Source organism: Sorangium sp. So ce426 (genome assembly GCF_051475585.1).
In the GTDB taxonomy this organism is placed as follows: Bacteria; Myxococcota_A; Polyangia; order Polyangiales; family Polyangiaceae; genus Sorangium; species Sorangium cellulosum_B.
The window spans coordinates 6,248,871-6,306,232 of sequence record NZ_CP150341.1 but is presented as its reverse complement, the minus strand read 5'-3'; the positions used below and the strand labels follow the sequence as shown (position 1 = coordinate 6,306,232).

Below are 57,362 nucleotides of genomic sequence, written 5' to 3'. Positions count from 1 at the left end.
GCCTGCTCTATCAGCGCGCCGAGCCTCGTCGCGCTCAACGTCGTCAGTGCGGTGTCGGCGCCGACGAACAGCGAGCCAAGTACAGCGGAGAGAACTGCAGCGCCGAGCGCTGGCAATGGAACGAAATCGGGACTCAAACAGAGGCTCCTAACGGACGAATCGTAACGGAACAGGCGAGGGGAGCGCAACCGGACCGGGACGCGAAATCTCAGGAGATGACGGAACCACGCGTTCTTGCCGCTCTCGCCCGAAGGCGGACTCCCCAGCTCGACCGATCCTGCCGAGCGCTGCCAGTGACATGCGCCGTAGATCTGCCGAAGTCCAGGGAATTGCCGTGTGCTGTGGGTTTCTCTTATCTAGCAGCATTCCCACGCATGTCGGGCGCTTCAGAAAAACCGCGCAGGACGGAAAACCGAGTCGGCGATGGCGCCGGATCGCCCTCACCGGCGTCCACATCGGCGACCTCCGAGGCGCCGAGCGCCACCAGGGCCCCGTCCGGATCGAGCCATACAGCGGCGCCAGGGTGCGCAGGAGCCATGGAGAAGTCGGATTCGGTGAGCGCTTGTCCCATGCGCGCGCGCCGGGCGCCGTGCTCGGTCAGGCGGGCGACCGGGAGGCTCGCGGCGGCTGCGTCGGCGAGCGGGCGCAGCGAAGCGCGCAGCACCTCGGCGCCGGCGTCGAGGGACACGGCCTGCTCCACGGTGAAGCTGCCGCTCGCCGTGCGGCGGAGCGCGGACAGGTGCGCGGGGACGTCGAGGTGCGCGCCCAGGTCGCGCGCCAGCGAGCGCACGTAATACCCCTTGCTCACCCCGAGCTCGAGATCGAGGGTGGCCGGCGCAGCGCCCGCGGCAGGCGCAGCGCCCGCGGCCTGCGCAGCGCCCGCGGCCGGCGCAGCGCCCGCGGCAGGTGCACCAGGCACGCCGCGCGAGGCGCCGGTCACCTCGAGCGACCGGACCTCGACGGCCCGCGCCGACAGCTCCACCGCCTGGCCGGCGCGCGCCAGGGCGTAGCTGCGCTGCCCGGCGACCTTGATGGCCGAGTAGGCCGGCGGCGCCTGCTCCCGCCGCGCTCGCTCCGCGTCGATCGCGGCGGCGATGCGCGGCGCCGCGCGCGCGAGCGCCTCGCCGCCGGGAGTCCCGCCGGCCCCGGCGAGGGCGCCGAGCTCCGCGTCGAGCCACGGCGGCAGGGGCTGCGTCGCGGTGATCTCCCCGTCCGCGTCGAGGGTGTCCGTCCCCACGCCGAGGACGACCCGCGCCGTGTAGCGCTTGTCCTGCGCGGTCAGGTACGAGGCGAGCTTGGTGGCCTCGCCGACGAGCACCACGAGGACACCGGACGCCATCGGGTCGAGCGTCCCCGCGTGCCCGATGCGCTTCACGCCGAGGGCGCGGCGCAGGCGGGCCACGACGTCGTGGCTCGTCGGCCCGCGCGGCTTGTCGATCACCAGCACGCCCTCCGGCCGCGCGCCCCGGCTCGCCGCTCGCTCGGGCCCGGCGGGCGGATCCCCTTCGTTCGTATTTTCAGGCATGGAGTGCGGATTCGCCTCGGCAGATCGCTTCATCCGAACCAGATCGACTTCCGGGTGGCCAGGGTCTCGTCGATGAGCCCCTGGATCGTCGCGCGCACGCGCTCCGCGAGGCGCCGCACCAGGATCTGATCGTCCGCCGCCTCCGGGCCGTACGCGTCGAACCGCACCGGATCGCCCAGGCGGATCTTCCACTTGGTGGGCGCCGGAACGAGGCCCAGCGGCCCGAGCGCGGGGAACGTCGGCGTGATCGGCAGGTACGGGATGCCGAGCGCGCGCGTGAGGTGCTCGATCCGGTAGAACAGCGGGTTCGTCTCCTCGGCCCCCACGATGGCGCACGGGACGAGCGGCGTGCGCGTGCGCAGGCAGAGCCGGATGAAGCCGCCGCGACCGAACCGCTGGAGCTGGTACCGGTCCTTGTAGAGCTTCCCGCTGCCCTTGACGCCCTCCGGGAAGACCGCGATGAGCCGCTCGCCCGCGAGCAGCCGCTCGGCGTTCTCCTGGCAGGCCCGCACGGCCCCGAGCCGGTTCATGATCGTGCCGGCGAACGGCAGGTAGTACACGAAATCGTCGGCCAGCCAGCGGAGCTCCCGCCGCGCCGGGTGCTCCCGCCGCACCGCGGCCCGCAGCATGAGCCCGTCGTAGGGGATGGGCCCGCCCGAATGGTTGGACACCACGAGGCACCGCCCCTCGGCGGGGATACGCTCGATGCCCTCGATATCTATCCTGAAATAGTGCCTGTGCAGGAAGTCGAAGAGCGACCTGTACCGGGCCTCGTACTTGGGATCGAAGCCGAACTCGTCGACCTCCTCCGAGCGGCGGCGCAGGCCGGCGCGGCCCCACTGCCGCAGGTAGAAGTCGGTCGACAGGACGTCGCGCGCCGTCCCGGGCTCGGACAGCGGCGGCTCGCTGGCGAAGCCGGCCGACGCGGCGGGCGCTCCGCCCAGGCGCGGGCTCCGCTCGGTCTCGGGCATGCCTCCCACCGCGCCGCTCGCGTCGGGCGACGGCCCCCCGGCGAGCATCCGCTTGAGCCGCGCCTCGAGCTCCCTGATCTGGCGCTGGAGCTCCTCGGCCGTCACCGGCACGACCGGGGCGTGCACCTCGGACGACTGCGTCTTCCGCCCGTCCGATGGCTCCGTCGGGCCGATCGGCGCCAGGTACCGGGTCTCCTCGTCCTCGACGTCGACGCTCGGCACGACGTGCCCGGGCCCCGTCCTGTCGGGGCGCCCGCGCGTCGACGGCGGCGATCCATTCCCTCCATTCCCTGCCCCTGCTTCCTCGAGCTCTCGATCGTGCTCCGTGCCCATCGCTCACCCCCCGAACCGCATCACGCAGGCGTCTCTTGCAGCAGGCGCACGTCCCGCAGCCGCTGCGCGCTCGTGTAATCGAGCAACGCCTCGCGCGTCGTGTAGACCGGCCGGAACCCCATCACCTGCGCCGCCTTCTCGCCGTCCGCCACGCAGAGATAGCGCAGGTACCGCAGGAAGCTGGGCGGGGCGATCGCCGCGTGCGCGGCCCAGAGCGCAGACGCGAGCGGCCCGGCGGCGCTGTGCAGCACCGGGACCGCCGTCCGGCCCGCGAGGCGCACGATCGTGGAGAGCGGCAGCACGCCGTCGCCCACGATGTTGAAGGTCCCGGGGAAATCGCTGTCGATGGCGAGCTTGAAGGCGGCGATCGCGTCGACCTCGTGGATGAACTGCCACAGCGGGTCGAAGCCGAGCATCGTCATGACCAGGCGCCGCGCCAGGAACCGGGTGACGTAGTTCTGGACGGTCGGGCCGAGGATCGGCGCGGTCCGCAGGATGGTGACGGTCGTGCCCTTGGCCTTCGCGCCGAAGGCGTTGAGCTCCCGCTCGGCGGCCATCTTGTCCGCGAAGAAGCGCTCGTCCGGGTCCGCCCGGAGCGGGTGCTTCTCCGTGAGGAAATTGGGGTTGGTCGGGTGCGCGCCGTAGAGGATCGTCTGGCTCCAGAGGATCAGCTTGCGCAGGCTCGCCTGGCGCGCCCCGTGGAGCAGGTGCATCGTGCCGACCGACTCGAGCTCGTGGGCCCAGGCGGTCGCCGGGGTGGGCGACGACAGGAAGCAGAGGTGGACGAGCGTGTCCACCTGCTCGGCCGCGAGCACCTCGGCGACGCGCTCCTCGGAGGCGGGCTCCGTCAGGTCGACCGTGTGCATGCGCAGCTTGGAGCCGCCCGTGTCCGGCCGCTTGATGTCGATGGCCACCACGCGCGCGATGCGCGGGTCCTCCTCGAGGATCCCGATCAGGTTGCGCCCGAGGAAGGACGCGGCGCCGGTGAGCGCGATGACCCGGCCCCTCGAGCTGGACGACGCGCGCCGGCTGGTCGGCGAGGCCTCCGCCGCTGCGGACGCCGGGGGCTCGCTCGCGCCGGCCGTGGCCGCGCCCGCGGCGGAGGCAGGCGCGGCGTGATCTGCGCCGGCGGCGGAGCTCCGCTCGGCGACGTCGTGGGCCGCGGCTTCAGGGTGCTCGGAGGTGGGAGCCATGCGCCGGGCGCGACACTACCTGGTCGGCCGGCGCGCGCAAGCGGAGCGCGACCCCGGCCCGGCCTCGCCGCGGCGCTGTCACAACACCCGGCGCAGGACCGGGTACGGCTCGAACGCGTGCACCTCGGCGAATCCGTTCCTCGTGAACGCGGAGACCGGGCCGGTCCACAGCTCCTCGTCGCTCACCGGCTCCTTCGGGCGGCGCGGCAGGGCCTCGAGGGCGCGCGCGCCCCAGGAGGGCGCGAGCTCCACCGCGCCCGCGACGAGCGCTGTCGCGACCCCTCGCCGCCGGTGGCCCGGGTGCACGACGGCGCAGCCGATCAGGAAGACGCCGGCGCGATCGCCCGCGAAGCAAGGCAGCCCGCGGTACAGGCGTCGCTCGTACGCCTTCGCCACCGCTGCCGCGGGCGCGACCTTGAGCCACCCGACGACGTCGGGCGCCTCCGGCGCGAGCGCCACGACGCCCCGCGCCTCGTCGCTGCCCGAGGCGAGCGCCTCGGCGAACTCCCGGCGGTTCTCGCCCTGGCCGTCCGAGCACCGCGCGAGCCACTCGTTGTTGGTGCCGCCGAAGTGGTAGTACCGGCAGTAGCAGGGCGTGCCGGCGGCCTCGAAGAGCGCCTCGAGCCCCGGGAGGTGCTCGGGGCCGGCCGCCGCCACGGTGATCGCGGAGCTCATCGGCGCGCTCCGCTCGTCATGCGATCGACGCGCGCAGCCCGCGCACCGGGGAGATCTGCTCCCACGCGTAGGCCGCCTGGCAGAGCCGCGCCTCCTCCAGCGCAGGGCCGATGAGCTGCAGGCCGACAGGCAGCGGAGGCCCGCCGTCCGGCGCCTGCGCTGTCGCGCACGGGACGCTGATCGCGGGCAGCCCGGCCATGCTGGCGGGCAGCGTGTAGACGTCGGCCAGGTACATCGACAGCGGATCGTCCACCCGCTCCCCCAGCCGGAACGCGACCGTCGGCGAGACAGGCGCCGCGATGAGGTCCACCTCGCGGAAGGCCTCGTCGAAGTCGCGCCGGATCAGCGTCCTGACCTTCTGCGCGCGCAGGTAATACGCGTCGTAGTAGCCCGCGGACAGCACGTACGTGCCGAGCAGGATCCGGCGCTTCACCTCCCGGCCGAACCCCTCGCCGCGCGTCCGGCCGTAGAGGCCCTGGAGGTCCGCCTTCCCGCCGCGGTCGCCCTCCACGCGCAGCCCGAAGCGCACCCCATCGAAGCGCGCCAGGTTGGACGACGCCTCGGCCGTCGCGACGATGTAGTAGGCCGCCACGGCGTACCGCGTGTGCGGCAGGCGCACGGGCTTGATCTCGCAGCCGAGCCCGCGCAGGCCCTCGATGGCCTCCCGCACCTTCGCCTCGACCCGCGCGTCGATGCCCTTCGCGAAGTACTCCTCGGGCACCCCGATGCGCAGCCCCGCGACGTCGCGGCCGCACGCGGCCTCGCAGGCGCCCACCGGGGCATCGAGGCTCGTCGCGTCGCGCGGATCGCGGCCCGAGATCACCTCGAGCAGGCGCGCCGCGCCCTTCACGTCCTGCGCGAACGGCCCGATCTGGTCGAGGCTCGAGGCGAACGCGATGAGGCCGTAGCGAGAGACGCGGCCGTACGTCGGCTTGATGCCGACGACGCCGGTGAGGCTCGCCGGCTGGCGGATGGAGCCGCCCGTGTCCGACCCGAGCGAGCCGGGCGTCATCCCCGCCGCCACCGCGACCGCGCTTCCGCCGGACGAGCCGCCGGGGATGCGCGACGGGTCCCACGGGTTCTTCACCGGGCCGAAGGCGCTGTTCTCGTTCGACGAGCCCATCGCGAACTCGTCCATGTTGCACTTGCCCGGCAGGATCGCGCCGGCCTCGCGCAGGCGGGCGACGACCGTCGCGTCGAACTGCGGGCGGAAGCCGCGCGCCGGGTCGAGCGCCTTGGACGCGCCGTCCCCGCCCGCCGCCGCCCGCGTGAGGATCTTCGAGCCGGCGGTCGTCGGGGCGCCCTCGGTGCAGAGCGCGTCCTTGAGGCCGATCGGCACGCCGGCGAGCGGGCCGAGCGCCTCGCCCCGCGCGCGCCGCGCGTCGAGCGCGCGCGCCGCCGCGACGGCCTGCTCCCCCTGCACGGTGAGGAAGGCGCCCAGCGCGCCGTCGCGCTGCTCGATGCGCGAGAGCGCGGCCCTGGCCACCTCCTCGGCGCTCACCTCGCCGCGCTGCACGAGCGCCGCGAGCTCCGGGATGGATCGATCGAGGATCGCTGTGTCCATCGGCGTCACCCCTCGTCCACGAACGCCGGAACGGCGAACCCGTCGTCCTCGACCCGCGGCGCCTCCCGCAGGGCCACCTCGCGCGGCAGGCTCGGCGCCTCCTCGTCGGCGCGGAGCGGCAGCCGCTCGATCTGCACGTGCGCCGTCGGCGGCACCGCCGAGACGTCGAGCTCCTCGAGCTGCCGGACGTAGCTGAGGATGTTGCCGAGATCACCGGTGAGGCGCTCGATTTCCTCGGCGGAGAGGTCGAGGTGGGCGAGGCGCGCTATCGTCAGCGCCTCGTCGCGGCGGAGAGGGGGCGAGTCAGCGTTCGACATGGGCGCGCCCGATGTAGCACCGCCGGTTCCGCGGACGCCAGCGCCGCGCGCCCCCGAGCCTGGCCGCGGTACAAAAACGGTGATAACGGCTGCCGCGCGCGCGTCCGGTCGTCCTCGATCGCCCGGGCAGGAGCCCCGCCCCTCCGCGCGTTGTCCGCGAATGCAGTCCCCGAAAACGCCCTCCCTGCGCCGCGAGCGCATCGGCCTCCTCGTCCTCTGCGCGTCCGCGGCCGTGGCGATGTCGCCCGCCGTCGGAGGAGGCGCCCGCGACCGCTCGACCGCGCTCGCCACGGAGCTCGCGGAGCGGGGCGTCGCCGCGGCGGCCGGCGACGTGGTGTGGGTGGATCCGCCGCGCGGGGGCCTCCGCCCGTTCGGCGTCGCCGCGCGCGCGGTCGTGCGCGGCGCGCGCGGCGTGCGCGCCGGCGGCGAGCGCGGGGAGCCCACCGATCTGTACCTCGTCGACGCGCGGCTCTCGCCGGAGGGCGTCCTGCTCGACGTCTCGGCGATCCACAACCTCACCGAGACGAGCGGCGCGGACGAGTCGAAGCCCGTGCTCCGCGGCGAGGCCCTCGCCTACGTCTCGCGCCCGCTGATCGAGGCCGCTTCGCCCACGGTGCACGTGCTCGAGCTGGACGGGCAAGCGCTCTCCGGCGGCGCGGAGTGGTCGCTCGTCGAGCGGCTCCAGCACGCCGTCACCAGCTGGCAGGCGACAGGCCGGCTGCGCGGGATCGGCCGGCGGACCTTCGCGATCGACCTCGCCCGGAGCGAGGAGAGCGGCGCCGAGGATCCACATGCCGAGGACCCGGGCGCCGAGGAGCCGCGGAGCCGCCGCGGCCCGGACGCGAGCGACGTCGCCGTCGCGCTGGAGGACGACAGCGCCGTCGTCGTCCGCGCGGGCAGCCGCGAGGCCCGCCTGCCGGTGCGCGGCGTGGACGACGCGGCGCTGCCCGCGTGGATCCGCGCCGAGGCGTCCGAGGTCGCGCGGCCGGGGAACCTCGTCACCTGGGCGGTCGACCGCGTGCGCCTCGTGATCGGCGACGCCGCGATGCAGACGGTCAAGGCCGTGGCGTTCACGGCGCTCGATTTCGTCCTCCGCAACAAGGAGGCGGTGACGGGCGACACAGGCGCGGAGGACATCGCCTCGGACCTCGGCCAGAGCGAGCTGGATCGGCCCGTCCGCCAGATCCCGATCGATCCCGAGATCGGCTGGCCGCCGGCGCGGCTCGATCCCTGGGTGACGCCGCCGCTGCCGGGCGAGGGGCAGTGGAACCCGCAGGGCGGCGACGCCTTCGTGCGCCAGCTCGACGGGCTCCCGCCGGCGTTCATGACCACGTTCCTCCGGACGGACCGCTCGCGCAAGGCGACGCGCGTCTACATCGCGCTCTGGGACCCGCGCCAGGTGGAGCTCCACATGATGGCGGGCACGGTGGAGCCCAAGGGCGCGACGGGCGAGGCCGGGCCGGGGCTCATCCCGCGCACGCCCGAGGTCATGAAGCGCGTCGTCGCCGCGTCGAACGCCGGCTTCCAGGCGATGCACGGCGAGTTCGGCATGATGGCCGACGGGGTGATGTACCTGCCGCCGAAGCCCTACGCCGCGACGGTGGCCGTCCGGCGCGACGGCAGCACCGTCTTCGGGAGCTGGTCGGAGGACGAGACCGTCCCCGAATGGATGCTGTCGTTCCGCCAGAACATGACGGTCATGGTCGAGGACGAGAAATGGAATCCCTTCGGCCGGACGTGGTGGGGAGGCACGCCGCCCGGGTGGGCCGACAAGACGCACACGGTCAGGACCGGCATCTGCCTGACCCGGGAGCGCTTCGTCGCCTATTTCTATGGCGCCGACGTGAGCCCCGAGGCCCTGGCCCAGGCGATGATCCAGGCCCGCTGCTCCTACGGGATCGCGCTCGACATGAACGCGGGCCACAGCGGGCTCGAGTTCTATCGTGTGGCGCCGAGCGGCGAGCTGCCGCCGCTCGGGCGCCCGCTCCAGGGGGAATGGGAGACCGAGGGCGACGTCTCGGGGCTCTCGGGCTACCGGTTCCGCGGCCGCCGGCTCATCCGCGGCATGGGCCTGATGAACTTCCCCCGCTATATCCGGCGGGAGGCGCGCGATTTCTTCTACATGACGCTGCGGCACCTGTTGCCGGGGCCGCCCTTGGCGCCCCGCGCGGCGCCGGCCGTGGCGGGGGAGGGCGCCTGGCGCACCCAGGGGCTCCCGCAGCACGGCTTCCCCTATGCGCTCGCGATCACCGAGATCCGCCCCGATCCCGCGCGGCCCGACGTCCGGCTGCGGGTGCTCAAGGTCGACCCGCGGACCGTCGCGGCCGCGCCGCTGGGCGAGCCCGGGGCGTCCCCGCCGGCAGGGGCGGGAGCGACCGTGGCGGTCTTCAGCGACGGCGCCGCGGCGCCCGGCGCGGGGCAGGGCGAGGGGTCGAGCATCTGGCACTCGGCTGGGTCCTTCTCCGCCTCGCCGACCTCCCCGGTGCGCGGCGCGGTCCGGATCGCGACGGGGGCGCTCGGCAGCGCGAGGGCCGTGGCCGCGCTGGGCGTCAACGACGAGGATGGGATGCTGATCTACGTCGAGCGGGCCGGGGCCGGGCCGTCCAGCGCACCGGCCCCCGCGCTGGCGCCGGACGCATCGGCGCCGCCCCCGGCGCCCGTCGACCCGCACCCGCGCGACGCCAGGCTGCTCCAGGATTTCCTGGCGGGGCTCGGCTGCTCCTCGCGGATCTACCTGCCTCGGCCGCTCTCGGTGGCCCTCGGCGGCGATACCGATCTCGCCGGCGCCGCCGTCCATCCGCCGTCAGGCCCGCGCGCCGTCCGGCTCACGCGCGCCGAGGCGCCTGGCGCCGGCCGGATGTTCGAATCCACACCGATCGTTCCGCACAGCGTCTGGTACCCGCTGCAGCAGAAGCGCGTTCGGTACTTCAAAAAGCCGAAGAAAGAGGAAACGGCGGGCGGCGATCACTGAGCGTGACGGCGCCCCCGGCCCTTCTCTGACGTGCAGTAGGCGCTTGTGCGCTGGCGGCCCGACGGACTAATACACGTCGGCCGGTGAAGCGATTGCGATCCTTCGGAGCTTGCGACATCTCGGCGCGGATCTGCGTGGGCTCGCCGGGCGGGGGCGCGCACGCGATGTGCGGGTGGTGGATCGCGCGCAGCGTCGCGTCGCGGAGCGCAGCGGACGTCGCGCGCGCAGCGGACGGCGCGCGCGTCGCGCGCCGCATCGCTGGCGGTGGAGCGCTGGATCCGCGCGAGATCGCGGCGCGCGCGGCGCCTCGCTGCCGCCGAGATCCTCCCGATGGCGCTCGCGAAGTCACCGGACCAGCGGTACGCTGCAGCGGATCAGCGGATTTTAGCGCGCTCCGAGCTCGCCCGCGACGAGCGCTTGTGCATCGAGCTCACGCTCGTCGCGCGGAGCATGCGCGAGCGTTTCCGTTCCCGTTTTCGTTCCCGTTTCCGTTTCCGTTTCAGGGACGCCGCGGCGAACGGCGCCGCATATCCTGAGGAGTTCTCGAACATGGCGGACAACAAGGGCGGCAGCGATCTGGACGTATTCGAGGGGCTCGCGAAGAAGAAGTCGCCCGCCACGAGCACCGCCCTCGTACCTCCCTCGCCGCCTGCGCGTTCGCGCACCCTCGTCGGCGCGGCGGTGCCGCCGCCGCCGAACCATGCGGCGACGCTCCCCAGCGGCGTGCCGTCTCCGCTTCCGCCGCCCGTGGCACCGAAGGGGGCCGGCCCGTCGTCGTTCCCGCCGCCCGTGCCGTCGAAGGGGGCCGGCCCGTCGTCGCTCCCGCCGCCCGTGCCGTCGAAGGGGACGAGCACGGTGTCGCTCCCGCCGCCCGTGCCGCCGAAGGGGGCCGGTCCGGTGTCGCTCCCGCCGCCGTCGCTCCCGCCGCCGTCGCTTCCGCCGCCGTCGCTCCCGCCGCCGGCCGTGACGCAGAAGGGGACCGGTCCGGCGTCGCTCCCGCCGCCCCTGTCGGCGAAGGGGACGAGCCCGGGGTCGCTTCCGCCGCCGATGCCTCCTTCGGTCAAGACGGGCTCCCTGCCGTCCGTGGTGCCGCCTCGGTCGCGCCAGCCGTCCCTGCCCGCGATCAGCGCCCCGGCCCTGCCGTCGAAGAGCCCGCTGCCGCCGGCGCCGGCCGGCGGGGCCTCGGGCGCGCTGCCTCCGGTGGTCCCTCCGCCGGTGCGCCTGCCGTCGGTGAAGCCGCCGCAGAAGGCGGGTGACGACGCGAAGCCTCGCTCGGTCAAGGGCACCGCGGTCGACATGAACTGGGACGACGACGAGGAGTCGACCCACGTCTACGACAAGCAGGGGAACGACTACAATCCTGGGCGCTCGAGCGCGCTGCCGGCGGCGGGCTCGCCGGCGATCCCGAAGGCGGCCGCGGCGCTCGTCGCGAGCTCCGGCGGCGCGGCGTCGGCCTCGCGGGTGCGCACCCCCGTCCCGGCGCCGCCGCCGATCCCGAGCGCCCCGCCCGCGCCGGCGATGCCGCCGGACCTCGGGCTCCGCGCGCTGTCGCGCAAGGACGAGCCGACGGAGATCCGCCCGCGCCACGTGGTGCAGCAGGGCGCCGGCAAGGCGGGCGTGCTCCTCGGCGGGCTCGCGCTGGTCGCCGTGCTCATCCTGGCGGTTGTCATGCTGGTGCCGAAGAAGGGCGCGCTCACGATCGACCTGAAGACCCCGGGCGGCGGCGCCGTCGACCGGGCCGAGATCTTCCTCGACGGCCAGAAGCGCTGCGACACCGTGCCTTGCGTCGTGCGCGATCTCGAGCCCGGCTCCAAGGTGGTCAAGATCCTCGCCCCCGACTTCCCGCCGCGCGACGCCGTCGAGATCGTCGAGGGCGGCAAGGAGAAGGTCGTCGTGATCACGCTCGACGCGGCCGGCGCCGAGCGGTCTTCCACCGGCGCGTCGACCACGACCGGCGTGAAGGCGTCGGGCGCGCCCGGCGTGAAGGTCTTCATCGACGGCGAGGAGAAGGGCGCGCTCCCCGTCGAGGTCAGCGTGCCGCCGGGGGAGCACAAGATCCGCTTCGACGGCGGCGAGCGCTTCGAGCCCCTGGAGCAGACGGTGGAGGTCGGCCAGGGCCAGATGAAGGACCTCGGCGCGGTCGCGCTCAAGGTGCTGAAGGGGCAGGTGACGCTGGAGCTCGCCACGTCGGGCGCCTCGGTCAAGCTGGTGAGCGCCAAGGGCACGGAGAAGAAGCTGCCCGATTCGGCCTGGAAGAAGCCGCCAGTCAAGGTGGATGTCACCGTGTCCGAGCGCTGGAAGATCGTGGCGACGAAGAGGGGGCACCAGGACTTCTCTCAGCCGATCTCGTTCGAGGACGGGCAGGCCGAGAAGACGATCCGGATCGCGCTCGACGAGGCGCGCAGGTCCGAGCCGGCCGCCGCCGCGCCCGCGCCCGCGCCCGCGCCTGCTCCGGAGCCGGCAGCGCCGAGGTCGGAGCCCGTGGCCGCCGCGCCGAAGGCGGAAGCGCCGGCGGACGCGCCGGAGCCCGCGGCAGCTGCCGGCGGTGCGACGCTGAACATCAACTCGATCCCGGTCTCGAAGGTGGTCCTCGACGGGCGGCCGCTGGGGAGCACGCCCAAGGTGGGCGTCAGCGTCTCCGCGGGGTCGCACACGGTGATGTTCATCCATCCGGATCTCGGGAAGAAGTCGGTCACCGTCACGGTGAAGGCAGGCGAGACCAAGACCGCGGCCGTCAAGTTCGAATGAACACCTAGACGCCAGGGACGCCTGGAGAGCCGCCAGGAACACCTGAGGACCCGCCAGGGACACCAGAAGAGCCGCCTGGAACGCCAAGGCCAGCTGCTCGGGACGCCGGGAGAGCCGCCAGGGACACCAGAAAAGCCGCCTGGAACGCCAAGGTCAGCTGCTCGGGACGCCGGGAGAGCCGCCAGGGACACCAGAAGAGCCGCCTGGAACGCCAAGGTCAGCTGCTCGGGACGCCGGGAGAGCCGCCAGGGACACCACGAGAGCCGCCAGGGACACCACGAGAGCCGCCAGGGACACCAGAAAAGCTGCCTGGAACGCCAAGGTCAGCTGCTCGGGACGCCGGGAGAGCCGCCAGGGACGTCACGAGAGCCGCCAGGGACACCCGGACGAGCTGCCAGCGAGCCCGGGCGCTGCCGGGCGCTGGACTTGCTGGCGCTGGCGGTTCACTCGGCCCGCTCCGGGGACGTCTGGGCGTGGCGCCGGCGTCCGGCGCGCGCCGCTTCAGCGCCCGAGGCAGCTCACCGCTCGCCGTCGACCCGCTCCGCCCAGGCCCGCCAGGTGGTCGCGCAGCGCGGCTCGTCCGCGTGCGCGCCGCCGGCGCAGTACGCCGGGTCGCGCGGGGGGCCCAGCACGAGGATCGCGGTGTTGCTGACGAACGGCAGATCGCGCCGCCAGAGCTCGCGGAACCCGTCGAGGCGCCGGCGGTACTTCTCTGCGTCGCGCGCGTCGAGGAGCTTGTCGAGCTGCGCGCGGATCTTCTGCTTGAGCTCCTCGTCGTCGGTGACGGCGAGCGTGCGCTGGAGGAACCGGATCTGCGCCTCCCGCTCGCCGGCGCGCCCCAGGATCCCCGCGCCGCCGAGCGCCTGCCAGGTGATGCTCGCGTCGCCGCCGCCGAGCTCCGCGGCGCGCGCGAGCATCCGGGCCCCCTCGAGGCGCCACTGTGCCTTCTCCTTCGGATCGGTCAGGTACGAGGCCGGCGCGATGAAGGAGACGAACTGGCCGAGCGCGAGCCAGAGCTCGCCGTCGAGAGGGCGGTTCTGGACCCCACGCTCCATGATCTGCCGCGCTTTGATGACCTCGTGGCGCGATGTCTCGCTCGTCTGGAACGTGATGAGCGCGTCCGCGAACAGGTACGGCTCGCGGAAGGTTGGATCGAGCGCGTTGATGGCGTCGAGCAGCAGGGTGAGGTTCTCGAACCGGCGCCGCTCCATGGTGTGCATGCCCTGCGAGACGAGCACGTGCGACCAGAGCAGATCGGCCAGCGCGGCGCGGTAGCCGAGCGACAGGGTGACCACCTCGTCCGGCGGCGGCAGGACGTACACGTCAGAGGTCTCCGCGACCCGTTGCTCCAGGTCCGTGGCGGGCGCGCGCACGCTCCCGATGGCGACGGCGGCGGCGGCCGAGAGCGCGACCGTGACGAGCGGGTCGCGCGCGCCTGCGAGGTGGGCGAAGAGCGAGCGGGCAGCCGGAGGGTTCTCGGTGCCGGGCGCCGGACGGGCCCCCATCATTCCACCTCGCGGTCCACGAACATGCCCGGCAGCACGCGGGCCGGCTCCCCGGGGATCCGCACGCCGCGCACCTCGAACGTGGACAGCACGCCGTCGCCGTCGAGGTCGCCGTGCGCGGTCGCGGTGAAGCGCATGGCCTTCGACGCGTCGAGCTCGCTCGTAAACTGGAAGGAGAACGCGTGGGGCCCCTCGAAGCGGAAGTCGAGCGACCGCCACGTGAGGTGCTCCCACGACTCCGGCGGATCGACCGCGCGCACGCCGCGCGGCACCTGGGCCGGGGTCAGCGGGGCGGACGGGGGGAAGCTGATCTCCTGCGGCCGCGACTCGGCGTAGGCCACCGCGCTCGTCACCAGCCGATCGAGCCCCTCGATGGGCTCGCTCAGCTTGGAAGCGCTGAGGTTTCGGAAGAACGCGGGGACGGCGACGGCGAGGACGCTGCCGCCGACCGCGAAGGCCGCGCTGAGCTCCAGCGCGCTCCAGGAGCGCCAGGTCATGGCCCTTCTCTACCTCACCTCCGCGTGGTCGAACAAGCGCCGCCGAGGCGCGTGGCCCGCGTCACTCCGGGTCGTTGTTCACGTAGATCGCGGAGTTCGTCGCGATGTGGCCGTCGCGCACCGCGCCCGTCCGGACGATCGTGCACCGCTGCGCGTCGCCGTCCAGGTCCCCGATCGCGCCTGCCTCGAACCCATCGGGCCCAGGGAGGGGGGCGCCGGGCAGTCCTTGGCTGATATAGTCGTCGCCGACCTGGTACGAGTACTGAAAGTAGATGGGATGGTTGATCGAGAAGCCGAGGCACTGCCAGCCGGCAAGCGTTGAACCCGAGTTGAAGTCGGCGCCGAGCGCATTGCTCGGCTGGTACTTTCTCCCCCGCACGGAGGCGAAGAGGGACGGGACCGGCGTCGCCGAGGTGCAGAGGAGGTGAGTGTTCGCCGAGGTGACGCCCGTGGTCGGCAGGATCTGCGCGATGTCGCGCTCTCGCTCGTACTGGGTGATCGCGGTGCGGGTGATAACGCCGACGATCTGCTTGGCTTCCGCGATCTTCGCCGTGGCGAGATAGCTGCGCACGCCGACGATCGCGAGGGCGGCGAGCACGCCGACGATCGCGATCACGATCATGAGCTCGATGAGGGTGAAGCCTCGTCCACGGATCGCCATCGTGCTCGACATAACACGCCTTCTCCGCTCGCAGACGACGCCGGTGGACGAGGGCTGCCCGACTCATGAGAGCCGGGCAGCCGGGGATATCTCATTCGTACTCGTTGTTGATGAAGATCTGCGTGGCCAAGATCACCTCGCCGTCGCTGATGACGCCGGCGCGTGCGAAGCCGCTGAACGCGGTAGTGTCGCCGTCGATGTCGCCGATCGCGCTCGCCTCGAAGCCCGCGGCGCCGACCGCGGGCGCGCCGGTAAGGGCGGCGTGGGTTCTGTTCCCATCACGGACATAGTGGTAGGAATAGTAGATAGGCTGCGACATCGTGAACTTGAGGCACGGCCAACCCGTGACCGAGTCCCCGACAGTGAAGTCCGCCGCCGGATCTGGCTGGTACTTCGTGCCCTCAGGGATGCCCGCCGGAACCGCGGCGGTCGCCGAGTTGCAGAGCTCGTGGCTCGCGGCCGCCGACGTGCCGCCAGCGGTCAGGATCTCCGAGGCGGAAGTCTCCCGCTCGTAGGCGGCGACGGCGCCGCGGGCGATCGCACCCACGGTGTTCTTGGCCTCCGAGGTCTTCGCGCTCGCGAGGTACCGGCGCACGCCGTAGATCGCCAGCGCGGCGAGGACGCCGATGATGGCGACGACGATCATGAGCTCGACGAGCGTGAAGCCTCTCCTGTCGTATCGCTTGATTGCACGCATGGGTGTCGATCCTCCGTGATGCTTTCTTTAATTGGATGCTTTGCCGAGACTGACCATGATGTCGCCTGGTGCGGGCTCGGCCGGCCCGCAGCGCGAAAACCTCTCCCACGGACAGGCGCTCTCCGCGCCGCGCCGTGGCGAACCTTCCTCTACTCCGTGTCGTTCTCCCAGTAGATCGACGGCATCGTGGATGCCGTCAGGAGCAATGCCAGCGTTCCATCCCCGTCCCGATCGCCGGCCGCCTGGACGACATACCAGGGCCCGCTGGGCGCAAACTGCGGATCCAGCAGCGGCGACATCGGCAAACCTGCCCACGTGTACGTCGTGCCGGTGTTCTGATCGAGCCCGCCGGTCTCGCCCGCCACGGTCGCGTACCCGAACCGGACCGCGCCGTCCGTCGTCACGTTGAGCATCCGCCAGTTCGCGAAATCGCCGTGGCTCGGGTTGCTCCACGCGGTCTTGTGATCGCCGAGCGTTGTCGAGGGATACCAGTTGCTGAGCGTGCTGGAGACACTCAGGTACGTGAGCATCTCGGCCTTGTAGGACTCCTGCGCGCCGCGGATGCCCTGAATGACCGCCTTCGGCTCGGCGATGCCCGCCGCGTTCATGTACCTGCGGTATCCGACCATGGCGAGCGCCGCCAGGACACCCACCATCGCGACGACGACGAGGAGCTCGACGAGCGTGAACGCTCGGCTCGCTGCGCTTCGCTGTCGCCGCCTGCTCCGCATCCGCCCTGACGCTCCAGCAGGTGACGTGCCAAGGAGCGCGCGGCGCGGCGCCGTCTTCGAGTTGCGCGAGAAGCTCATGAGTTGCCTCGGTTTTCCTTGAGGTGACGAGGGCAGGGGGCCGAATGTGCGGGGTTGTGTTCTTTTGCGGCGGTGACGAAAATCGTCACTGCAGGGCGCCCGGCGGTGACGATTCTCGTCGGGATCCTCCCTCCGGCTCGTCGTCTCCCTCCCCATCGGCCGCAAGGGCGTGCTTGGCGAGGCGGTAGCGCAGCGACCGGAACGAGACGCCGAGCAGCTTCGCGGCCGCCTTGCGGACGCCGCCGGTGCGCTCGAGCGCCTGGAGGATGAGCCGGCGCTCGAGCTCGCCGATCACCTCGTCGAGCGCGCACCCCTCGGGCGGGAGCTGCGCGAGCAGCGGCGCCGGGCTCGCGCTGAGGCCGGCGACGGCGGTCGGGAGGTCGCCGAGGCCGATCGTGGGCCCTCCGGCGAGCGCCACCGCGCGCTCCATCATGTTCTCGAGCTCGCGCACGTTGCCCGGGAAGCCGTAGGTGTCGAGCGCGCGCACCGCGTCCGTCGTCAGGCCGCGGACGTCCTTGCCGAGCTCGGCGGCGAAGCGGCGGAGGAAGCGCTCGGCGAGCCGCGAGATGTCCCCGGGGCGCTCGCGCAGCGGCGGCAGCTCGATGCGGATGACGTTCAGCCGATAATAGAGATCCTGACGGAACCGGCCCTGGCGGACCTCGGCCTCCACGTCGCGGTTGGTCGCGGCCAGGACCCGGACGTCCACCGCGATCTCCGCGGCGGCGCCGACCGGGCGGACCTTCCGCTCCTGGAGCACGCGGAGGAGCTTCACCTGAAGCGCGGCCGGCAGCTCCCCGATCTCGTCGAGGAGCAGCGTCCCGCCGTCCGCCTCCCGGAACAGGCCCATCGAGCGCGCGCCGGCGCCCGTGAACGAGCCCTTCTCGTGGCCGAACAGCTCGCTCTCCATGAGCGCCTCCGGGAGCGCCCCGCAGTTGACGACAAGGAACGGCCTGGCCGCGCGATCGCTCTGGTCGTGGATCGCGCGGGCGACCCGCTCCTTGCCGGTCCCGCTCTCGCCCGTGAGCAGCACGGTGGTGCGCGTCGGCGCGATCTTGGCGATCAGCTCGGCGATCCGCTGCATCGCGGCGCTCGTGCCGAGCGGCTCGCGCGACGGGAGATCGAGCCGCTCGAGCTGCGCGCGCAGCCGCTGGTTCTCCGCGACGATCGAGCTCTTCTCGAGCGCCTTCGCGGCGAGCGCGGTGAGCTCCGCCGGCGAGAACGGCTTGGTCACGAAGTCGTACGCGCCGTGGCGCATCGCGTCGAGCGCGCTCTCCACCGTGGAGTGCGCGGTCATCACGATCACCTCGGTCGCGCTGCTCCGCGCCTTCGCGGCCGCGAGCACCTCGATCCCCGAGCCGTCGGGCATCACGAGGTCGGTGAGGACGAGCGGGAACGGCTGCGGGTTCTGGCGGATGGCCTCGATGGCGGCGCGCGCTCCGGGCGCGACAACGACCTCGTAGCCCTGGCGGCGGAAGGCAATGTGGAGCACCTGGCGGAGGCCCGGCTCGTCATCGACGACCAGCACCCGGGTGGCGTTCTGCGGGATGCTCGGTGGGATCGACGCCATCACGCCAACAACCTATCACGATGCTCCGCTCACGCGTCGAGAGCGGCCATCGGGCGCGGCGCGCCGCGTCGTCGTCACGTCACCGTGTCGTCGCGTCACCGCGTCGCGACCATCCCACTTCGGCGCATGGGGCTTCGTCGCGCGCTCAGGGGCAGGCGTTCACGACGCCGAGCGGTGTGCGCTCCTCGACGACAAACGATTGCGCCTCGCTCTCCTCGCCTCCGTTGCCCTCCAGCTCCTGCCATACGAGCAGGGTGTCGCAGAGCTGGGCCTCGATCTCGAGGAGGTAACGGCCGTTCCCGTCGGTGTCGTCCTCGATCACGCCCCGCTGCGTCCGCTCGTTGAAGAGGCTGACCCGCGCGCCAGGGCTGCAGTTGCCCGCGATCTGCCACACCCCCTCGCGATCGGCGGCGGGCCGCATCGTGTCGGCTGGCTCGGGCGGGGGGAGCGGCAGCGTCGGGCTCAGGCACGCCGCACCGGCGAGCAGCGAGATCGCGAAGGCGACGGCGAGGTGAAGCGCAGCGCGGCGGAGCATCGGCACGGCACGGCGTCATAGCACACCACGTGCCGCGCCCCCTCCGCCGCGGAGCGCCCTGACGCAGCGGGATTTTCAGCGATCGCGCCGCGACCCGATCGCCGGACCGTCAATTCTGTTGGCGCTCGCGTCCATCGGTTTGCAGCACGCGCAGGGCGACGCGCCGCTTCGCCGTGACGGCGCCGAGATCCGCGGCCGGGGGGAGCCCGGCGCCGCGCCCGCTCTCCTCGTCGTCGAGCAGCTCGCCGACGAGATCGTAGTCGCTCGCCTGCGTGATCCGGACGCGGCACATCTCTCCGGGGCGGACCTCGCCGCCGGAGAGGTAGACCTGTCCGTCGATCTCGGGCGCCTGACCGGCGTGGCGGCCCATGAGCACGTACTCGTGCTCGTCGCTCGTGCCCTCGACGAGCACGTCGAGCTCGCGGCCGATCATGGCGGCGCTCTTCTTGTGCGAGATGCGGCGCTGCAGCGTCATGAGGCGGCGGTAGCGGCTCGCGGCCGTGCGCGCGGGGACCTTGCCCTCGAGCTCGTGGCTGCGGCTCGCCTCCTCGTCGGAGTAGCGGAACACGCCGACGCGCTCGAACTCGGCCCAGCGCACGAAGTCGCAGAGCTCCTCGAACTCGGCGTCGGTCTCGCCGGGGTGGCCGACGATGAACGCGGTGCGGAACGTGAGGTCGGGGACGCGCTCGCGCAGCGTGGAGACGACCCGGCGGAGGCGATCGCCGCCGTGGCCGCGCCGCATCCGCCGCAGCATCGCGTCGGCGGCGTGCTGGAGCGGCATGTCGACGTAGGGCACGACCCGCGGGTGGCCGGCGAGCAGCTCGACGAGGTCGTCGGTCATCGTCTCGGGGTACAGGTAGAAGAGCCGCACCCAGCGCACGCCGGGCACGTCGGCGACCCGCTCGACGAGCTGCGCGAGCGTCGCGCGCGCGCCGCCCTCGGCGCGGCCCGCCGCGTCGCGGCCGTAGGCGATCGTGTCCTGCGAGATGAGGTTGATCTCGCGGACGCCCGCCGCCGCGAGCTGCTCCACCTCGCGCACCACGTCCGGGATGGGCCGGGAGCGCTGCGCGCCGCGCAGGTCCGGGATCACGCAGAACGAGCAGGTGCGGTTGCAGCCCTCGGCGATCTTGACGTAAGCGCTGCCGCCGGGGGTCGAGAGGGTGCGCGGATCGCCGGCGTGGATCAGCCACTCGGCGGGGTTGCCGACGAGCATCCGCTCCGCGTCGCCCGCGAGCACCCGGCCGAGCTTGAGCATGTCGCTCGACCCGAGGAAGTGATCGACCTCGGGCATCTCGCGGGCGAGCTCCTCGGGGTGGCGCTGCGACAGGCAGCCGGCCACGACCAGGCGCTTGCAGCTGCCGTGCTCCTTGTGCTGCGCCATCTCGAAGATGGCGTCGATCGACTCCTTCTTCGCGTCGCCGATGAAGCCGCAGGTGTTGACGACGATGACCTCGGCCTCGGCGGCGTCGTCGACGTGCGCGTAGCCGGCCGCGCGGGCGACGCCGAGCATCACCTCGGAGTCGACGCGGTTCTTGGGGCAGCCGAGGCTGACGAAATGGACCTTGCGTGAGCTCATGTCGCCGCTCCCTCGCCGTCGACGAAGACGACCCGCCCCGAGGCGAGCGTCATCTTGACGCGGCCCGTGAGCTGCCGGCCGAGGAACGGCGTGTTCTTGCTCTTCGAGCGGAGGCGCGCCGGGTCGAGCACGAAGCTCAGGTTCGGATCCACGAGGCAGAGCTCGGCGCGGGCGCCGGCCTTGATCGTGGGCGCCTCGAGCCGCGCGATGCGGGCGGGGGCGCGGGTGAGGGCGTCGACGAGCCGCCCGAGGGGGAGGGCGCCCTGCCGGACGAGGTCGAGCAGGACCGGGACGACGAGCTCGAGGCCGATGAGGCCGGGCGACGCCTCGGCGAACTCGCAGTCCTTCTCGAGCGTGGAGTGCGGCGCGTGGTCGGTCGCGACGGCGTCGATGGTGCCGTCCGCGAGCGCCTCGCGGAGCGCGTCGACGTCCGCCTGCTCACGGAGGGGCGGGTTGACCTTGCACGCCGTGTCGTAGCCGAGCACGGCGGCGTCGGTGAGCGTCAGGTGGTGCGGCGTCACCTCGGCGGTCACGGCGATGCCGCGGGCCTTCGCCTCGCGGAGGATGCGGACCGCCCCGAGCGACGAGATGTGCGCGACGTGGTAGCGCGCGCCGGTGGCCTCGGCGAGCAGCACGTCGCGCGCGACGATGATGTCCTCGGCCACGCGCGGCCAGCCCCGGAGGCCGAGCCGCGTCGAGATCGCCCCCTCGTGCATCTGCGCCCCGTCGGTGAGCGCGTGGTCCTCGGCGTGCTGGATGATCGTGAGATCGAAGGTCTTCGCGTACTCGAGCGCGCGGCGCATGACGGAGCTCGACGTGACGCAGCGGCCGTCGTCGGAGACCGCCACGGCGCCGGCGTCCTTGAGGTCGGCCATCTCGGTGAGCTCCGTGCCCTTCTGGCCCATCGTGATCGCGCCGATGGGGTGGAGCGCGGGCCCCCCGATCGCGCGGGCTCGCGCGATCATGGCCTCGGTGATGGAGCGGGTGTCGTTGACGGGCCGCGTGTTCGGCATCGCGCACACGTGGGCGAAGCCGCCGGCCGCCGCGGCCGCCAGGCCGGAGGCGATGTCTTCCTTGTACTCCTGCCCGGGCTCGCGGAGGTGGGCGTGGAGATCGACGAACGCGGGGAGGAGCAGGAGCCCATCGCTTTGGATGAGCTCGGCCCGGTCGGCGCGGCGCAGCTCGTCGGTCGCTGCGCCGCGTCCCGCCCGGGTGATGACGCCGTCTTCCACGACGACATCGATCACGTCGTCGAGCTGTTGTGCCGGGTCGACGGCGCGCACGCCGACGAAGAGAAGGAGGGGAGGAGGTGAGCCGATGGCCGCCATGGGAGCGCGCTCCCCTAGCACAGGCGCTCCTCGCCGTGCACCGGTGCGGCGTCGGCGGGGGAACCAAAGCGGCGAAGTACCCACCACAACGCGGCAAGGAGACCGCGCCAGGGTCAGCGGGGAAGAGCCGGGCGTAGCGGACGCAACGGACGCAACGGACGCAACGGATGCAACGGACGCAACGGACGTGACGGACGTGACGGACGGAACCGCAGGCGGAAGAAAAACGCTCGGGGCGTGATACAGCGCTTGACGGAACGCGAGGGGGTGAGGTAGTGATGCCGTCCCCGCTCGCGAAGCTGGCGGAATTGGCAGACGCGCTGGATTCAGGTTCCAGTGGGGTAACTCCCGTGGAGGTTCAAGTCCTCTGCTTCGCACCAGGCGCTCTTCTTATCCTGCTTCCCTAGCCACGACTCTTGCCAAGGTCGTGGCTCTGTCCTTGCTCGCCGTCTCCAGCAGTTCCTGTGATCGCCGCTCCTCCCCTCCAGCGGGAGGAGCCGCGAGTGCTGCCCCTGCTCCGAGCGCCTCGGAGGCGGTCCTCGCAGCCGCCGCTGCGTCGAGCGCCCCGACCGAGCCCGCCGTGGCCACTGCGCCGGCCGAGCCCGAGCTGCCGCGCGGGACCGGCGTCCAGGAGTTCGTGCCCATCGGCTCCCTCGAAGGGTGCAAGACGAAGTCGGGTGATATCGCGACCTACATCCTGCGCGAGGGGATGGGGATCGCCGGGCGCGCCGACGGCTCGTTCGGGGCCGTGTGGCTCGTGGACCTCAAGGGAGGGGACGCGCAGATCGCGTTCGCCGGCTTCGATAGCGAGGCCCGGCAGGTCGCCCGCGCGAGGGCGATCACGAGCACGCGGGACGCAGGGCTCCGGATCTTCTCCTCGGGCGACGAATGGGCGGTCACGTGGTTCGACGCGGAGGGGCTCGCGTACGCGCGGCCCCGCTGGGAGACGAACCCGCCGGTCGAGATCCAGCGCGTCGGCGCGATCGGGAGGGAGGTCAGCGACCATGTGGCCCTCGCGCCCGCTCCAGGTGGCGCCCTGGTGGCAGCGGCGCCCTTCGGACCGGACCGCCAGCGCCTGGGGGTGTTCCAGTTCGCGCCGGTGGACCCGGCGCAGCCGCAGCTGAAGGCGGTCGGCGTCACGCGAAGCGCCAAGAAGCCGCGCTGGCCGACGGTCGCTGCCGACGCGTCCGGTGGCTACCTCGTCGCCTGGCAGGACGAGGAGGACGGGAGCATCCGGGCCTCGCGGTTCGACGCCGCGGGCAGGGAAGGGAATGCCCACGTCGTTGCGAAGCGACAGAGCGGCGACCGGCCGGCTGGCGCCGCTCAGGAGACACCGGACAGGGATCAGCGGCTCGGCCTTGTGGCCACGGGCAGCGCCGGCGCGCTGCTGGTCTGGAGCGAGGGAGCCACCTTGATCGCCCGCGCGCTGGACACGGAGGCGCGGCCGCGCGGAGCGCCGTGGGTCGTTGGCAAGGGCAAGTGGCGCGCGCTCGCGCCGAGCGGCGACGGGGCCCTCGTGGCGTGGGTCGGCCACGATGGCAAGGTGGAGGGGCAAACCCTCCTCGTGAAGCTGGCCGCCGACGGAGCGCCCTCTGCTCGAGGGATCCGGGTGTCGGATGGGGTGTTTCCCGTAAAGGATTCTCCCAGCGTGGCGCTCGCCGGTGAGCGGGTGGGCGTCGCATGGACGGAGCCCATGAGCACCGGTGTGAGCACGAAGCGCGCAGTCTTGCGTGTGCTCGAGCGCACCTGCATCCCCTGAGCGCTCACGCGACGAGAGGGCCCGTGCGGCGGGCGTAGCGCGGCCTCCGGCGCTAGGATGAAGAGCGTGAGCCACGCATTCGGCCCGACTCAGCCACCGCCGAACCGCGATGCGAACGAGCCGCCTCCAGCGCCCAGGGACGCGCAGACGGGCGCCCTGCTCTGCGAAGGCGAGGCGGCTGGAGTGCCGCCCTGCGACTCGGTCGCGGCCCGCGGGCGCGCCGCGCTCGCGCCGGCAGCAGCGCAGCCGAGCCGCGCGCAGGCGGCGCGGCTGATCATCCAGGATCCCTACCACACGCCGCCGCCCCCGCCGGAGCGACGGCAGCTCTCCACGCTGGCCGTGAGCTCGCTCGTCGCGGCGCTGTTCGGGCCGCTCGGGGCGATCGCCGCGATCGCCTTCGGCTGGGCGGCTCGCCGCGAGATCGAGCAGGACCCGGCCGTGCGCAGGGGGTACGCGCTCGCCAGCGTCGGGCTCGCGCTCGGCGTCCTGCTCACGCTCTGCTGGAGCTCCGCGATCGGCTTCGGCGTGTGGATGTGGAGCACCCATCACGGCGGAGAGACGGCCTCCGCCCTCCCGGAGGGGGAGGCCTCGCCGGAGCCGGCGAGCACGGCGTCGCCATCGATGCCGCTGCCGGAGGCGCGTCCTCCGGCGGTGCAGCCGAGCGGCAGCGTCCCTCAGCACACGACCCACCGGCGCATCGGCGGGGTCTCCATCGTCGATATCGGCGTCGATGTGTCCGTGCTCAGCGAGGAGCTCGCCAAGCAGCGCGCGGAGGCATATGCCCAGGGCGAGAAGGTCCTCGTGATGACGACGAGCGATCCCTGCGAGCCGTGCCGCGGGGTCGACCGCTCGCTCGGCGATCCGCTGATGCAGACGGCCCTCCGGAGCGTGCGGCTCGTGCGCGTGGACATCGATCTCTTCAAGGAAGATCTCGATCAGATCAAGGTGCCGCGGCGGCTGTATCCGGGCTTCTTCCTGCTCTCGCCGGATCTTTCCCCGCAGGACGGCATCAACGGCGGCGAGTGGGACGACGACATCGCGCGCAACATCGCGCCCGTGCTGGGGGCGTTCGTGCGGGGCCAGTACACGACCCGCCGGCAGCCGTGGAACCCGCTGCCCGGCTCGGGCATGCGGCTCTGAGCCGGGTCGCGCGCGGCGGCGAGCCCCTCGCGCGCCGGACAGGGTAAGCTCGGGCTGTGAAGCGCTTCGGCCAGCTCGCCCTCTTCGCCCTCTGCGTCGCGTTCAGCGTCTCGGCGGTCTACAACGTCGTCTCCGACAACGCCGACGTCGAACGGAGGGCCGCGCTCGTCGCGTGCGGCGAGGACGGCGCCGCGAGCGCGCCGGAGCCGCGCCGCGCGAGCGAGGGCTGCAGAGCGCAGATGACGCGGCTGGAACGGACGCCGTTCGGCCAGACCTTCGAGTTCACCACGGCGAAGCGCGCCGTGGGCGTCAGGTGCGAGCGGGCGTTCGTGTTCGTCGGCGAGTACAGCTGCAAGCTCAGGTGATCGCCGCGGCGGCGGCCTTCACCCCGCCCTCCGCAAGACGCCGTTATCCGCGCGGAAGTTACGCTATGGTGGGCGGCCGTGACGAGCCACACAGCGCGCTTGCCTCGCTCGATCGGCCCCGAGGCCGGGCGCATCGTCGTGTGCTTCGCCTCCGCGGTCGCAGCCGCCGCGGCGGTCGCCCACGGCGCGCCGCCGGCGCTGGCGGCGCAGGCGCCCCCGCCGGAGCCGCTCCGCGCGCCTGTGGTCGCGCCCGCCGCCCCGCCCGCGCAGCCGCCGCAGGGCGGCGGACCGAGCGCACCGGCCCCGCCGCCGCTCTCGCGAGACGAGGAGGAGAAGCGGCTCCGCATCGAGCGAGCGACGGCGCTGCACGACGAGGCGCAGCGGCGCTACCAGCACGGCGAGTACCGCGCGGCCATCGCGAAGCTGGAGGCCGCCGTGGCGCTCGATCCCGAGGGCAAAGAGCTCATCTACAACCTGGCGATGATCCACGAGCGGCTGGGCGAGATCGACGAGGCCGAGCGCTACTACCGCCGCTACCTCGACATGGAGGCGCTCCCGAAGGCGCGTGAGGAGGTGCGCGCGGTCCTCAAGCGGCTCAAGGGCGCGAAGCGAGAGCTCGCCAGCGCGAAGCCGCCGCCGTCCTCGCCCGCGGAGGCCGCCTCGGTCTCGACGGCGCTGCCGTATTTGCCGCGCCATCCCGTCGCGGTCGGCAGCGCGACGCCGCGCGCGACCTGGCTCGGCGTCAGCGGGGGAATCGCCGCAGGGTCGCTCGTGGTCGGCGGCGTCTTCGCCGCGCTCGCCGTGGCGCGGGATCCCGGCGCCGGCGAGCGCACCGGGGCCGGCGTCTCCATCGCCGACCTGCGGGCCGACGCGAGCGCCGCTCACCGGTGCGCCGTCGCCGCGGATGTCGCCTTTCTGGTCGCCGGGCTCTCCGGGGCAGCGGCGCTCTACCTGTACCTGTCTCCCGAGGCCCCCGCGGCGAGCCCGGCCGCTCGCGGGGCCTCGGCCGTCGGCGCGCGTGCGCTGACGCCGGGGCAGGATCGCCGTCTCCCGCGCGGCGCCGGCGCAGGGGCGCAGGGGATCCGCCTGTCGCTGGGCGCCGAGGGGGCCCGGCTTTGGGTGCGGTTCTGATGCGCCCCAGCGCCGCGCGGCGCAGGCTGCTCCGCGGGCTCGCCGCGCTCGTGTCGCTCGGCGCCGGGTGCCAGGTCCTCGTCGACGGCACGCTGGGCCCGGTGCGCTGCACGGACGAGGGCGCGCTCGGGCCGCCGGCGTGCCCCGAGGGCGCCGTCTGCAGGGACGGCGCCTGCGCCGAGCGGCCGCTGGAACGCGCGCTGGGCGCGCGCTGCGCGCGGCACGAGGACTGCGGAGCGCTCGATTTCTGCCTCGATCCCGCGCTGTTCGACGTCGAAGGGCCGGGCGTATGCTCGCGCGCCTGCTGCAGCTCGAGCGACTGCGATCCTGCCCGGGATGCGGTCTGCTGGATCCCCGACGGCGGAGGGAGCGGCCTCTGTCGCGTCGGCCGGGAGGTCGGCCGGCCCGACGTGGGCGCGCGGCTCTCCGGCGCGCCTTGCGCCGCGCCCGGCGACTGCCGATCTGGCATCTGCGACGACGGCGCCTGCGTTGACGCCTGCTGCTCCGACACCAGCTGCGCCGCGAACGGGGCGGCGTGCCGGCTCACGACGGGCCTCGTCTCGTCCGGTCCGGCCTGGGCGTGCCAGGCCGCCGCCCTGGGTGATGGAGGCTACTTCGAGCCGTGCGCCCGGGACGAGGACTGCGCGTCCGGGCTCTGCGCCGAGGTTGAAGGGAGCGAGGTTGAAGGGAGCGAGGTTGACGGGCGCGGCCGCTGCACCATCCCGTGCTGTGGCTCGGAGATGTGCCCGGACGCGCCCGGCGACATGGGGCAGCGCGTCGGCTGCGCTGAGCTCGCGATCGACGGACGCTCGACCGTCCGCGCGTGCATCACGCTGCTGTCCGGGGACAGCTTCGCGGCCACCGGCGTTCCGTGCTCCACGTCCGAGGACTGTCGGAGTGGCATGTGCATCAAGGATCCTGAACAAACGCAGCGATTCTGTAGCGACGTCTGCTGCAGCGATGCGTCCTGCGGCGACGCCGCGTTCTTCGGCTGCCACCCGCGAGCGACAGGCGAGTCGTGGGCCTTGCGATGCGAGCCCAAGTAACGGACGATCCCCCCCATCGCGGTGGTAGTTCGTGCAGCTGACGGCCAGTTCCCAGCCAGCGCTCCCGGGTCGCCCGGCGAGCCCAGCAGGGCCATGGGGCTGATTTGCCCGCGCTGTCACCACCTCGGGGCCGTCGCGCTGGAGGGGAGGGGCTCGTCCAGCCAGCTTCCGTCTCCCACAGGCGAGCGCGGTTCCCAGGACGGCCAGAGCGCGAGGCTGCCTCGTTGCCCCCACGACGGGCTGGCCCTCGTGAGCCGCGAGGTGCTCGGCGAGGCCGACGGAGATCCGCTCCTGGGGATCACGATCGCGGATCGGTTCGTGATCGTGGGCAAGCTCGGCGCCGGCTCGATGGGCACGGTGTACCGCGCGCGCCAGGAGGCGATGGGCCGCGACGTGGCCATCAAGATACTGCGGTCGGACAGGGCCTTCGACGCGCAGGCGAAGGCGCGCTTCACCCGCGAAGCGCGCGCGATGAGCCTCCTCCGGTCGCCGCACACGGTCACCGTGTTCGATTTCGGCGAGATCGTGGACGACGCGACGGACGCGGCCTTCGGCCGCGGTCGCTCCGCGGAGCAGAGCTCGCCCGTGGAGGGGACGACGTCGAGCCGCGGCTCCCTCTACCTCGCGATGGAGCTGCTCGAGGGCGAGTCGCTCGGTCAGCGGCTCAAGCGCCTGCGGCGGCTGCGCCTGGGCGACGCCGCCCGCTTCGCGCGGCACGCGCTCCTGTCGCTGGCCGAGGCGCACGACAAGGGGATCATCCACAGGGATCTCAAGCCGGACAACCTGTTCCTGGCCAGGCCCCCCGCGGGCGAGCACGAGGAGATCGGCAAGGTGCTCGATTTCGGCATCGCGAAGGTGATGACCGGGACAGAGCGGCCGGTCGACGCCCTCGAGACCCAGGCAGGCACCGTCTTCGGGACGCCGCGGTACATGTCGCCGGAACAGGCGCAGGGCAGGCCGCTCGACGCGCGGAGCGACCTCTACTCGCTCGGCGTCCTGCTCTACCAGATGCTGGTCGGGAGGCCGCCGTTCATCGACGACGATGCGGTCGTCGTGATGGCGAGGCACATCAAGTCGTCGCCCGTGCCGGCGAGCGAGGCCGCGCCGGACGCCAGGATACCGCCGTCGCTCTCGCAGCTCCTGCAGCGCGCCCTGGCCAAGCGGCCCGAGGATCGGCCGCGGAGCGCCCTGGAGTTCATCGCCGAGCTCGATCGCGCGATGGACGAGGCCAGGCCGAGCCTCGACCGCGAGCGCCTCGGCCCGGCTCAGCCCGCCGAGGTCGGCGCCACGAGCGAGCTGCTCGCGGTCGTGGGCGACGGCGAAGGCGCCGCGCAGGCGCCGAGCACGCTGCGTTCCGCGCCACGGAGGCGCACCTCGCGCGTGGCCGTCGGCGCCGGCGCCTTGTGCCTGATCGTGACGGCGCTCGCCGTGCGCGAGCTCCGCCGGCCTGCGGACGGCGGCGCGCGCAGCCTTCAGAAAGGGGTCGCGCTGGAAGCGAGGGCACTCGCGAGCGCGATCTCGCGCGCCGACCCGCTGCCGGCGGCGCCGATCGCGCCGGCGCCGCCCGCCGCGACGACGGCGCCGGCGCCGCCGCCCGCCGCGCCGACCGCGCCAGCGCCGCCGCCCGCGGGTGTCGCCAGCGCGGCGCCAGCGCCCACGGGCGTACCCTCGGCGTCGATACCAAGGCGAAAGCCAGCGCAGCCGCGCAAGCCGTATGTGAAATTCGACTGATGACGGCACGCGCGCGGCGCCGCTGCGCAAGGTCGACGTCGGCCCCTGAAGGCCGGCTCTTCCATGGAGTCCCGTCGCGCGAGAGACAGCGGCGTCCAATCGCGAAGGACGCCGAGAGTCGCTGTACGAGCCGGAGGCTAACGTGTAACTTCGCCGCGCACCGATGGATCCCCGGGAGATGGAAACGCTCGTTCAGCGGCTCGTCACGAATCCGCATGACGGGGAAGCCCTGGCGTATGCTCACCGAGCCGGGGAGCAGGACCCACGCTCGTACGCCATGCTGCTCGAGCGCGTCGGCAGCTCCACCGCAGATCCATCGTACGCGGCGCACTGGCTGAGCGAGGCCGCGAACGTGTGGTCGACCACCATCGGCGACGCGCACCACGCCGCGCGGACGCTCATGATCGCCATCGACAAGGATCCGACGCAGCGGACCGCGGCGGAGCGGCTGGCGCAGCTCTACCGCGACAAGGGCGATCAGAAGGCGCTCGTCGCGCTCCTGGAGCGGCTCGTCAAGGCGCTCACGCCGCTGCTCTTCGAGCGGCCCGAGGTCCGCGCGCAGGTCTCGACCCTGCACGAGGAGCTCGGCCGGCTGTGGAGCGAGCCGCCGCTCTCGCGGCCGGAGCGCGCCCTCGAGAACTGGCGCCGCCTGGCGGAGCTCGATCCGCACAACGTCTACGCCATCTACGCCGCCCGCGAGATGCTGAAGGCCCAGCAGCAGTACGCCGAGGCGATCCCGTACTTCGCGATGGAGCAGGCGCTCGTCGACGACCCGGAACGGCGGCTCGCCCTGCTGCGCGACGAGGCCGACATCCGGCGCCGCGCCGGCGATCTCGCGGGCTCCACCGTGGCGCTGCGGAACGCGCGCGCGTTCGTGCCGCACGACGTGGGGCTCATCCAGGCGCTCGGCGTCGCCATCGTCGACCGCATCGAGGCGGGCGAGCCGGTGCCGCAGCCAGAGCGCGACGAGGCCGCGGAGCTCTTCGTGGCGCTCGCGGAGACGTACGACGGGGAGTACGGCTACTCGTACTCGGTCTACGCCCTCCGCGCGGCGCCGGGGCACGATCGCGCGATGCAGCTCGCCGACCATTACGGGAAGCAGCTGGGCCGCATCGCGGAGCTCCGCCCGCGCTACGTCGCCTACCTCCAGGTCAACCCGAACGGGTTCATGGCCCCCGAGGCGCGCAAGCGGGCGTCCGTGCCGCCCCCCCCGCGGCTGCCGTCGGCGCCGCCGCCGCCCCTGGGCGTGGCTGCCGCGCCCGCGCACCGGTCGTCGGTGCCGCCCAGCGCGGGAGCCGTCCAGGCGCACGCGTCCGTGCCGCCCTCGGGCCTCCTCTCGTCGCCGGCTGCCGCTGGGCTGGTCGAGCCGGGGGTGGCCGCGTTCGCGCCGGCGTCTTCGTTCGCTCCGGCGCCGGGGTCGACGGCGCCGGACACGCTGGCTTCGCCCGCGGACGCCGCGGCGCCGGCCTCCGCGGGGGCGTACGGCCTGGTCGGCGCCGCGCCGGCGCCTCTTGCCTTCGGCGGCTCGGCCCCCTCGGAGGCGCTGCAGTCGCCGAGGGAGGAGCCGGCCGAGCTCCGCAAGCCGATGACGCTCGCCAAGCTCCGCGAGGTGCTCAAGGGCGAGCCGGCCAACCCGGACGTGCTCGCGCAGGTCGAGGAGCAGCTGCGCCAGAAGCGGATGTTCGTCGAGCTGCGGGACGTCCTGCTCGCGGCGGCGCGCGTCCCCGAGGCGCCCATCGAGCGCAGGAAGGCGCAGCTGCGCGACGTCGCCGGGCTGTGCGAGGCGCAGCTGCGCGACGTCGACTCGGCGGTCCAGGCCTGGAAGCTGCTCTCCGAGCTCGATCCCGGCGACGCGCAGGCGCAGGCCGAGCTGAGGCGGCTGCTCGAGCTGAGCTCGCGGTGGGACGACCTCGCCGCGCTGCTCGAGCACGACGGCGCCGCGACGCCCGACGTCGCGCAGAGGGTCGAGATCGAGAGGGCGCTCGTCGTGCTCCACGAGCAGAAGCGCCGCGATCCCATCGCGGCCGCGGAGGCGTGGGTGCGGATCGCGGGCCTCACGCCTGACGACGGCGCGGCGCTCCTGTCCGCCGTCAAGCTCTTCGAGCGCGGCGAGCGCTTCGATCTCGCGGCGCGGGTCCTCGCCGACGCGACGTCCTGGTTCAAGGGGAAGCTGAACCACGGGCCGCTCCTTCAGAAGCTCGGCGAGCTCCGGATGCGGCTCGATGAGCCGGGCGCCGCGGGCGACGCCTACGGCCAGGCCGCCGAGCTGCTGCGCCAGCCGAGGCTGTGGGAGCTCGCGCAGAAGGCTTACGTCGCGGCGGGGCGGCTCGCCGAGGCGGCGAGGGCGCTCTGCGAGCGCGCGCTGCTCGCGGACCGCAAGGCGCGCCCGGCGCTCCTCGTCCAGGCCGCCGAGCTGCTCCTCAGCGCCGGGGACGTCGACGGCGCGCTCGACCGCGTCGAGCGCGCCATCGAGATCGATCCGGCGACCGACGCCGCCCCCGCGATCGAGGATCTCTACCGGCGCGCCCACCGGTGGCCCGAGCTCGTGCGGTTCCTCCTGAGCCGGGCCGAGGTGCTCGGCGACAGGGCGGAGCGCGTCGCGGCCCGGCGGGCCGCGGCGGCCCTGCAGCGCGAGCTCGGCGATCGCGACGGGGAGCGCGCGACGCTCACGCTCCTGCTCGGCGACGGCGACGACGCCGAGGCCATCGAGCGGCTGGCCCAGGACGCAGGCGAGCGCGGCGATCACCAGCAGGGCGCGGAGCTCCTCCGCAAGCTCGGCGATCTGACGGACAGCGAGCCCGGCAAGATCTCGCTCGCCCTGCGCGAGGCGCGCATGCTCGCGGAGGGCTCCGGCGACCTCGAGGCGGCGATCGCGCGCTACGAGGCGGTCGTGGCGACGCTCGATCCGCAGAACCGGATCGCGCTGCAGGGGATCGCCGATCTCGAGGAGCGGCGCGGCAACCCGAGGGGGGTCGCGGGCGCGCTCGAGCGTGAGCTCGCGCTCGTGTACGGGCACGACCAGATCGACATCGCGCAGCGGCTCGCGGCGCTGTACGAGGGCTCGCTCGACGATCCGCGCGGCGCCGTCCGGGCGCTCGAGATCGTCCAGGCCGTCGAGCCGGACGACCTCGACGCGGTCGCCCGGCTCCTGCGGCTCGCCGAGCGGCTGAACGACTGGCCGAAGGTCGCGCGCCTGATGGCGATCCTGATCGAGGTGGAGGGCGACGACGACGAGGCGTCGCAGATGACCCGGCGCCTCGCCGAGATCCTCGACCAGCAGCTGGGCAAGAGCGACGAGGCGCTGGCGCTCCTGGAGCGGCTCGCCGATCAGGGCGACGAGCCGTGCCGAGAGGCGTACGTCGCGCTCGGCGATCGGAACGGGTGGAAGGGGATCGTCGCGACCAAGCTGGTCGCCTGGAACGAGTCGATCGCGCGCGCGGGGCGCGAGGTCGCCCTGCGCGGGGCCTTCGAGCGCTTCGTGGAGGTCGGTCGCCAGAAGGACGCCGCGCGCGTGGCGATGGAGCTCGCGCGCTCCCGCACCGCCGACGCCGGCCTCGCGGAGAAGCTCGAGGCGATCGCGGTGGAGCTCCAGGATCGCGAGGCCCTCACCGTCGCGCACGAGCTCCTCGCCAGGGATCTCGCGGGCGCGGCCCGGGCGGCCGAGCTCGTGCGGCAGGCCGAGGTCCGGGTCTCCGTGGGCGCCGATCCGCTGGAGTCGATCCACCACGGCGAGGGCGCGCTCGCGAGCGTGCCGACCGCCGAGGTCGAGCCGCTGCTCCAGCGGCTCGCGGCGCTGGCCGAGGCCCCGGGCCTCATCATCGATCTCTTCGAGCGCCAGGTCAGCCGGTGCCGCACGCCGGCCGATCGCCTCGCGGCGCTCGTCCGCGCCGCCCAGATCGCCTGCGAGCGCGGCGCCATCGACCGGGCGAGGAGCTTCTTCGAGCTGGCCCTCGGCGGCGGCGTCCAGGAGGAGACGATCGCCACGCTCGAGCAGGTGGCGCGGGCCGACGACGAGCGGTCGCGGTCGACGGCGCTGCGCACGGTCCTCGCCGAGGCGCTCGCGGCCGGCGGCCAGGGCTCGCGCGACGGCGGCCGCACCCGGGCGGCGCTCCTGCGGCGCGCGGCCATGATCGCCTACCAGGATCTCGGCGACGTCGACCGCGCCTTCGGCTGGCTGGGCGGCGCCGTGCTCACGCAGGTCGACGACGCTTCGCTCGACGCGCTCGAGGCCCTCGGGCGCGAGGTGGGCGACCTGCCGCGCGTCGGCGCGACGCTGGACCGCGCGCTCGACGAGGTCTTTGACGGCCCGCTCGTGCGCAAGCTCCTGCAGCGCCGCGCCAGGCTGCGGCGCGACGTGCTCGGCGACCGGCAGGGCGCCGCGGCGGACCTGAAGAAGCTTCACGACCTGTCGCCCTCGGATCAGGACGTGATGAACGACCTGTCGGGTCTCCTGCTGGAGCTCGGCGATCACCGCGGCATGATCCAGCTCTACGAGGACCAGATCCTCCGCGGCCGCGATCCGGCGCAGCGGGCGGAGCTCGCGCGCAAGGTGGCGCGCCTCTGGGAGGAGGAGCTCGGCGAAGCGCGCGAGGCGGCGGACGCCTGGCGCCGTGTCCTCCGCATGAAGGCGGGCGATCCGGACGCGACCGCGGGCCTCGAGCGGGCCAAGACCGGCAAGCTCAAGCGCACCCCGCCGCCTCCTTCGCTGCCGACGCGCGCGCCGGGCCCGCCGCTGACCGAGCCGCCGCTCGCGCCCCGGGCGCCGGCGCTCGAGACGCTCGGCCTAGAGGCCGGCGCGGTGGCGGCGGTGAGCAACGGCTACGCGGGCTCCGAGGCGCACGACGGCGTCGAGGCGCAGCCGGCCGCGGAGGCGCAGCCCGTTGCGGAGGTGCAGCCGGTCGAGGCGTACCCGGCGGCGGAGGCGTACCCGGCTGTGGAGGCGTACCCGGCTGTGGAGGCGTACCCGGCTGTGGAGGCGTACCCGGCTGTGGAGGCGTACCCGGCTGTGGAGGCGTACCCGGCGGCGGAGGCGCTGTCGGCTCCCCAGGCGCAGCCCGCGGACGCCGCCGCCTCGCAAGCGCTGCCGGTCGAGCCGGAGCAGCAGGTCTGGGCCTACGGCGTCGCTGCGCACGCCGACGCGGCCGACGCCGGCAGCGGCGCGGCCCATGGCGATGTGGTCCTGCGCGAGGGGCAGAGGCTCCCTCTGGATAGCGCCACCCAGGTCCTCCACGTTGCTCCGGCTGCGTATTCCGATGCGCCAGCCGCTCCCGCGCAGGGGTCGGAGTTCGACGCTCACGCAGGGACGCCGACGCTCGGCGACGTCGACAACGGCGAGGCCCATCGAGCGCACGATGAGGCGCCCCTCTCGGCCCCTGCGCTGCCCGTCGCGCCCGCTGCCCCCATGGCGCCTGTCGCGCCGCCCTTGCCTGGCTCCGACGCGATCGACGTCGACACCGACGCGGAAGACGTGGAGTTGCTCGACGACGACCCTGGTGCTCGCTAGCTCTCCCCCGCCGATCCTGCCTCCGGCGCTACGACCGGGCGATACCGTCGCGGTGATCGCCCCTTCCAGCCCGTTCGAGCACGTCCTCGCGCGGGTCGGCATCGGCTGGCTCGCCCAGCGCTACCGTGTCCTCTTCGACGCGGGGGAGGGGCCTCCGTTCGACGGCGACGGCCGGCGCAGCGGGCCGCCATCGCTGTCGGCGCCCTCCCATCACGGGCTGTTCGCGCGGGCCGGGTACCTGGCCGGCAGCGACGCCCGGCGCAGCGGCGAGCTCGCCCGCGCGCTCTCGCACCCCGACGTCAGGGCCATCTTCGCGGCCCGCGGCGGCTACGGCGCGAACCGGTTCGTCCACCGGCTCGACTGGAGCGCCCTCGCAGCGCGCCCCCGCTGGATCGTCGGCTTCTCCGACGTCACGGCCCTCCACGTCGAGGCAGCGCGCGCGGGCGTGGCGTCGCTCCATGGCGTCCATGTCACCGCGCTCGGGCGCGGCGACGCCCGCGCCCGCGCCGCGCTGATCCGCGCCCTCGAAGATCCGCTGGGTGAGCGCCGCTTCGACGGCCTCACCACGCTGCGCGCCGGCGTGGCCGAGGGGCCGCTCTTCGGCGGCAACCTGGCCCTGCTCCACGCCTGCGCCGCCGCGGGGCGGCTCCGGGTCCCGGAGGGGTGCATCCTCCTGCTCGAGGACGTCACCGAGCGGCCCTACCGCATCGATCGCATGCTCGCGACGCTGGAGGTCGGCGGCCACCTCGCCCCGGCCGCGGCCGTGGTCCTCGGCGACTTCGATCAGTGCGCGCCGGGCCCCGACGGCATCACGGTGGACGAGGTCCTCCGCGACAGGCTGCTCCCGCTGGGCATCCCGGTCGTCGCGGGGCTGCCGATCGGCCACGGCCATCGCAACGAGCCCGCCATCCTCGGCGGCCACGCGCGCGTGCTCGCTCACGGCCCCGACGCCGCGGTCACGCTGGCGGGCGCCTGAGCGCCTGAGCGCCCGCGCGGTCACGCGATCACGCGGTTACGCGATCACCAGAAGACGCTCTTCCGCTCCTTCAGGCCGCGGTTCAGCATCGACTGGATCCGACCCTTCACGAGCGCCACCTTCTCCTGGATCACCGCGTCGTCGTCGTCGGGGTCGCCGTGGAACGTCATCGGCTCGCCGACGTAGATCCGGTATCGGGTCGGCAGCGGCAGCTGGCCGCCGGGGAGCAGCAGCTGTGGGATGATCGGGAACGTCGGCATGCCGAGCGCCTTCGAGACCGACTCGAGGTTGCCGAGCGAGATGTACTGTTCCTCGCCCCCGATGACGGCGATGGGCACGATCGGCGTGTCGGTCTCGAGCGCGAGCCGCATGAACCCGAGCCCGAAGTCGAGCAGCTGATAGCGGCTGGAGAACCCCTTCGAGATCCCCTTCGTCCCCTCCGGGAACACCAGGATCGCCGCGCCCATGTCGAGCAGCCGGCGCGCGTTCTCGGGGACGCCGACCACCTGGCCCACGCGCGAGAAGAAGGTCGCCACGAACGGCAGCGTCTGCGTCCACTTCTCGACCATGCTCCGCATCACGCGCGGCGGCTCCGCGTCCAGGAACAGCGAGGCCGCGATGAGCATGCCGTCGAACGGGAGCTGGCCCGAGTGGTTCGCGATGAGGAGCACACGGCCGGGCGGGACGCGCTCGATGCCGAACACCTCGGTCCGGAAATAGAAGCGATGAAAGAACGCGGCGACCCCGACCGCGTACTTCGCCCACTCCCGGTCGAGCCCGAACGGGTCGACCCCGTCCGCCGCGTGAGGCAGCGCGACCCGGCGCAGACGGTCCTCGAAGTCCTGACCGAGCAGCCGGATGGTCGCGTCGTCGATCGTGCCGCGCAGGCTGTCGACCCCGACGCGCGCCAGCGGCAGCGCGCTGTGGGTGACGAAGTGGCTCAGCCTGGCGAGCGTCGTTCTGCTGGCCATGAGCGGCGGACGATAGCAAAACTCGCGTGGGCCTGCACCGCACGAAGGGCTTGACCATCGGCCTCCTCGAAGCGACCGTCGCTCCGATGAGCGAACGAATGCTCGGTCGAGGCCGCCGTCCCGCCGCGGACACCGATCCGTCCCTCCGGTCCATCCTCATCACCGGCATCTGTGGTCGCCTCGGGCGGCGCCTGGCGCGGCGCCTCCACCGCGAGCGGCGCGTGATCGGCGTCGACCGGCGCAGCTTCGAGGGGCGCCCCAAGGACATCGAGCATCACCAGATCGACATCCGCCGCAAGAAGACCCAGGACATCTTCCGCCAGGAGCAGCTCGCCGCGGTGGTCCACCTCGGGGTCATGCACGATCCGCGGGTGAGCCAGATGGAGCACCACAGCTGGAACCTCGCCGGGTTCCAGCGGCTGCTCGAGTTCGTCGCGCAGTACGACGTGCCCAAGCTCATCGTGCTGTCGAGCGCGAACGCCTACGGGCCGCGCCCCGACAACCCGCAGTTCATCACCGAGGACGCCCCGCTGCTCGGCGGCGCGTCGTTCAGCGAGATCCGCGACCTCATCGAGGTCGACATGCTGGCGCAGTCGTTCTTCTGGAAGCACCCCCAGACCGAGACGGTCATCCTCAGGCCGGTCCACATCCTCGGCTCCGTGCGGAACGCGCCGTCGAACTACCTCCGGCTCAACGTGATCCCGACCCTCCTCGGCTTCGACCCGATGGTGCAGGTCATTCACCAGGACGACGTGGTCTCCGCGATCCTCGCGGCGCTCCGCCCCGGCGTGCGCGGGATCTTCAACCTCGCGGGGCCCGCGCCGCTGCCGCTCTCGCGCGTCATCGAGATGACCGGCCGGGCGCGCGCGGCGATCCCGCACTTCGTCATGCAGACGATCATCCCGCGGCTCTGGCGGTTCAGGGCGACCTCGTTCCCGGCCCCCGAGCTCGATCACATCCGCTACGTGTGCATGGTCGACGATCGGCGGGCGCGCGACATCCTCGGCTACACGCACGAGCACGACATCCAGGAGACCGTGCAGGCGGTCGACGACATCACCTGAGAGGCGTCATGAAGCGAGCGACCCGGATCGAGCGGCTCGTCGACTACTACGAGGACTTCGCGCCCGACTACGTCTCCACCTGGAAAGACATCCAGCACTACGAGAAGCCCGTGCGCGCGTTCCTGCGCGAGGCGGTCGCCGAGGGCGCCCGCGTGCTCGACGCGGGCTGTGGCCCGGGACACCTCACGCGCGATCTCCCGCCGTCCGTCGAGGTCGTGGGCTTCGACATCGCCGAGGGGATGCTCGAGATCGCGCGCGAGAAGCGGCCCCAGGGCGTCTATCACCGGCACGACTACCACCTCCCGATCCCCCGCTCCTGGGGGCGGTTCGACGTCGCCCTCGCGCTCGGCACCCTCGAGTTCTGCGACGATCTCCCGCTCGTGCTCCAGAACCTGGCCGGCGCGATGCGCCCCGGCGGCCGCTTGCTGGTGAGCATCGTCGAGCGGAGGCCGAACGTCCGGCTCCACGATCGCCACGCGCGCCCGCTCTCCGACGCCGAGCTGACCGGCGTGAAGATGTATCTTTACACCTTCGCCGAGCAGACGGACGCCATCCTGGCTTCTGGCCTGCTCCCGCGCAGCTACCGGCTCCACCCCGGCTGGCGACACACCGAGTACGACGTCGACGTGCTCTACGCGCTCTGGGACCTCGAGGTCTCACGCGGCGGCCGGTGATCACCCTGGACAGCGCGGCGAGCCTTTCCGCGCCGCGCTGTCCAGGGTATCTCGTGGAGAGTCGTGGAGAGGAGAGCCACGGTTCGATGGACGTGAAGCTCGGCGGCACCTTCCTGACCTGCGCGATGGGGCCGCTGCACCACGCCGGCGCGTGCATGCAGGCGAGGCGGGTGCCGGAGGGGCTCCGCGAGCTGGCGCCGGAGGGGCTCCTCGGAGGCTTCCAGCGCGGCGTCGATCAAGCCGCGAAGCTCGCGGGCGTGCGCCGGGAGGACGTCGAGCGCCTCCTCCCGATGGCCGACGTGCGCGAGGCCATCGATCGGCTCGGCGAGAGCCAGTCCGAGGCGCTCCTCGCCTGGGACGTCTACGCCGGGCGCATCGGCGGGCTGCTCGAGGGCGTCGCCGAGGTGACCGACCACGGTCGGGCCCCCGACGCCGGCATGTGGCTCGAGCGGCTGGCGAACAAGGTCCGGCGCGATCGCCCGTTCGCGGAGCCGCTCCAGGTGCTCGCCGAGGACATCGCGCAATGGCAGGCGATGATCGGCCGCTGCCGCAAGCTGCTCGACGAGAGCGGCGGCGGCGCGCTCGCCAAGGCGTATCACCGGCGGAGGCTCCGCAGGATCGCGTCGATCGTGGTGTCGGCGCTCGTGATCGTCGCGGCGCTGTCGGTCATCGTGCGGCTCCGCGCCGCCCGCGCGCGCGTCGATGCCGTCCTGGAGCGCCCGGAGGTGTGCGCGGTCCGCGACATCGCGGAGGACGATCTCGGCCGCGCGGCGAGCGAGCAGCAGCGGCGCGTGGCCGCGCGGCTCGAGCAGTGCGCCGCGGTGGAGGCCCGCGAGGCGCGCGAGCGCGAGGAGCGGCTGCGCGCCGAGGAGCGGGCCCGCGAGGAGCAGCGGCTGCGCGCGGAGCGCGACGAGAAGTGCGCCGCGCTCGCCGTGCGGTTCAAGGCGGGGGCGTTCTCGGACGACGACGGCAAGATCGCCGGCGTGGAGAAGGATTTGCTCCGGCGGATCGCGGGGCGGAGGCTCCTCGCCACCGACGTCGGACCGGCCGGCCCCGCGCTGCCGTGCGAGGGCGCGCGCGGCGGCGACGAGCTGCGCGCCGCCTTCGCGGACGCCCTGGTCGCGTCGGTCTGGACGTGGGCGCCGGCCGCCGATCCCGGCCCGAAGCTCGGCGATTTGCTCGTGGCGCGGCGCGCGGAGCTGCCCCCCCGCGCGCAGACGATGCTCGCGGTCCGGACCGGATACGAGTCCAAGCGGGCCATCGTATCGGGCGATCCGGCGGCGCTCGAGCGGGCGTCGCGCCTGTGCGCGCTCACGGTGAAGCTCGAGATCGCGAGCGGGGCCGGCTGCGCGGCGCTGGCGAGGCTGGCCGTCAAACCCGCGCCGTGAGCCGGCGGTCCGAGGGATCGCGGCGTGAGCTGCGCTGACCTCGGGGCCGCCGGTCGAGCGCGTCGTCGCGGACGCTCATTCTCGCTCGACCGTCGACCCTCACCGGCGCCGCGCGGCGAACGGGGGCTCTTCGAGCACGCCGCCTTCGGACGACCAGGGATGCGCCTGGCCGACGGCGTTTCACGGGAGGTGAGGGGAGAGGGGCCGGAGGAGCGCGGGCGGGACGATGGGCGCCCCGCCCGCCAGGTTGCCTATTTCAGGGCGGGGATGGAGTCCGCGTCGAGCACGCACAGGCCCGCGCCGGCGTCGCACTTCACCTTGAGCTCCGGGGAGATGCGAGCATTCACGCAGAGGGCGTCATCGCCCTTGTCCGTGGGGATCGGATCGCCCCCGGGCTCGGGATTCGGGGCGTAGACCCGGCAATCGATGGCCGGCCAGACGCCGACGACCTTGTACGTCGCCGAGCAGCTCTCCTCCGAGTAGGTGACCTCTGCCTCGAATTGATTGCCGAGGTTGGCGGCTGTCACGAACACGCGCATGTTGCGCCACTCGAGCTTGTGCGATCCCAGCGCCACCGGCGGTACGCCGCCATCCCCGCCGTCGCCACCGTCGCCGGCACCACCGGCTCCGCCAGCGCCGCCTTCCCCGGCACCACCGGCTCCGCCAGCGCCGCCTTCCCCGGCGCCACCGGCACCGCCGTCGCCGGTACCACCGGCTCCGCCAGCACCGCCGTCGCCGGTACCACCGGCGCCACCGTCGCCGGTACCACCGGCTCCGCCAGCACCGCCGTCGCCGGTACCACCGGCTCCGCCAGCACCGCCGTCGCCGGTACCACCGGCTCCGCCAGCACCGCCGTCGCCGGCACCACCGGCGCCGCCCTCGCCGCCAGCGCCGCCCTCGCCGCCGGGCAGCAACACCACCTCGGCGGGATCGAACGTCGGCACCGTGCAGATCTCGTTGTCATCCGGTTCGCGCGCCGCGAAGGCACCGATCGCGAACGGGTTGAGATCCGGGTTCGGGTCGATCGCGGCGCCGCCGCGGGACCAGGTGCCGAATTCCAGGGTCTGGATCGCGACGAGCTTCTCGCTGTCGGGGAGCTGGTCGCCATTCTCGTCCCGAGTGTACACCTGCATCCCGACCAGCTCGACAGTCCCGTCCTTCCGAGCACACGGGCCCTCGGCATCCCCGTCGATCCGGGTGAACCTCGTCGCGAACGGGGACGCGAGGGCGCCGCCGACCGTGCACTCGGGCTTGGGCTGCGAACAGCCCGGAGACATCGCCGCGAGCGGTGAGAGCGCCGCGAGCCCTGCCATCCAAACAAGCCATCGCTTCTTCATCGCTTGCATCCTTTCCCGCGCGCGACGCGCCTAGAACGTCACCCGCGCGCCGAACCGGAACTGCCGCGGCGTCTGGAACTGCGTCGGCTCACCGTAGTTCGGGTTCACGGCCTTGGGATCGAGCGGCTCGCCGGTGTTGTGGTTCTTCACGCACGTCGAGCCGCTGCTCGGGTTCAGATCTTCCTTCGTTCCACCGACGCAGGGGTCGACGTACTCGGCCGTGTAGCGCTCGTCCACCTGGACGGTCTCCTGGAAGTTGAAGATGTTGAAGACATCCATGGTGACGGTGAGCTCGCTGTCCTTCGCGAGCTTGACCGAATAGCCGATGTGACCGTCGACGTTGTGGATCCAGGGGAGGCGGCCGCCCTCGCCTCGAGGCAGGATGAACGCCTCGTCGGTGCCATACAGGTAGTGCGCTCCCCAGGCGCCGATGGGGGCGCCCGAGCGGGACCTGTACGTGAGGCCGAGGTCGAGGACCATGCCCTTCGGGAGCTCGATCGCCTTCGCGCCGTAGACCTTGATCTCGTGCGTGTTGTCGCCGGGCAGGGCCCCATCGCGGTTGACGAGGAGCGACGCCAGATCGAACTCCGTGTTCATGTTCGGATCGATCTGGTCGGTCTCGGGCTTGAAGAGGCCCGGATAGTTGCCTCGCAGGTACGACAGCGTATAGCTCACCTGGGCGAGCCACAGGTCGGAGAAGGTCTTGTTGAAATAGAGGGTCAGCGCGTCGTAATCGCGCCTCGCCTCCGCGAAGTCCTTGGCGATCCCCTTCCCGGGGTTGCCGATGAAGTAGGTGTTCGCCTCGTCCCGGCTCATGTCCTCGATGACGTTGTTCATCCAGCGCTTCGTGTACAGCGCGCCGACACGCCCGTTCGGGATGACCTCGTACTCGCCGCCGATCACGATCTCGTCGGACGACTGCGGCTCGAGGTCCGGATCCACCGGGGCCTTGCCGCCGCCGAACGTGAACCAGTTCCTGTTCGGGTCGTGGTTGAAGGCCCCTGCGGCGCCGAAGGCCTCGTCGTAGGGAACCCGGCTGTCGTCGTTCCGGCACTGGCCTTCACCATAACCCGTCGCGTCCTCGGGGTCCCCAGGGTTACAGCCGCTGGCGCCCCCGCGGTGGGAGGAGCGGATGTACCGCTCGTCGCCGAACGTGCGATCCATGATGTCGAGGGGGACGCTCTCGTAATACCGCGCGTAGTTCGCGAACACCTTCGACCGGCCCTCCTGCGTGATGTCGTAGACGACGCCCACGCGCGGAGACCACTGGTTCGCGAGCGCCAGCCCGAGCGTGCCGTCGCTCGCGTACAGGTACTGCGCGTCGTAGCGCAGGCCGATGTTCAACGTCACCCGGTCGAGGATGCTCCAGCTGTCCTGCGCGAAGGCGCCGATCGTCGCCCCGAGCGACGACACCGTGAGCTTGTCCTGGATCACATAGTCCCTGGCGCCGGGGCCGGTCGTCAGGCCGTCCGGACCGGTCAGGAAGCCGAACTGTCGCTCGTCGCGGGACATGTCCCCGCCCGCCTCCTCCACGTAGGTGGTGCCGCCCGCGTACGCCTTGATGTGCTTGTACGTCGTGATCTCGCCGTCGATGCCGGCCTTGACCACGTGGTGCCCGAGCCCCTCGAAGATGCTCGTCACCATCGCCTTCAGCTGGAAGCGGTTGAGCGAGGCGTCGTCGATGAAGTCGGGGCCGCCTTGCCAGTACTCGCGCACCGCGCAGGGCACCGCGGCGATCTCGCCGGTCTGCGTCGTCAGCGGCTTGCACATGGCCCGGGCCTCGGGCGAGAGCTTCTCGAAATCGTAGATCGAGTACGGGGTCGGGGCGTACCGCTGCCAGACCATGAGGGGCACGCCCGCCAGGCCCTCGCGCGTCCCGAGCTCCGAGCCGTCCGGGGGCAGCCGCGCGTTCCGCTGGCCGTGCCAGCCGAGGGTCGCGTCGAGCAGCAGGGTCTTGTTCTTGAACGCGGACGACCACTTCAGCGCGACGTCGGTGGACGACGCCACGTACTCGTGCGCCATCGCGCCATACTCGCCGGTGATGTTGGAGAGCTCGGTCAGGCCCCGCTGCGGGTCGAACCCGAACGTGCCCTTGCCGCCCGAGGTGGAGGGCGAGCCGTAGACCGAGAGCGCGACGCTGTGGTCCGGATCGATCTGGTAGGTCAGCTTCCCGAGGTACTGCAGCGTCTGCTCCTCGGCGCGGTAGAAGCGCTGCGTCCCCGGCAGCCGGTCGACGACGTTGAGCCCGGTCCTGGGATCCGTCACCGGCTCGAACGTGGTGGGGTCGTAGCGCGTGGCGAACAGGTTGCGCTCCAACGAGCTGCTCTTGAACGCGAGATCGGCGCCCGCGTAGAACCAGAGCTTGTCCTTCAGGATGGGGCCGCCGACCTCGAACCCGTAGTCGCGGATCGACGACAGGGTCTCGTCCGTCTGGATCGTCTCGCCCTGGCGGCGGACCGCCTTGGGCGCGCCCTCGAAGATGCCGGGCGCGATGTTGAAGAAGACCGAGCCCTGGAACGCGTTGCCGCCGCTCTTCGTGATGACATCGAGGACACCCCCGGTCGCGCGGCCGAACTCGGGCATGTACCCGCCGGCCACCACGTTGACCTCCTTGATGAACTCCATGGTGAGCGGCGTGCCGATGATCCCGTAGGCCGGGTCGTTCACCGACAGGCCGTCGATCACGTACTGGTTCTCGGGGGAGGAGGTGCCGGCGATGGACGTGCCGAAGTTGTCGGCCTGCGCCCCGGGCGTGGTCGCGGCGACCGACTCGAAGGAGCGGGTCGTGGCGCCCTTGCCCGTGGGGGGCGAGACGGCGATGCGCCGGGTGAAGTCCTGGGTGATGCTCTGGCTCACGCTGCTCGAGCCGACGTCGACCGTCGGCGCGCGGCCGACAACGACGATCTCCGCCGCCTTGAGCGCCTCCGGGAGCAGCTCGACGTTGACGCGGATGGTCGTCGCGGCGCGGACCGCGATCCCGCCGCGCGCGTACGGCTTGAACGTGTCCTTTTCGAAGCGCAGTGTGTAGTCGCCCGGCGGCAGGTTCGGGATACGGTACTGGCCAGTGCCGTCCGTGACGACCAGCTGCTCCCCTTGCAGCGCTGGCGATGTCGCCGTCACGACCACATCGGCGGCCGGCGCCCTGTTCGACGCGTCGACTACCCGCCCGAGGAGCACGCCGCTGCCCGTCTGCGCGAACGCAGGGTACGCGGTCAACAAAGTCATCGCGAGCAGCAGCAACGCCGCCCACGGCCCCAACGGCGCACGTGAGCGCCCTCCGTGTTCCAGCCTCTTTTCGAGAAACTTCACGGAATTCCCTCCAGAAATGTATGCCCCTCGAGTCCTTCCTTACCCTAGACAGGAATCGCGCCAGACAATAGACTTTTTTGTAGGACTCGCGCGCTTGTACACTCCGGGTAGGCGCCGCACGCTTCCATACGTCGCGGCTTCTCTACCTCGATCGGCTCGAGTCCTAGGAGTTACGACCCCTCATGTTCGACTCGGTACTCGGTCGCGCTACCGCCACCCAGGGGCGGCTAGGGACGGGGACAGCGCTCTCCATCATCGCCCACGTGGCGGTCGCGGGGGCCATCCTCTGGCAGGCCACGCGTCCTCGCACCGAGAAGCCGAAGGACGTCGAGGTCACATTTTTCGCCCCGGCGCCGCCGCCGCCTCCTCCTCCGCCACCGCCGCCTCCGGGCGGCGGCGCGAAGCGCCCGGCGAAGGTGGAGCGCATCGAGCAGCCGAAGCCCGTCAAGACGCCTGACACCATCTACGACATGCCGGAGAAGCCCAAGGCCAAGGCGCGTGAGCCAGAGCCAAAGCCGGAGCCGGTCAAGGAGGATGCGCCGGAGCAGCCGGACGGCGTCGAGGGGGGAGTCCAGGGCGGCGTTCAGGGCGGCACCGTCGGCGGCGAGGTCGGCGGCGAGGTCGGCGGTCAGCTGGGCGGCAAGGTCGGCGGCCAGGTGGGCAGCACGGCGCCGCCGCAGAACGTGGTGCTGGCGTTCGGCGCCGGAATGACCCGCCCTTCGAGGATCGCGGGGCGCGACCCGCAGTACACGCGCGAGGCGCTCGCCGCGCGCGTCGAGGGGCTCGCGATTGTCAAGTGTATCATCAAGCTGGACGGCTCGCTGACCGGCTGCCGGATGGCCAAGTCGCTTCCTCACATGGATCGGGCGATCCTCGATGCGCTCGCGACGCATCGCTACACCCCCGTCATGTATCAGGGGCGCCCGGTCTCGGTGGACTACGTGTTCCCCATCCGGCTCAAGCTCCCTTGACGTCCGGGCGCGCAGGGGTGTTATTGAGCCGCTGGAGTATGTAGTGGAGAAGGGTACGGGTAGGTCGGCGCTGCGGTGCTGCCGAGTCCGCTCGGTATCCACAGAGGTGCTGCTCCAGCAGCACCAGAGGTGTTGCTCCAGCAGCACCAAAACCACCACGCGACATGGGGCGCCGGGAGGCGCGAGACGATGCAATTCACGTTGAACGAGCTATGGGGCCACATGGGGCTCTTCGCGAAGCTGATTGTCTTCGCGCTGGCCATCATGTCCGTTGCGTCGCTGATCGTCCTGGGCGAGCGCCTCGTCGTGTCGTTCCTGTCGCGCGCCGCCTCCCGCGCGTTCGCGGCGCGGGTCGGGCCGATGCTCGCCCGGGGCGAGCTCGAGGGGGCCTGGACCGCCGCGCGGCCTGGCGGCGAGATCGGCTATCTCGGGCGCGTCATCGGCGCCGGGCTCGCCGCTTATGCCTCGAGCGCGCCCTCGCGGCTTCCGGCGCAGGGGCACGAGCGCGACGGCGTGTTCGAGTCGGTCTCGCGGGCGCTCGAGCGGCAGGCGCAGCGCGAGGTGCTCAGCCTGAAGCGAGGTTATGGCCTGCTCGCCACGGTCGGATCCACGGCGCCTTTCGTCGGGCTGCTCGGGACGGTCATGGGCATCGTGACGGCGTTCCAGCAGATGGCGGCCGCTGGCTCCGGCGGCCTCGGCACCGTCTCGGCGGGTATCGCGGAGGCGCTCATCACGACCGCCTTCGGGCTGATCGTCGCGATCCCGGCCGTCATGGGCTACAACTATCTCCAGGGTTGGGTCGAAGCCCGGGCGATCGACATCTCGGAGTCGTCGAACGAGCTCCTCGACGTCGTGGCGAAGCGGCTCGACGGGCGCCTCGCGCCGGCCGCCGAAGAGGCTGCTTGACAGGGGACCCGCGCGACACCCCGCGCGCCTCTCCGCGGAGCGCGGCGCCCGGCGCCTCGCGCCCGCGGCGCGGCGGGCGGTGACGCGCCCAGCAGGGAAGCGAGCGTTCCGATGGGGATGGGTGTCGGCCCGCAGAGGGGCCCCAAGAGCGAGATCAACGTCACGCCGCTCGTCGACGTCGTCCTCGTCCTGCTCATCATCTTCATGGTCGTCACGCCGATGCTCCAGCGCGGCAAGGACGTGAAGCTGCCGCAGGCCGCGGAGGTGGACGAGGAGAAGAAGGAGGTGGACCCGCTGATCCTCTCCGTGACGCTGGAGAAGACGGTGTGGGTCGAGAACGACAGGTACGATGACGCCGGGCTCGCCGAGCGGCTCTCGCGCGAGTTCGCGGCGCAGCCGGGGCGCAAGGTGCTGGTCAAGGGGGACCAGCGCCTCTCGTTCGGCGACGTCCGCAGGGTGATGGAGACGGCGCGCAAGTCGGGCGCGAAGAGCGTCTCGCTGGCGGTCGAGGAGCGGAAGGGGAGATAGCGGCGATGAGCGCGAAGAGGAAGTTCGTCATCAAGCCGGCGGTGCCCCTGAACTCCGACATCAACGTGACGCCGCTCGTCGACGTCGTGCTGGTGTTGCTCATCATCTTCATGGTCGTGACGCCGCTGCTCGAGAAGGACATCGGCGTGCGCGTGCCGGACACCGAGCAGGTCAAGCAGGACACCCCGCCGCCGCCCGACCAGCTCGTCGTCCGGGTGAGCGCGCAAGGTGAGCTGCGGGTGAACGACGCGCGGGTCGAGCGCGCCGAGCTCGTGGGCGCGCTCAGGCCGCTGATCGAGCGCTACAGCAGGCCTCAGGACAGGATCGTCTTCGTCGTCGCCGACGACGGCGCCGTCTACGGCACCGTCGTGGAGGTGCTCGACGGCGCGAAGGCCGCCGGCGCCCAGACGCTCGGCATGATGACCGAGCTCCCCGAGGCGCCGCCGCCCTGACGGCGGCGCGCGCGTGGACAGCGGCGCGCTCGCGGCGAGCGCTGGGCGAGCGCTGGTGGAGGCGCGCTTTCTCGCCGCCTCGAGGTCGGGCGGCCAGGCGCGACGCGGCGCTTGCGTCGCGCGCGGTCGCGACCTAAACCGCCCACCTCGAAAGCGAGGTCGTCGATGTTGCGGTCCGAATGGGTGAGCAAGCGCGCCGGGAGCCCGAACCAGAGCCAGATGCACTTCGCGAGGAAGGGCGTCGTCACGGAGGAGATGGAGTACGTCGCCCGCCGTGAGAAGCTCGCGCCCGAGCTCATCCGCAGCGAGGTCGCGCGCGGCCGGATGATCATCCCCGCGAACAAGAACCACCTGAACCTCGAGCCGATGTGCATCGGCATCGCGTCGCTCTGCAAGGTGAACGCGAACATCGGCAACAGCCAGACCACGAGCGACGTGAGCGGCGAGCTCGAGAAGCTGCGCTACGCCATCAAGTACGGCGCAGACACCGTGATGGACCTGTCGACCGGGGGCGACATCGACGGCATCCGCCGCGCGATCATCGCGGACTCCCCCGTGCCGATCGGGACGGTGCCGATCTACCAGGCGCTCGAGGCGTGCAAGGGCACCGCCAAGATGACGGCCGCGGACCTCATCGACATGCTCGAGCACCAGGCGAAGCAGGGGGTCGATTACTTCACGATCCACGCGGGCGTGCTGCTCGAGCACCTGCCGCTCGTGAAGGGCCGGATCACCGGCATCGTCTCGCGCGGCGGCTCGATCATGGCGCAGTGGATGATCGAGCACCACAAGCAGAACCCGTTCTACACCCACTGGGACAAGGTGCTCGAGGTCTGCGCCAAGTACGACGTCACGATCTCGGCGGGCGACGGCCTCCGCCCCGGCTGCCTCCACGACGCCAGCGACGCGGCCCAGTTCGCCGAGCTGAAGACGCTCGGCGAGCTCACGAAGCGCGCCTGGGAGAAGGACGTGCAGGTGATGATCGAGGGCCCCGGGCACGTGCCGTTCGATCAGATCGCGATGAACGTGCAGAAGGAGATGGAGCTCTGTCACGAGGCGCCGTTCTACGTGCTCGGCCCGCTCGTCACCGACTTCGCGCCTGGCTACGACCACATCACGAGCTGCATCGGCGCGACGATGGCCGGCTTCGCGGGCGCCGCGATGCTCTGCTACGTGACGCCGAAGGAGCACCTCGGCCTGCCGAACCCCGAGGACGTCAAGCAGGGCCTCATCGCCTACAAGATCGCGGCCCACGCCGCGGACGTGGCGCGGAAGCGCCCGGGCGCGCGGGATCGCGACGACGCGCTGAGCCGCGCCCGCTACGCCTTCGACTGGAAGCAGCAGTTCGCGCTCTCGCTCGATCCGGAGACGGCCCAGGCGATGCACGACGAGACGCTCCCCCAGGAGTACTTCAAGACCTCGGAGTTCTGCTCGATGTGCGGCCCGAAGTTCTGCTCGATGCACATCAACCGGGTGGTCGACGAGTACAACGCGCGGCAAGAGCCCGAGAACGCGCCCACGAAGCGGTCGCTCTCGATCCTCGATCAGCCGTGACGCAGGGGAGGGGCCGCGAGGGCGTCCGCCGCGCGCGGCGGAGGGCGCCTGCCGCGGCGCGCCTCGCCTTCGTCGCGCCCGTCGCGCTCGTCCTGCTCGCGCCCTTCGGCTGTCGCCGCGAGCAGGGGAGCGCCGCTGCGTCGGGGAGCCCCGCTGCGTCGCCCGCCTCGGCCGCCGCCTCGCCCTCCCTGGCGCCGCGCCCGCCGAGCCCTCGCCTCACCGATCCGCGCTGGCGCCTCGCCGCGGGGGACGACCCGCTGGAGTGCGCCCGGCTGGCCGAGGCCGAGGGCGCCTCCGGCCTCCTCGCCGCGCTCGACGACGGCGGCGACATCGCGCTCACGGCCCTGCGCGCGCTGCCGCACGCCGATGACGCCGACCTGGCGCTCGGGCCGCTCGCCGAGCGCGCCCGCGCGGCGTCCGGGCCGTCGCTCCCGCCGCTGCTCGAGGCGCTCCTCGGGATCGCCGGGCGGCCGCCGCGCCCGCGCGAGCCGCTCGACCCGGACGGGGCGCGCGGCGCGGCCGCGGCCCTGGTCGAGCTGGCAGGCCGGCGCGACCTCCCGTCGGACCAGCGCGCGCTCGCGATCTCGGCGGCGCGCGCGCTCGCCGAGCGGGGGCTCGTCGATCCTCTCCGTATTCCGGCAGATCTGGATCCCGAGGGCTCCGTCTCGGGCGCCGCGGGAGGCCCGGCGGCGCCGCGTCCCTGACGTCCCGCGCGGCGGCGCGGGCGCGCGGCCGTCCCGCGTGGCGGTGTTGGCTTTCGGTTCGTGCAGCCGCGCTTTGGGCCGGTCGGGTTCCAATTTGGTACCTTGCCCCCCGTGACGACGCCGTACACCTCCGAGGCCTTCCTCCATCAGCTCCTCGGCAAGGCGCTTGCCGCCCACGCCAGCGACATCCACCTCAAGGTCGGTCAGCCGCCGGGCGCGCGGGTGCGCGGCGACATGGTCTACTTCCGCGTCGACAGGATCCGGCCCGAGGACAGCGAGGCCGCCGCGCGGGTGCTGCTCGCCGGGCGCCCTTCGCGCGAGCTGCTCGCCACGCTCCAGGAGCTCGACGCCGCGTACGTCGTCCCGGGCCTCGGCCGGTTTCGCGTCAACATCTATCGCCAGCGCGGCTCGCTCGCGATCATCCTGCGGAGCATCCCGCTCAAGATCCCGACGTTCGAGGAGCTGGGCGTGCCCTCGGCGGTCCGGGCGATGGCGGAGCACGATCACGGCCTCGTCCTCGTCGCGGGCACGGCCGGCAGCGGCAAGAGCACGACCCTCGCCGCGTTCGTCGGGCACATCAACGCGACCGTGCCGCGCCACATCGTGACCCTGGAGGATCCGATCGAGCACGTGCACGAGGACAACCGCTCCAGCGTGAGCCAGCGCGAGATCGGCGTCGACACCGCGGATTTCCCGACCGCGCTGCGCTCCGCGCTGCGGCAGGACCCGGACGTGGTGCTCATCAGCGCGCTCCGCGACGGCGAGTCGCTGGATCTCGCGCTCCACGCCGCGGAGACCGGGCACCTCGTGCTCGCGGCGGTCAGCTCGGCGGACGTCACGCGCGCGCTCGGGCGGCTGATCGCGCTCGGCAAGAGCCCGAGCGAGGTGCGCGACCGGCTGGCCGACTGTCTCCAGGGCGTCGTCGCGCAGCGCCTGCTCCCTCGCCGCGACGGCGCGGGGGAGGTCCTCGCCGCCGAGGTGCTCGTCGGGACGGCCGCGGTGCGCGAGGCGATCCGCCGGCCGGAGGGGAGCCCGTCGCTGCGCGAGCTGATGGAGAAGGGGGTCACGCCGTACGGCATGCAGACCTTCGACGCGCACCTCAGGCAGCTCGTCGCCCAGGGGGCGATCGCCAAGGAGACAGCGAAGGCAGTGACGGCGCTCTAGAGGCGGCAATCGGGTCAAAGCCGCCGGAACGGAGCAGAATTTCGAACCGCCAAGCCCGCCAAGCCCGCCAAGACGCCGAGATATTTTCTGTTCTTGGCGCCCTTGGCGCCTTGGCGGCTCATTTCACGCTCGATCGCGCCTTGCTTGCGGCGGCGCCTCAAGCCCGGCTATGAGCGAGCCCATGCTCGAAGGGATCGAACGAGAGGCGGCGGAGCACAGGAATGGATGCAGCGGCCCGGCCGGGCACGCCCCGTCGGCGGGCGCGCCCCGCCACGACTGGACCGTCCAGCAGGCGGTGGCCCTGCACGACCTGCCGCTCTTCGAGCTGATCGACCGCGCCCGCGCGGTCCACCGCGCGTTCCACGGCGAGCACGAGGTCCAGCTCTGCACCCTGCTCAGCGTCAAGACGGGCGGCTGCCCCGAGGACTGCGCCTACTGCCCGCAGTCGAGCCACTACGAGACCGAGGTCGGGCCGGAGCGCATGCTCGACGTCGGCGCGGTCCTCGCCGCCGCGGAGCGCGCCCGCGAGGGCGGCTCGACGCGGTTCTGCATGGGCGCCGCGTGGCGCGAGGTGAAGGACGGCCCCGCCTTCGAGCGCGTCCTCGACATGGTGCGCGGCGTGAAGGCCCTCGGCCTCGAGGCGTGCTGCACGCTCGGCATGCTCACCGACGACCAGGCGCGCCGCCTGAAGGAGGCCGGCCTCGACGCCTACAACCACAACCTCGACACCTCGCGGAAGGCCTACAAATCCATCATCTCGACGCGCACGTACGACGAGCGGCTCGTCACCCTGCGCAACGTCCGGCGGGCGGGCATCACCGTCTGCTCGGGCGGCATCATCGGCATGGGCGAGTCGATCGCCGACCGCTGCGAGATGCTCGTCGAGCTCGCGCGCCTCGACCCCCACCCGGAGAGCGTGCCGATCAACGCGCTCGTGCGCTCGCCCGGGACGCCCCTCGAGAGCCTCCCCCCGGTCGATCCGATCGAGTTCGTCCGGATGATCGCGGTCGCGCGGGTCATGATGCCGCGCGCGATGGTGCGCCTGTCCGCGGGGCGGACGGAGCTCTCGCGCGAGACGCAGCTGCTCTGCATGTACGCGGGGGCGAACTCGATCTTCTACGGAGACAGGCTGCTCACCACGCCGAACCCCGGCCAGGACGAGGACCGCGCGCTCATCGAGAAGGCGGGGCTTCAGCCGATGGCGCCCGCCGCGGCGCGCGCCGCCCGTTAGCCGGGCGGCCCGCCGCGGCCGCTTCCGGCTGCGGGTGCTCCCCTCCGCGCGGCGCGACGTGCAGCGTCTGCGTCGGGTACGCGAGCCTCGATCCGGCCATGTCGATGATCTGCAGGAAGGTGATCAGCATCGCCTGCCGGAGCTCCCGGAACTCCCCGAAGTCGGTCGTCTGGAACCAGGCCATCACCTCGACGTCGAGCGACGAGGGCCCGACGCCGATGAAGCGCACGACGACGTCGTCGGGCCAGATCTTCGGGTGCTCCCGCAGCGCCCGCTCGCACTCCTCCACGATGGCGCGGAGCTGCTCGGGCGACGTGTCGCGCTCGATCCCCAGCACGCAGGCGAGGCGGATCCTGTCGCGCGCCGTGTACGACTCGATCTGGAGATCGGCCAGCTTGCCGTTCGGGATCGTGACGACGGTCCGATCGAGCGTGCGGATCCGCGTCGAGCGGAGCCCGATGCTCTCGACGGTGCCGAGGAGCGCGTCGACCTTCACGAAGTCGCCGACCTGGAACGGCCGGTCGATGCCGATCGCGACCGAGCCGAAGAGGTTCTCCACCGTCTTCTGCGCGGCGAGGGCCAGCGCGACGCCGCCGATGCCGAGGCCGGCGATGAGGCTCGCCACCGGGTAGCCGAGCTCCGAGAGCACGGCGATCACGCCGATGATCACGATCGAGACCTTCGCGATCCGCCCCATGAGCGGCACGAGCGAGCGCGCCGCGGGGTTGTCGCGCGTCGCGGGGGCGGCGAGCAGGCGGCCGCCGACGGCGTCGATCGTGCGCAGGGCGAACCAGAACACGGCGACGAAGACGCCGGCGCGCAGCACCTTGTCGAGGAACTCGTCGGCCGGCAGGTAGAGCCCGAGCCACGGGAGCGCGGCCGTGATCACGAGGAGCGCCGCCGCGAACGTGAGCGGACCGCGCGTCCCCCCGAGGAGCACGTCGTCGAGCGTGGACTCCGTCCGGACGACGAGGCGGCGGAGCAGGGCGCGGACGAGGTAGCTCAGCACCGCGCCGACGAGCCAGCTGGCCAGCGCGAGGACCGGCAGCGCGAGCCACTGCCACCAGAGCAGCTCGCGCGGGCCGGGGCGCAGGAGCGCCGGCGGCAGGTGATCGCGGAGCCAGCGATCTTCGAGCCGCGCGTACCACTCGTCGACGCGCTCCACCGTGGCGCGCGAGAAGATCCAGCGCACGCCGTCGGGCGTCGTGCGCCGCACGAGGCGCACCGGCTGGGGCCCCGTCCGCGTCGGGATCTTGCCGAGCTGCTCCACGCCCGCCCCGAGGTTGTCCTGCGTGTCCCCCTGCGGGTTCGGCGAGAGCGTCTCCACTTCCAGCCAGAGGTGCCGATCGAGCACCGCCTTGAGCTTCTGCGCGAGCGCCGCGCCGTTCGCCCTCGGCGGCACGTCCAGGTAGCGCGCGGCCTCGGCGTAGTCGCCCGCGCGGCACAGCTCGACGAAGCTGCGCATGGAGGCTCGAGGCGAGTCGGGCGCGACCGGGGTCGCCTCCGGCTCCGGGCCGACCTCGGCGTTCGCCGCGGGCGGCGGCGACGGCGGCGGCGGCGGAGCGGACAGCTCTCCGGCGCTCGCCCCCAGGAGGGCGCACCCGAACACGAGCGCGAAGGCGAGCGGGGCGCGGAGCCACATCGCCGGCGGCCAAAGGCGGAGCCGCCTCGGCGCCTTGGGATGATCGGTCGAGGGCATGGGCCCTGCTATTCCATCGCCCGGCGGCTCTGTCGACCGGGCGGCGCGCGCGCCACGTGCGCTCGCTCGCAGCGGGCTCCACGTGTCGGAGATCCCGCAGGGGATCGCGGACGCGCGGAACCGACCTGCTTAGCCGACCTGCTTGACCGACACGCGGAGCCGACGCGCGGCGCTACCTCGCGGCGGCAGGCGGCTCGCCCGGCTGCGCCGCGGCCACGAGCGCCGCGAGCGCGCGGCCGTAACGCGCGAGCCGTCCCGCGCCGAGCCCCGGGATGCGCGCGATCGCGGCGGCGATCGCCTCGTCCCCGGCGTGGCCCTCCGCCAGCGCGATCTCCGCGAGATCCTGCGCGCAGTGACCGGGCAGCACGACCTGCTCGTCCACCTTCCGCGCCTTCGCCTCGGCCCTGCGCCACGCCGCGATCCGGGTCTCCACCGCGCGCCGCGCGGCGAGCTCCTTCCTGGGCGGGCGGGCTTGCTGGAAGAGGGCGCGCTCGTCCTCGGGCACGTCGCCGTCGCTGCGCCCCTGCTCGACCGCGCGGAGCCACGCCGCGACGCACCCGGCCGCGCGGCCCGCCGCGGCCCCGCGGATGGCGCGCACGTCGTCTGCGCTGGCAGGCCTCCGCTGCGCGAGATCGAGCAGCACGTCGCTGGCGACGATCTTGAAAGAGGGCACGTCCGCCCCCTCGGCGGCGGCCTCGCGCGCCGCCACGAGCCGCCGCAGGATCGCCCGGCCCTGCGGATCGAGCGCCTGGGCCCCCTTGATGCGCGCGTACGCGGGCCGCGGATCGCGCGGCGGCCCGAGGGCGGTCGCGAGCTTGTAGGCGCACTCCTCCTCGATCTCCTCGTCGATCCCGAGGGCGCGGCTGCGCTCCGCGAGCCGCGCGCGGAGCGGGAGCAGGTGGCGCACGTCGTCGGCCAGGTAGCGCAGCTCGGCGTCCTCGATCGGCCTGCGCCCCCAGTCGTGCTGCTGGAGCTGCTTGTCGACCTTCACGTCGAGCTCCGAGAGGAGCAGCGCGGCGAGCCCCGTCGCCGCGCACCCCAGCATGCGCGCGGCGACCGAGGTGTCGTGCGCGCCACCGAGCGGCGCGCCCGCCTCGGCGAGCATGCGCGCGTCGAAGGTCAGGTCGTGCAGCACCTTGGGCGGGCCCGCGGCGCCGAGGAGCGGCGCGAGCGGCGCGACAGGCACGCGGAGCGCGTCGACGACCCCGACCGCGATGTCGTCCCCCTCGCGGAAGGCGAGCTGGACGGTGCAGAGCCGCGCCCGGTACGCGAACAGCCCGTCGGCCTCCACGTCGACCGCGAGCGCGTCGGCGCGGCTGGCGCGCTCGACCAGCCGGGCGAGCTCGCCTTCGCGCTCGACCAGGACAGGAGGGCTCTGGCTCAGCAGGCCTCCTCCCGGCCCGCCCGCGCGGCCGCGCCGCGCCGCGCCCGCACGGCAACGCCGACCAGCGCGAGCGCGGCGAGGACGAGCTCTCCGCCGCGCCCGCCCTGGCCAGCGTTGCCGCGCGGAGCCGCGGCGCAGCCCGACTCCTTCACCTCGGGCTGATCCGCGGCGCACAGGGCAGAGAAGCCGTGGCGCGGCGTGGGGTCGCAGCCCTTGATCGGCTCCCCGGGCGGGTACACCGCGCAGATCCCGTCGCGGTCGTCCTGGGAGAGGTCGCGGAGCCCCGGCCGGTAGCCCGCGACCATGGTCGCGCTGGGCTCGATCGAGTGCGAGAGCCCGAGGAAATGGCCGGCCTCGTGGGTGGCGATGCTCAGGAGGTCGAACGAGCCGCTTTCGTCGCCGTGCGAGAGCACCACGTCGAACGAGTTGACCTCCATGTCCGCGTCGTAGATCTCGCCGGTCTTGAGGTGGTAGGTGACGGTCGTGAGCGCGAGGGTGTTCCCGCTGTCGAGGTACGGCCACCCGTCGTCCCGGAACATGATGATGTTCGCGTTCGCCTTGCGCTTGTTGTACTCGTGCGCGTCGCACGCGACCGGGCCCAGGTAGGTGACCTCCATGCGCGGGGTCTGCCCGTCGCCGCAGTCGGCCTCCGTCCACGCGGCGAACGCCTGCTCGAAGATCGCCTCCGCCTCCTGGAGCGACACCTGGGCGGAGGCGTCCTCCTGGAGGGAGTAGCTCACGCAGGGCGAAGGCCAGGCGAGCGGGGTGCCGCAGTCGTTGCCCTGCGGCGGCGTGCAGACCGCCGCGGTCTCCGCCTTCCCCGACGCCGTCTTCTCCGGCGGGCAGACGCTCGTGCGGCAGAAGGCCAGGGCGTCCCCGGGGTAGGCGAGCGCCGCGGCGACGAGCGCGCTGCAGGCCGAGGCGATGGCGTGGGCGCGCGCGGGGCGGCGCGCGCCAGCGGGGCGCGGCGCGAGGTCACTTCTGCGCATGCTTCGCCTTCCATGCCTGGTTCACCGCGTCGATCGCCGTGTCGAGCGCCGCGCCGATGAGCTGCTCGCGGGCCGAGATCGCGGGGCCCGGCCGCGGCAGGACGGTCCCGCTGTCGGGGCTCGCGGCCAGCCGCCGCACGGCGACGCGCCGCGCGCCGGCCCCGCCTTCGACCCTCGGCTTGTCCTCGCCGTCGACGACGGGGTAGTGGCCCTGGGCCATCCCGGAGACGACCAGGGCCGAGCCCGCCCTGGAGACGAAGACCATCGCCTGCGCGCCGATCGCGAGCTGCGCGTCGCCCGACACGTGCTGTCCGACGTCCCCGACCACGCCCCCGAGCGTCCTGACCCAGACCTCGCCGTCGGGCTGTCCGGCCACGGCCCTGTCGATCGAGAGGCGGGTGTAGGTGACGATCCTCCTGGCCCCGCCGAGCTCTTCCCACTGGCTGCGCTGCTCGATCGCGGTCGCGACCACGACGTACGAGGCCGCGGCGACGAGCTCGTCCAGCGAGAGCTGAATGGCCACGGCCGCCTGCGCCGCGCGCGGACCGGACAGCAGCGCGCCGCGGCTCACCCCGGCGCGTTCCTGGCCGACCTGCGCATGGCTGTCCGCTGTCGGGAGGGGCGTGAGCGTGAGCGCTGGAGGCAACGCGACGAGGAGGGCTATGCCAAGAGCTCTGGGAGACATGGGCGCAAAGATACCATGCTGCCGAGCGAGGCGCGCCGGAAGCGCCGGTTTTCGTCGACGCGCTGGACCCTGTGTCCCGGTCCGACTAGCAGATCGTCTGGGTCGAGACCCGAGGAGCCTGCGATGACGAGCGACGCGTTGACGATCGGCAGATACACGTTCACTTCCCGCCTCTTCGTGGGGACGGGCAAGTACAAGGACCTGGATGAGACCCGTCGCGCGCTCGAAGCGTCCGGCGCGGAGGTCGTCACGGTGGCCCTCCGCCGCGTCAACCTGAAGGAGCGGGGCGAGGGGTCGATGATGTCGCTGCTCCAGCAGGGACGCGTCACGATCCTGCCGAACACGGCCGGTTGCACCACCGTCGAGGACGCGGTCCGCACCTGCCGGCTCGCGCGCGAGCTCGGCCTGTCCGATCTCGTGAAGCTCGAAGTCATCGGCGACGAACGGACGCTGTTCCCGGACAACGAGGCGACGCTCGAGGCGGCGCGGATCCTGGTGAAGGAGGGCTTCACGGTGCTGCCCTACTGCATGGATGACCCGATCGTCTGTCGTAAGTTGGAAGACATCGGGTGCGCGGCCGTGATGCCCCTGGCGGCGCCGATCGGCAGCGGGCTCGGCATCCGCAACCCGTACAACCTGATGATCATCCGAGAGACAGCGAAGGTGCCGGTGATCGTGGACGCGGGAGTCGGGACAGCGAGCGACGCCGCGGTGGCGATGGAGCTCGGGTGTGATGGGGTATTGATGAACACGGCCATCGCGGGCGCGCGGGACCCGATCTTGATGGCGCACGCGATGAAGGACGCGGTGAGGGCCGGTCGGATGGCGTATCTCGCGGGGCGGATGCCGAAGAAGCTCTATGCGACGGCGTCATCGCCGGAGCAGGGCAAGATCGCCGCGCTGTAGCGCGGCGCCGCGGGTGTGGCCCCGCACCACGATCTCCGCGCGCTCGCGTTCCCGGCATATTCCACCGATGCGGGAGGCGCTCGCGGGCGCGATGAGGGATGATGAACGAGCAACTCCGACGTCCAGCACGGCGCTCTTGCGGCGCCGCCACGTCAAGCGAACGGCATCCGCATGTCATGATACGCTCACCTACCTGAGCCAAAATGACACGGAACGCTCATCGCACGGTCGACACGCTGTCGTGGCGCGTCACGGCGCTCCGACGACGACCGCGGCGACCTGACGGTCCGCTCAGGAGAATATGAGCAAGCCCAACGTCTGCA

The 57,362-nt window shown here is 72.7% G+C and carries 46 protein-coding genes and 1 tRNA gene (2 of these 47 cut by a window edge); 24 read left to right on the top strand and 23 right to left on the bottom strand.

Annotation, left to right across the window (positions count from 1 at the left end; translation table 11 throughout):
• The 7 genes from WMF44_RS23380 to gatC all read right to left on the bottom strand — a co-directional run.
• Positions 1-188, bottom strand: the 5' end (the start) of a protein-coding gene (locus WMF44_RS23380) for a hemolysin family protein (protein WP_437301322.1). Its footprint begins 1,156 nt before the window's first position; only the first 188 of its 1,344 coding nucleotides appear in the window; the start codon lies at positions 186-188; the stop codon falls past the left edge of the window.
• Between the two features lie 164 nt (positions 189-352).
• A complete protein-coding gene (locus WMF44_RS23375; protein WP_437301321.1) occupies positions 353-1,525 on the bottom strand; it encodes a tRNA pseudouridine synthase B in 1,173 nt (390 codons plus the stop codon).
• 29 nt (positions 1,526-1,554) lie between these two features.
• Positions 1,555-2,829, bottom strand: coding sequence for a lysophospholipid acyltransferase family protein (locus WMF44_RS23370; RefSeq protein ID WP_437301320.1), 1,275 nt, complete (start codon positions 2,827-2,829; stop codon positions 1,555-1,557).
• 20 nt (positions 2,830-2,849) lie between these two features.
• A complete protein-coding gene (locus tag WMF44_RS23365) occupies positions 2,850-4,022 on the bottom strand; it encodes an NAD-dependent epimerase/dehydratase family protein (RefSeq protein WP_437301319.1) in 1,173 nt (390 codons plus the stop codon).
• A gap of 78 nt (positions 4,023-4,100) precedes the next feature.
• Positions 4,101-4,697: a GNAT family N-acetyltransferase gene (locus WMF44_RS23360; RefSeq protein ID WP_437301318.1), complete on the bottom strand. Its 597-nt coding sequence runs from the start codon at positions 4,695-4,697 to the stop codon at positions 4,101-4,103.
• A gap of 16 nt (positions 4,698-4,713) precedes the next feature.
• Positions 4,714-6,261, bottom strand: coding sequence for an Asp-tRNA(Asn)/Glu-tRNA(Gln) amidotransferase subunit GatA (gatA, locus tag WMF44_RS23355; protein ID WP_437301317.1), 1,548 nt, complete (start codon positions 6,259-6,261; stop codon positions 4,714-4,716).
• Between the two features lie 5 nt (positions 6,262-6,266).
• Positions 6,267-6,578 (bottom strand): Asp-tRNA(Asn)/Glu-tRNA(Gln) amidotransferase subunit GatC, encoded by a 312-nt coding sequence (gene gatC / locus WMF44_RS23350; RefSeq protein ID WP_012236913.1) that lies wholly within the window; start codon positions 6,576-6,578, stop codon positions 6,267-6,269.
• Between the two features lie 160 nt (positions 6,579-6,738).
• Between gatC and WMF44_RS23345 the strand changes: the two genes are divergently transcribed.
• Both WMF44_RS23345 and WMF44_RS23340 read left to right on the top strand, forming a co-directional pair.
• Complete coding sequence (locus WMF44_RS23345) at positions 6,739-9,549, top strand: hypothetical protein (protein ID WP_437301316.1); 2,811 nt, start codon at positions 6,739-6,741, stop codon at positions 9,547-9,549.
• Positions 9,550-10,098: 549 nt separating this feature from the next.
• Positions 10,099-12,297, top strand: a complete 2,199-nt coding sequence (locus WMF44_RS23340; RefSeq protein WP_437301315.1) for a PEGA domain-containing protein — start codon at positions 10,099-10,101, stop codon at positions 12,295-12,297.
• Positions 12,298-12,815: 518 nt separating this feature from the next.
• Here WMF44_RS23340 and WMF44_RS23335 read toward each other — a convergent pair.
• From WMF44_RS23335 to WMF44_RS23295, 9 genes are all read right to left on the bottom strand, one after another.
• Positions 12,816-13,805, bottom strand: coding sequence for a hypothetical protein (locus WMF44_RS23335; protein ID WP_437301314.1), 990 nt, complete (start codon positions 13,803-13,805; stop codon positions 12,816-12,818).
• Complete coding sequence (locus tag WMF44_RS23330; RefSeq protein WP_437301313.1) at positions 13,802-14,299, bottom strand: hypothetical protein; 498 nt, start codon at positions 14,297-14,299, stop codon at positions 13,802-13,804. Before WMF44_RS23330 ends, WMF44_RS23335 begins: the two co-directional genes overlap by 4 nt.
• Positions 14,300-14,360: 61 nt before the next feature.
• A complete protein-coding gene (locus WMF44_RS23325; protein ID WP_437301312.1) occupies positions 14,361-14,972 on the bottom strand; it encodes a type IV pilin protein in 612 nt (203 codons plus the stop codon).
• Between the two features lie 79 nt (positions 14,973-15,051).
• Positions 15,052-15,657: a type IV pilin protein gene (locus tag WMF44_RS23320; protein ID WP_437301311.1), complete on the bottom strand. Its 606-nt coding sequence runs from the start codon at positions 15,655-15,657 to the stop codon at positions 15,052-15,054.
• A gap of 149 nt (positions 15,658-15,806) precedes the next feature.
• On the bottom strand, positions 15,807-16,466 hold the full coding sequence (locus WMF44_RS23315) for a type IV pilin protein (RefSeq protein WP_437301310.1): 660 nt from the start codon (positions 16,464-16,466) through the stop codon (positions 15,807-15,809).
• An 85-nt stretch (positions 16,467-16,551) separates the two neighbouring features.
• On the bottom strand, positions 16,552-18,033 hold the full coding sequence (locus WMF44_RS23310) for a sigma-54-dependent transcriptional regulator (RefSeq protein ID WP_437301309.1): 1,482 nt from the start codon (positions 18,031-18,033) through the stop codon (positions 16,552-16,554).
• A 145-nt stretch (positions 18,034-18,178) separates the two neighbouring features.
• Complete coding sequence (locus WMF44_RS23305; RefSeq protein WP_437301597.1) at positions 18,179-18,568, bottom strand: hypothetical protein; 390 nt, start codon at positions 18,566-18,568, stop codon at positions 18,179-18,181.
• 109 nt (positions 18,569-18,677) lie between these two features.
• Positions 18,678-20,144: a 30S ribosomal protein S12 methylthiotransferase RimO gene (gene rimO, locus WMF44_RS23300; protein WP_437301308.1), complete on the bottom strand. Its 1,467-nt coding sequence runs from the start codon at positions 20,142-20,144 to the stop codon at positions 18,678-18,680.
• Positions 20,141-21,472 carry a dihydroorotase gene (locus WMF44_RS23295; protein WP_437301307.1) on the bottom strand — a complete coding sequence of 444 codons (1,332 nt, stop codon included), beginning with the start codon at positions 21,470-21,472 and terminating at the stop codon, positions 20,141-20,143. The genes rimO and WMF44_RS23295 overlap by 4 nt, the downstream gene beginning before the upstream one ends.
• Positions 21,473-21,765: 293 nt before the next feature.
• Here WMF44_RS23295 and WMF44_RS23290 point away from each other — a divergent pair.
• The 9 genes from WMF44_RS23290 (at position 21,766) to WMF44_RS23250 (ending at position 35,123) form a co-directional block, all read left to right on the top strand.
• Positions 21,766-21,852, top strand: a tRNA-Leu gene (locus tag WMF44_RS23290).
• A 200-nt stretch (positions 21,853-22,052) separates the two neighbouring features.
• Entirely contained in the window at positions 22,053-23,231 is a 1,179-nt protein-coding gene (locus WMF44_RS23285) for a hypothetical protein (protein WP_437301306.1), read from the top strand.
• Positions 23,232-23,297: 66 nt separating this feature from the next.
• Positions 23,298-24,371, top strand: a complete 1,074-nt coding sequence (locus WMF44_RS23280) for a DUF4190 domain-containing protein (protein ID WP_437301305.1) — start codon at positions 23,298-23,300, stop codon at positions 24,369-24,371.
• 56 nt (positions 24,372-24,427) lie between these two features.
• Positions 24,428-24,736 carry a hypothetical protein gene (locus tag WMF44_RS23275; RefSeq protein WP_437301304.1) on the top strand — a complete coding sequence of 103 codons (309 nt, stop codon included), beginning with the start codon at positions 24,428-24,430 and terminating at the stop codon, positions 24,734-24,736.
• A 78-nt stretch (positions 24,737-24,814) separates the two neighbouring features.
• Positions 24,815-25,867, top strand: coding sequence for a tetratricopeptide repeat protein (locus WMF44_RS23270; protein WP_437301303.1), 1,053 nt, complete (start codon positions 24,815-24,817; stop codon positions 25,865-25,867).
• Positions 25,867-26,913 (top strand): hypothetical protein, encoded by a 1,047-nt coding sequence (locus WMF44_RS23265; protein ID WP_437301302.1) that lies wholly within the window; start codon positions 25,867-25,869, stop codon positions 26,911-26,913. The genes WMF44_RS23270 and WMF44_RS23265 overlap by 1 nt, the downstream gene beginning before the upstream one ends.
• A 249-nt stretch (positions 26,914-27,162) precedes the next feature.
• A complete protein-coding gene (locus tag WMF44_RS23260) occupies positions 27,163-28,644 on the top strand; it encodes a serine/threonine-protein kinase (protein WP_437301301.1) in 1,482 nt (493 codons plus the stop codon).
• Positions 28,645-28,822: 178 nt separating this feature from the next.
• Complete coding sequence (locus WMF44_RS23255; protein ID WP_437301300.1) at positions 28,823-34,147, top strand: tetratricopeptide repeat protein; 5,325 nt, start codon at positions 28,823-28,825, stop codon at positions 34,145-34,147.
• A gap of 52 nt (positions 34,148-34,199) precedes the next feature.
• Positions 34,200-35,123, top strand: a complete 924-nt coding sequence (locus WMF44_RS23250) for a S66 peptidase family protein (RefSeq protein ID WP_437301299.1) — start codon at positions 34,200-34,202, stop codon at positions 35,121-35,123.
• Between the two features lie 44 nt (positions 35,124-35,167).
• On the opposite strand, the gene WMF44_RS23245 is transcribed toward WMF44_RS23250, so the two are convergent.
• Entirely contained in the window at positions 35,168-36,094 is a 927-nt protein-coding gene (locus WMF44_RS23245; RefSeq protein WP_437301298.1) for a lysophospholipid acyltransferase family protein, read from the bottom strand.
• Positions 36,095-36,192: 98 nt separating this feature from the next.
• Between WMF44_RS23245 and WMF44_RS23240 the strand changes: the two genes are divergently transcribed.
• The 3 genes from WMF44_RS23240 to WMF44_RS23230 all read left to right on the top strand — a co-directional run bounded on the left by WMF44_RS23240 (position 36,193) and on the right by WMF44_RS23230 (position 39,220).
• Entirely contained in the window at positions 36,193-37,158 is a 966-nt protein-coding gene (locus tag WMF44_RS23240; RefSeq protein WP_012236892.1) for an NAD-dependent epimerase/dehydratase family protein, read from the top strand.
• Positions 37,159-37,166: 8 nt separating this feature from the next.
• A complete protein-coding gene (locus WMF44_RS23235; RefSeq protein WP_437301297.1) occupies positions 37,167-37,832 on the top strand; it encodes a class I SAM-dependent DNA methyltransferase in 666 nt (221 codons plus the stop codon).
• Positions 37,833-37,918: 86 nt separating this feature from the next.
• A complete protein-coding gene (locus WMF44_RS23230) occupies positions 37,919-39,220 on the top strand; it encodes a hypothetical protein (RefSeq protein WP_437301296.1) in 1,302 nt (433 codons plus the stop codon).
• Positions 39,221-39,471: 251 nt separating this feature from the next.
• On the opposite strand, the gene WMF44_RS23225 is transcribed toward WMF44_RS23230, so the two are convergent.
• On the bottom strand, positions 39,472-40,557 hold the full coding sequence (locus WMF44_RS23225) for a hypothetical protein (RefSeq protein WP_437301295.1): 1,086 nt from the start codon (positions 40,555-40,557) through the stop codon (positions 39,472-39,474).
• 30 nt (positions 40,558-40,587) lie between these two features.
• A complete protein-coding gene (locus tag WMF44_RS23220; RefSeq protein WP_437301294.1) occupies positions 40,588-43,782 on the bottom strand; it encodes a TonB-dependent receptor in 3,195 nt (1,064 codons plus the stop codon).
• Between the two features lie 266 nt (positions 43,783-44,048).
• On the opposite strand from WMF44_RS23220, the gene WMF44_RS23215 reads away from it, so the two are divergent.
• The 8 genes from WMF44_RS23215 (at position 44,049) to bioB (ending at position 51,376) form a co-directional block, all read left to right on the top strand.
• Complete coding sequence (locus WMF44_RS23215; protein ID WP_437301293.1) at positions 44,049-44,837, top strand: energy transducer TonB; 789 nt, start codon at positions 44,049-44,051, stop codon at positions 44,835-44,837.
• 189 nt (positions 44,838-45,026) lie between these two features.
• Positions 45,027-45,743, top strand: coding sequence for a MotA/TolQ/ExbB proton channel family protein (locus WMF44_RS23210; RefSeq protein ID WP_437301292.1), 717 nt, complete (start codon positions 45,027-45,029; stop codon positions 45,741-45,743).
• A 111-nt stretch (positions 45,744-45,854) separates the two neighbouring features.
• On the top strand, positions 45,855-46,271 hold the full coding sequence (locus WMF44_RS23205; RefSeq protein ID WP_437301291.1) for an ExbD/TolR family protein: 417 nt from the start codon (positions 45,855-45,857) through the stop codon (positions 46,269-46,271).
• A 5-nt stretch (positions 46,272-46,276) separates the two neighbouring features.
• Complete coding sequence (locus tag WMF44_RS23200; protein WP_437301290.1) at positions 46,277-46,723, top strand: ExbD/TolR family protein; 447 nt, start codon at positions 46,277-46,279, stop codon at positions 46,721-46,723.
• A 168-nt stretch (positions 46,724-46,891) separates the two neighbouring features.
• Positions 46,892-48,277 (top strand): phosphomethylpyrimidine synthase ThiC, encoded by a 1,386-nt coding sequence (gene thiC, locus WMF44_RS23195; protein ID WP_437301596.1) that lies wholly within the window; start codon positions 46,892-46,894, stop codon positions 48,275-48,277.
• Entirely contained in the window at positions 48,274-48,981 is a 708-nt protein-coding gene (locus tag WMF44_RS23190; protein ID WP_437301289.1) for a thiamine biosynthesis protein, read from the top strand. The genes thiC and WMF44_RS23190 overlap by 4 nt, the downstream gene beginning before the upstream one ends.
• A gap of 111 nt (positions 48,982-49,092) precedes the next feature.
• Positions 49,093-50,145 (top strand): type IV pilus twitching motility protein PilT, encoded by a 1,053-nt coding sequence (locus WMF44_RS23185; RefSeq protein ID WP_437301288.1) that lies wholly within the window; start codon positions 49,093-49,095, stop codon positions 50,143-50,145.
• A 181-nt stretch (positions 50,146-50,326) separates the two neighbouring features.
• Positions 50,327-51,376 (top strand): biotin synthase BioB, encoded by a 1,050-nt coding sequence (bioB, locus tag WMF44_RS23180; protein ID WP_437301287.1) that lies wholly within the window; start codon positions 50,327-50,329, stop codon positions 51,374-51,376.
• On the opposite strand, the gene WMF44_RS23175 is transcribed toward bioB, so the two are convergent.
• The 4 genes from WMF44_RS23175 to WMF44_RS23160 form a co-directional block, all read right to left on the bottom strand.
• The gene (locus WMF44_RS23175) at positions 51,318-53,075 is read right to left on the bottom strand and encodes a mechanosensitive ion channel family protein (RefSeq protein WP_437301286.1); all 1,758 of its coding nucleotides are present in this window, start codon (positions 53,073-53,075) and stop codon (positions 51,318-51,320) included. The two genes, bioB and WMF44_RS23175, sit on opposite strands and share 59 nt — an antisense overlap.
• Before the next feature lie 172 nt (positions 53,076-53,247).
• A complete protein-coding gene (locus WMF44_RS23170; RefSeq protein ID WP_437301595.1) occupies positions 53,248-54,438 on the bottom strand; it encodes an HRDC domain-containing protein in 1,191 nt (396 codons plus the stop codon).
• A 17-nt stretch (positions 54,439-54,455) separates the two neighbouring features.
• Positions 54,456-55,448: a matrixin family metalloprotease gene (locus WMF44_RS23165; RefSeq protein WP_437301285.1), complete on the bottom strand. Its 993-nt coding sequence runs from the start codon at positions 55,446-55,448 to the stop codon at positions 54,456-54,458.
• Entirely contained in the window at positions 55,435-56,133 is a 699-nt protein-coding gene (locus tag WMF44_RS23160; protein ID WP_437301284.1) for a hypothetical protein, read from the bottom strand. The genes WMF44_RS23165 and WMF44_RS23160 overlap by 14 nt, the downstream gene beginning before the upstream one ends.
• Positions 56,134-56,256: 123 nt before the next feature.
• Here WMF44_RS23160 and WMF44_RS23155 point away from each other — a divergent pair, with 123 nt between their 5' ends.
• Together WMF44_RS23155 and WMF44_RS23150 are read left to right on the top strand one after the other, a co-directional pair.
• A complete protein-coding gene (locus WMF44_RS23155; protein ID WP_437301283.1) occupies positions 56,257-57,039 on the top strand; it encodes a thiazole synthase in 783 nt (260 codons plus the stop codon).
• A gap of 301 nt (positions 57,040-57,340) precedes the next feature.
• Positions 57,341-57,362 carry the 5' end (the start) of a glycosyltransferase gene (locus tag WMF44_RS23150; RefSeq protein WP_437301282.1) on the top strand. Its footprint extends 1,244 nt past the window's final position, so the window shows 22 of its 1,266 coding nt (coding positions 1-22); its start codon is at positions 57,341-57,343; the stop codon falls past the right edge of the window.

What these genes read in the sequence shown, in the direction of transcription:
- WMF44_RS23375 (WP_437301321.1), bottom strand. Translation starts at nt 1,525, where the DNA reads ATGCCTGAAAATACGAACGAAGGGGATCCGCCCGCCGGGCCCGAGCGA.
- WMF44_RS23370 (WP_437301320.1), bottom strand. Translation starts at nt 2,829, where the DNA reads ATGGGCACGGAGCACGATCGAGAGCTCGAGGAAGCAGGGGCAGGGAAT.
- WMF44_RS23365 (WP_437301319.1), bottom strand. Translation starts at nt 4,022, where the DNA reads ATGGCTCCCACCTCCGAGCACCCTGAAGCCGCGGCCCACGACGTCGCC.
- WMF44_RS23360 (WP_437301318.1), bottom strand. Translation starts at nt 4,697, where the DNA reads ATGAGCTCCGCGATCACCGTGGCGGCGGCCGGCCCCGAGCACCTCCCG.
- gatA (WP_437301317.1), bottom strand. Translation starts at nt 6,261, where the DNA reads ATGGACACAGCGATCCTCGATCGATCCATCCCGGAGCTCGCGGCGCTC.
- gatC (WP_012236913.1), bottom strand. Translation starts at nt 6,578, where the DNA reads ATGTCGAACGCTGACTCGCCCCCTCTCCGCCGCGACGAGGCGCTGACG.
- WMF44_RS23345 (WP_437301316.1), top strand. Translation starts at nt 6,739, where the DNA reads ATGCAGTCCCCGAAAACGCCCTCCCTGCGCCGCGAGCGCATCGGCCTC.
- WMF44_RS23340 (WP_437301315.1), top strand. Translation starts at nt 10,099, where the DNA reads ATGGCGGACAACAAGGGCGGCAGCGATCTGGACGTATTCGAGGGGCTC.
- WMF44_RS23335 (WP_437301314.1), bottom strand. Translation starts at nt 13,805, where the DNA reads ATGATGGGGGCCCGTCCGGCGCCCGGCACCGAGAACCCTCCGGCTGCC.
- WMF44_RS23330 (WP_437301313.1), bottom strand. Translation starts at nt 14,299, where the DNA reads ATGACCTGGCGCTCCTGGAGCGCGCTGGAGCTCAGCGCGGCCTTCGCG.
- WMF44_RS23325 (WP_437301312.1), bottom strand. Translation starts at nt 14,972, where the DNA reads ATGTCGAGCACGATGGCGATCCGTGGACGAGGCTTCACCCTCATCGAG.
- WMF44_RS23320 (WP_437301311.1), bottom strand. Translation starts at nt 15,657, where the DNA reads ATGCGTGCAATCAAGCGATACGACAGGAGAGGCTTCACGCTCGTCGAG.
- WMF44_RS23315 (WP_437301310.1), bottom strand. Translation starts at nt 16,466, where the DNA reads ATGAGCTTCTCGCGCAACTCGAAGACGGCGCCGCGCCGCGCGCTCCTT.
- WMF44_RS23310 (WP_437301309.1), bottom strand. Translation starts at nt 18,033, where the DNA reads ATGGCGTCGATCCCACCGAGCATCCCGCAGAACGCCACCCGGGTGCTG.
- WMF44_RS23305 (WP_437301597.1), bottom strand. Translation starts at nt 18,568, where the DNA reads ATGCTCCGCCGCGCTGCGCTTCACCTCGCCGTCGCCTTCGCGATCTCG.
- rimO (WP_437301308.1), bottom strand. Translation starts at nt 20,144, where the DNA reads ATGAGCTCACGCAAGGTCCATTTCGTCAGCCTCGGCTGCCCCAAGAAC.
- WMF44_RS23295 (WP_437301307.1), bottom strand. Translation starts at nt 21,472, where the DNA reads ATGGCGGCCATCGGCTCACCTCCTCCCCTCCTTCTCTTCGTCGGCGTG.
- WMF44_RS23265 (WP_437301302.1), top strand. Translation starts at nt 25,867, where the DNA reads ATGCGCCCCAGCGCCGCGCGGCGCAGGCTGCTCCGCGGGCTCGCCGCG.
- WMF44_RS23255 (WP_437301300.1), top strand. Translation starts at nt 28,823, where the DNA reads ATGGAAACGCTCGTTCAGCGGCTCGTCACGAATCCGCATGACGGGGAA.
- WMF44_RS23245 (WP_437301298.1), bottom strand. Translation starts at nt 36,094, where the DNA reads ATGGCCAGCAGAACGACGCTCGCCAGGCTGAGCCACTTCGTCACCCAC.
- WMF44_RS23240 (WP_012236892.1), top strand. Translation starts at nt 36,193, where the DNA reads ATGCTCGGTCGAGGCCGCCGTCCCGCCGCGGACACCGATCCGTCCCTC.
- WMF44_RS23235 (WP_437301297.1), top strand. Translation starts at nt 37,167, where the DNA reads ATGAAGCGAGCGACCCGGATCGAGCGGCTCGTCGACTACTACGAGGAC.
- WMF44_RS23230 (WP_437301296.1), top strand. Translation starts at nt 37,919, where the DNA reads ATGGACGTGAAGCTCGGCGGCACCTTCCTGACCTGCGCGATGGGGCCG.
- WMF44_RS23225 (WP_437301295.1), bottom strand. Translation starts at nt 40,557, where the DNA reads ATGAAGAAGCGATGGCTTGTTTGGATGGCAGGGCTCGCGGCGCTCTCA.
- WMF44_RS23220 (WP_437301294.1), bottom strand. Translation starts at nt 43,782, where the DNA reads ATGACTTTGTTGACCGCGTACCCTGCGTTCGCGCAGACGGGCAGCGGC.
- WMF44_RS23215 (WP_437301293.1), top strand. Translation starts at nt 44,049, where the DNA reads ATGTTCGACTCGGTACTCGGTCGCGCTACCGCCACCCAGGGGCGGCTA.
- WMF44_RS23210 (WP_437301292.1), top strand. Translation starts at nt 45,027, where the DNA reads ATGCAATTCACGTTGAACGAGCTATGGGGCCACATGGGGCTCTTCGCG.
- WMF44_RS23205 (WP_437301291.1), top strand. Translation starts at nt 45,855, where the DNA reads ATGGGGATGGGTGTCGGCCCGCAGAGGGGCCCCAAGAGCGAGATCAAC.
- WMF44_RS23200 (WP_437301290.1), top strand. Translation starts at nt 46,277, where the DNA reads ATGAGCGCGAAGAGGAAGTTCGTCATCAAGCCGGCGGTGCCCCTGAAC.
- bioB (WP_437301287.1), top strand. Translation starts at nt 50,327, where the DNA reads ATGCTCGAAGGGATCGAACGAGAGGCGGCGGAGCACAGGAATGGATGC.
- WMF44_RS23175 (WP_437301286.1), bottom strand. Translation starts at nt 53,075, where the DNA reads ATGCCCTCGACCGATCATCCCAAGGCGCCGAGGCGGCTCCGCCTTTGG.
- WMF44_RS23165 (WP_437301285.1), bottom strand. Translation starts at nt 55,448, where the DNA reads ATGCGCAGAAGTGACCTCGCGCCGCGCCCCGCTGGCGCGCGCCGCCCC.
- WMF44_RS23160 (WP_437301284.1), bottom strand. Translation starts at nt 56,133, where the DNA reads ATGTCTCCCAGAGCTCTTGGCATAGCCCTCCTCGTCGCGTTGCCTCCA.
- WMF44_RS23155 (WP_437301283.1), top strand. Translation starts at nt 56,257, where the DNA reads ATGACGAGCGACGCGTTGACGATCGGCAGATACACGTTCACTTCCCGC.